The sequence below is a fragment of the Nostoc sp. genome (genome assembly GCF_036917755.1).
Taxonomy (GTDB): Bacteria; Cyanobacteriota; Cyanobacteriia; order Cyanobacteriales; family Nostocaceae; genus Nostoc.
Map to the genome: position 1 here is coordinate 1 of NZ_JBALFC010000001.1, position 57,671 is coordinate 57,671.

Consider the following 57,671-nt stretch of genomic DNA (forward strand, 5'->3'; position numbering starts at 1 on the left):
GTACTGGCGCTACAGGCAGTGGAACTGGCTCAGGTACTGGCGCTACAGGCAGTGGAACTGGCTCAGGTACTGGCGCTACAGGCAGTGGAACTGGCTCAAGTACTGGCGCTACAGGCAGTGGAACTGGCTCAGGTACTGGCGCTACAGGCAGTGGAACTGGCTCAGGTACTGGCGCTACAGGCAGTGGAACTGGCTCAGGTACTGGCGCTACAGGCAGTGGAACTGGCTCAAGTACTGGCGCTACAGGCAGTGGAACTACAGGCACTGATTCCACAGGCAGTGGAACTACAGGTAGTGGAACTACAGGCACTGATTCCACAGGCAGTGGAACTACAGGTAGTGGAAGTACAGGCACTGATTCCACGGGCAGTGGAACTACAGGTAGTGGAATTACAGGCACTGATTCCACAGGTACTGGAACTACAGGTACTGATTCCACAGGCACTGGAACTACAGATACTAATAGAAATACAGGTATCACAACTTCCGAAAGAACTAGCGATCGCGGTTTCGATTGGGGTTGGCTAGGTTTGCTTGGTTTAGCTGGTTTAGCAGGTCTGCCTCGTAATCGCGAAAAAGTCCGGGCTTATAGCGATCCTGATGAAGTAACACGTTCTCCTCGCTCTAAATAATATTCACAACACTCTAGGAGGCGTACAGCCCTCGTTTGTGCCAACTTCAATTTCTACTAACAAAAAAGCTTTTGGGGTTGGCCTATATTTGGGTAGGCGATTGTAATGGAGTCCAAATCCTCTCTTCTTGCTACTTAGATTTTTTATGCTGTTCTCAATCAGTTATGTACTGAGGTTGTAGTTGCACTTCCTGTACCAAAACTATATGTAGTACGATAAATATTAGCAGGCTCTAAAGATACCTTTGCTATACTCGTATCCGAAGCAATGGCTGAGTATCACTCAGGAAAAACACAAGAGTTAGATATTATTAATTCATAATTAAAGATACTGTACAGCAATACACACGCTCATCAAAAATTTACAAAGAAGGGTGTAGGGTGTAGAAAAGAAAAAAGAAAAAACTTTAGTTCTGAGTCTTTGCTCAGTTTAAAAAAAAGAATTGTATCGAGACGCGTAGCGCTCTTCCACAAAGCGCGGAGGCGGAGTGTCTCCGCCTCCGCTCATTGTTTCAATCTCACGTTTTTAAACGTGGAGACCTGCAACCCTACCCCCTATACCCTACACCCTCTGAATTAAATGGAAATCAGGGAATAAAACCTGTAACAAACTATACTAAATTGTGGGTAAAAAAACGTTAACTTAATAAAACCGATAAATGTAATTCAGGCTACATAAAAATGCGCCTAGAGCAGTTGCAAGCCTTTCTAGCGATCGCCCAAACCGGCAGCTTTCAACAAGCAGCGCGAAAATGTGGTGTTACCCAATCAACAATTAGTCGCCAAATCCAGGCATTAGAAGCAGATTTGGGAGTAGAACTGTTTCACAGAACCAGTCATGCAAAATTGACACTCTTAGGTGAATGTTTACTACCCCGTGTCCGCAAAATTTGCCAAGAATGGCAGACAGCTACAGAAGAATTAGCTGATTTAATCGCCGGAAAGCAGCCAGAACTTTGCATTGCTGTGATTCACTCCCTCTGCGGATCTTATCTACCACCAGTCTTGCAAAAATTTTGTGATGATTATCCAGATGTACAATTGCGGGTGACTTCATTGGGAAGCGATCGCGCCCTGAAAGTCCTCAAAGATGGATTGGTGGATTTAGCAATTGTGATGAATAATCGCTTTTTAACCACTGGTAGAGAAATGGTGGTAGAAGTACTTTATGATGAACCTATAGAAGTTCTAACCGCAGCCAATCATCCATTAGCCCAATATGAATGCGTTCCTTGGTCGGAGCTAATTCGTTATCCTCAAGTGGTTTTTAAAGATGGTTATGGGATGCAGCGCTTAATACAAGATAGATTTGAGCGACTAGAAGCTAAACTCCAAGCGGCTTTAGAGGTAAACACCCTAGATGCCTTCCGGGGGGTTGTGCGTCAAGGACAACTAATAGCTTTGCTACCTCAATCAGCATTAATGGAAGCACGTCTTGACCCTACTCTGGTGATTCGCTCCTTAGCCAGCAATAGTACTAGTGGTTTAGCAGATGGTTCTAGTTTGACTCGTCGGGTAGTAATGGTAACAACTCAAGACCGTCTGCAAATTCCCCCCATCAAGCACTTTTGGCAACTCGTGCGCGAAAATATCCCATTACAAATTGATCAGCAGCGATCGGCTTCTTAAGCCTCAATCCCAACTCTTGGAGACGCTACGCGAACGGGGAATTCAAAATTTAAAATTCTTGCATTCAAATCCCCATAAATAAATTTATTTGCTCTGAAAACTTGGACTTAGAGTGCTTTGTGCAAACGCTAGCGGCCCAATTGTTTCTATGTTGTCCATAAATCAATTTAGTTGCTCTGTATCCTTTCCTCCTTCGGTCATTAGTTATTAGTCATTGGTCATTAGTCATTTTTAGAAAGGACAATGGACAAATAACAAAGGACAAAGGACAAATGAGCAATGTATTTCGGGAATTCCTGCAAAAAGTAGGTAGCGGAAACCATACAGCCGAGAATTTAACTCGCGCCCAAGCAGCCACCGCTACTAAAATGATGCTGCTGGGTGAAGCTACACCAGCCCAAATCGGAGCGTTTTTGATTGCTCATCGAATCAAGCGTCCTACGGGGGAAGAGTTAGCGGGAATGTTGGATGCTTATCAGGAACTAGGGCCAAAACTGCAACCAATCGGCTCTGGGCGACCAGCGATCACTCTTGGCATCCCCTATGATGGTAGAACACGCACAGCACCAATCAGTCCCGTCACAGCTTTACTACTCGCCGCAGTTGGACAACCAATGTTGATGCACGGTGGCGATCGCCTACCAACTAAGTATGGCTTACCCCTAATAGATATTTGGCAGGGTTTAGGAGTCGATTGGACTAGGCTACCACTACCAAAAACCCAGCAAGTATTTGAGCAAACGGGAATCGGCTTTATTTATCTTCCTCAGCATTTTCCCTTAACTAACAGTATTTGGGAGTACCGCGACCAACTCGGCAAACGTCCGCCCTTGGCGACAATGGAGCTAATTTGGTGTCCTTATGCTGGAGATGCTCACGTCATTGCTGGGTTTGTTCATCCGCCGACAGAAGGGATGTTTCACATAGCTCTGGGGCTGCGGGGAGTAACAAAATTTACATTAGTCAAAGGATTGGAAGGTAGTTGCGACTTACCGCGCGATCGCACTGCGATCATCAGCTTATCTTCATCCGTAGCATCCCAAGAGGTAGAACGATTACACCTCGTACCGCGTGATTACGGCTTTACTACCAAGAACGTACCCCTTGGAACAACTGAAGAACTGCTGGCGGATATTCAAGATGTTTTAGCAGGTAAACCAGGTGAACTCATGCAAACAGCCTTGTGGAATGGCGGATTTTACTTATGGCGGAGTGGTATTTGTCCAGATATGTCAGAGGGTTTAGCGAAAGCAGAAGAATTATTAACCAATGGTGTGGTAGCAGCTAAACTGCAAGAACTCAGCCAGTCAGTAAATTCACAGTCAACATAATTCGTAATTAATTACGAATTACGAATTACGAATTACGAATTATTTACTCAGCGACTGCTCCAAGATAGATTTTTCTTGCAACCAGTCCTTACCAACTTGGATACTGATATCCGAGCCAAGGTTGCCAGTACTTTCCACACGCACTTCTCCAAATCCCAAAGTGTTACGAACTGATTCGGCAGTCTCATTATCTCCTTGTTGGGCGACAATGTGAGTTACCTCTAAAGGTTCACCCCATGCTTTGGCCAGATAGATGTTGCGATATCCAGATTTTTCTAAGGCTCTAATTAATGGTTGCAGGTTAGAGTGATCGCCACCTGTACTATCTTGAATTGCTACACGTAAAGAGCGGGGGTCAGCCGTAGTCGCCAGCTGTTCCTGTTCTGATTCCAAACCAAAGTGTTGAGCCATTAGTTTCGCAATACCCTTTTTGTTGGGCAACCAATAGCTAGCATCAAACTCGCTTTTCTCGCTAAAGCGACCTGGCAGCATTAACATTTGCATATTAGAGCGATTTGTCCGCACCCCAAAACCCATTAGCGCCACTAACTCCTCAACCGTCAAATTGGTATCGATGTGGTCTTTCACTACATCCAGAACTTTAGGTAATTGAGCAACAGTAGCTGGGTTCAGTGTTTGATCCATCAAAGCACGCATAACCATTTGTTGGCGCTGAATCCGACCAATATCACCGAGTTCGTCATGGCGAAAACGCAGCAATTGCAGTGTCTGATCGCCGTTGAGATGCTGCTTACCCGCCTTCAAATTGATGTACAAATGCTGAGAATCATCTTGGTACTTCATATTTTTGGGGACGTAGACTGTCACGCCACCCAAAACATCGATCAGCTTGGCAACTCCCAGAACATTAATTCGGACATAGCGATCAATTCCCGCCCCACCCAAAAGATTACTGACGGTTTTGGCAGTCAAAGCTGGCCCACCGTCAACATTGGCAGCATTAATTTTTTTTACCCCATACCCCTCTATTTCTGTGCGGGTATCTCTGGGAATGGAGAGCATAATTATTTTTTTCGTCTCTGGATCAAATTTGAGCAAGAGCATCACATCGGAAAGACCATCAAAGGAGTTTATCTCGGGCTGGTATCTGAGGTTTTTGGTTTCTGGGGGAGGGTTTTGGATATCCGGGGGAAGTACGCTCATTCCCAAAACCAACAGATTCACCGGGCGAGTTAATTCGGAAAATCGCAGCACACCTCCAGAAATGCGATCGCCATCAAAGACTGCCTCATCCTTTGGACTTAGCTGGGCTTGTTGCAAAGGCGTACTGGTCAAAGACACCGCCAAAAGCGCCCCTGCTGTTGCTGACACCATTGCAATACCACTCATACCTACCCAAAACCACAGCCAACGTCCTGATTTCGAGTTCTGGGAAATTTTGTTATTGGACTTTGAGGCTTTTCCCGACTGGTTTTCTGCCGCCGAACTTCTTTGAATGGTCACAGACTTCCTCACACTTACTGACTAATCAAATCCGGTAAATTTGCAGACTAAAAACATCCTGGCAAATCAACCTATAATAGCTAACTCTTAATTATTAGTGCTAACTTTTTTATAGTGTTAACCACAACACTTATAGCAGCATTTATCTTTATTTTGGGGCAATCTGGAGATGTTTTACTGAAGTATGGCAATAATAAACTGGATTTGACTAGATATTATAGATAAATCAACCGCATTTTTGAGGAAATAAGTAAAAATACTGGCAAATTATCACCCGCAAAAATTAAGATAAATACTTGCCCAGCACTCGTTCTGCTAAAGTACTAAACCCTGGTAAACGCCCAGATTTGCCCTGCATCAGTCGCAAAATCAACCAGACACTCACTAAAAAGTAACCTGATGTGAGAAAGCTATTGAGGATAAATAGACGTAGTGTCAAAAAATCTGAAGTTGCTGCTCCACTAGCTAATAATAGATATCCCAACAGCCAAATAAGCGCCAAAGTGATAGACAGACGACTAATAGCAAGTTGTTCCCGACTACCCTGGCCCCGATAGAGAGTCCACAAGGACGGAAAAAAGCCGATGATCGGAATCAAATATAAAAGCAACTGTGTTTTGGGGATTGGGGATTGGGCATTGGGCATTGGGCATTGGGCATTATTATTCTCCCCCTGCTCCCCTGCACAAGCGCTCCTCTGCTCCCGACTCCCCACTCCCGACTCCCCATTCTCTTTCGATTTAAAATTCTCCATTAGGGTTAGTCTAACTCCTAAACTAGAAGGATGAATCAGATTCATATAGTTAGAGATAATAAGCTGTAAAGAAAGATTTAATTTAGTTCTATCCCGCAATCAGCTCAAAATGCAGACACGCAAGCTACTCGACTGGTGGCAAACATTCACACCAATAGCGCGAATCGGGGCGATCGCGCTATTCGCTCCGCTACTAGTTCTCAATGGTTGGGCACTTTCGGTATTTTTTGATTATTTCCATTCTCTCATAGTGATTTTAGTCGCAGCCTCAGTGCTAGCATTTCTGCTCAACTACCCCGTGAGCTGGATGGAGCATCATGGTGCTAGGCGAGAGCAAGTTGCTATCCTAGTATTTCTCTTGGCTTTATCGATTTTATTGGCGTTGGGTGTTACACTTTTTCCCCTAGCCCTTACCCAAGCTCAACAACTGGTGGCTCGTTTGCCAGAGTTGATCGACTCTGGACGTGCTCAGTTAATGATATTGAACGAAAAAGCTGAGACTTTTAGCTTACCAATTAACCTTGATGCTCTGGTAGTGCAAATCAACGATCGCGTCAAAGGACAATTGCAAGCGATCGCTGGACAAGTTTTAAATCTGGCTGTGATCACAGTCACTAGTTTGCTAGATATTCTCTTGACGATAGTTTTGACTTTCTATCTTTTACAGCATGGAGGTGAACTCTGGCAAAGTTTAGTGGAATGGCTACCTGCTAAATTTCGAGATCCTTTCTCCAAAACAGTCCGCCTCAGCTTCCAAAATTTCTTCATCACCCAACTGATTTTATCTACCTGTATGGCTTCAGCCCTCATTCCTACCTTTTTGTGGCTGAAAGTACCATTTGGGTTGCTATTCGGTCTAACTATTGGTCTGATGGCTCTCGTCCCCTTTGGCGGTTCTGTGGGCATCGCCCTGACTACAATATTGGTGGCTTTGCAAGATTTCTCAATGGGTGTGAGAGTGTTGATAGCAGCAGTAATTGTCCAGCAAATTCTCGAAAACTTAATTGCCCCCCGAATTTTAGGCAGCTTTACTGGTTTAAATCCAGTTTGGATTTTAATTTCGGTGTTGACAGGGGCAAGAATTGGCGGACTGTTGGGTGTAATTGTGGCAGTACCCACAGCTGTTGTGATTAAGACTGCTTTAAGCGCCCTGCGTCCTGGTAGCCAGACAAACGACAGCATCACTGGGGAGATAACTGCACCGGTTGCAGCAAATGAATCCCCAAAAACTGACGCTAAAAACACATTGAGTATTTCTGAAGCGACATTACCCTAGTGGTCTGTCAAATTCATTTTGACGGTTAGAGAGACGCGATAAATCGCCGTCTCTACAGAAAATTTATTCGTCAATTAGTTCTTGACAGACTACTAGAATTAAATTCAAAATGAAGAAATTTGTCATTTTTTACAAACTAGTCGGTAAGCGTAAAGCTCAGTCACAAAGCGTGCTGAAATATAAGCGACTCGTGCGGTAATAAAGGCATTGAATCTTTCCCAACCGTTAGTTTTTTTTACGCCAACTATGCTAGTATAAGATAGGAGGTAAGAAAGATGCTTGTTTTTGAGTTTAAAGCTTATGGGAAATCAGCCCAGTTAACAGCAATAGATGAGGCAATTCGGACTGCAAAGTTCATTCGTAATAGCTGTATTCGGCTATGGATGGACGTTAAAGGTACAGGTAAGAACGACTTGCAGAAATATTGTGCTGTACTGGCAGCTAATTTTCCCTTCGCTAACGAACTCAACTCAATGGCTCGACAAGCTTCTGCTGAACGAGCATGGTCTTCTATCTCTCGATTTTACGAGAACTGTAAAAAGGGTATTTCTGGTAAGAAAGGATATCCTCAATTCCAGAAAGATTGCCGCTCTGTTGAGTACAAAACATCGGGATGGAAGCTTGCAGATAATCGTAAATCTATAAACTTCAGTGATAAAAACGGGATTGGACGGTTAAAACTCAAAGGTACTCGTGACCTGGGCTTCTACCAAATCAACCAAATTAAACGGGTAAGATTAGTAAAACGAGCTTCGGGCGTGTACGTTCAATTTTGCATTGATGTAGACCGTTCCGAAGACATAGAGCCAACTGGTAATACAATCGGATTAGATGTTGGGCTGAAGGAATACTACACCGATTCTGATGGTGTTGTGGTCGAGAATCCTAAGTTTCTTCGCAAGGGTGAAAAGCTTCTCAAGCATTCCCAACGTCGTGTTTCCAGAAGGGTAAAAGGTTCAAAAAATAGAGGCAAGGCTAAGACTTTTTTAGGAAAATGCCACCTCAAAATAAGTAGGCAACGTAAAGACCATGCAATAAAACTTGCACGGTGCGTAGTTCAGTCTAACGACTTGATAGCCTACGAAGATTTGAGGATTAAGAACATGGTGAAAAATCATTGTTTAGCTAAGTCAATAAACGACGCATCTTGGTATCAGTTCCGTGTTTGGGTTGAGTACTTTGGAAAAGTATTTAAACGAGTCACGATTGCAGTAAATCCGCAATATACGAGTCAAGAATGCTCTAGCTGTGGTGAAATTGTCAAGAAGACTCTATCTACTAGGACACACGTATGTTTATGTGGATGTGTGATGGATAGAGACGAAAACGCGGCTAGAAACATCCTTAGTCGAGGATTGGGTACGGTAGGGCATACCGGAACCTTTGCGCTAGACGCAAGCAACGCTTTAGGAGATGCGACCACTGCTCATGTTGGAGAAATCCTGTCTGAGTAAGTCATGTCTTTGATTAAAGAATCTCAGTGGCTTCAGCCCTGAGAGTGTCAATGCGGATCAATGATGGAACCCATAAACAAAACGCTTCCCGTCTGATTATCCCTAATGGCACAGAAGAAGGGACGGTCAACAATCATTTTGAATGGTGGCTCTATAGGAAAAGCTACTGATGTCACTGTTACTCCCACTGAAGTAACCGCAGCTGCTTCCGTGCCTTCTTCGTTCACTTCCACAAAAGTTTTATGCTTAACTTCGCTGATGAAAAGATTTTTACCGATGCCGGAAAAATTGGCTTTGCTGCTGAAAGCCTCTGCCATGCCTAAAGTTTTTAAGGCATCATTGAGTTTAATATCATACTCTGTTTGAAAGCGGGGTAAGCGAATAAACCCTTCTCGTTTGCTGAACTGAGTCATCCAATTTTCCCAGTTTTCAACATTCAAGTTTTGATAGAAGGCTTTGAGGTTAGAGTTCTGTTTAGGCAGGAATATATAAAAACTGAATTTCCCATCTTTACCATAAGGTAAACTAACTGCCTGAAATTGTTTGCTTTCATAGTATCTATAGTTACCGTCCTGTGACATCATCGGGTGTTGTTTTTGCTTACCAGATGTGATGTAAAAGGGGTATTGAGCGGTTTGACTTTTGTCAAATTTTTGAGTCCATTTTCCTTTAAAATATATGGCATTAATCAGAAATAACACATCGTTGGGTTGGATATTTTCAACTATCTTAGTGATTTTGCCGTTAGTATTTTCTTTGACCCAGTTATTGATAATATTAGGTGCGGCGGCATCTTGAAAGTTTAAATTGCTAACCTTGGCTTTATAGAAATACTGTACTCTCTGGAGGAAGTCTGGCGCAATGCTAACATTTTGATTTGCCCAAAGTGAGTTAGCAATATTCAGTTGCACTTTTGCATCAGGATTGTCTACAAGCTGCTTTAATGCCGCCGCGTAAGAAGAGTTGATTTCTGGTAGATTTATTCCCTGTAATTCCAGGGTTTTTGCGATCGCTACTTGAGTTGTGCCGCTAGCGCCGTTGTAGGTCATAGCCAGAGCGATCGCCACACTCGAAGGTGAGATAAAAACATTCTTCCCACCCTGAGCATTTTTCAGAACTTCTGAAAACAGTTTGAAGCCAAACTTATTGCTAGACTCAACGATTTTTACATCAGTCTTGAGTGTTTTTTTTTGCAATGGAGTTTCTGGCTTGGGTAAACTCGATTGGGCAAGGGCGCTTTTATTACTATCGACTTGAGAATACCCTAATACACTGAATAAAACAACACTTGCAGCTGCCAGAGCATAACGTCTGCCCAGACTAACACCATAGCGTCTCTGCATGAAATTTTCTCTCACACTACTATATTTCTGCGGATTCATTATACCACCTCACTTGTCAAAGATTCCCGATCTGTGATCATGGTTGACGCAGATACTGTGTCAATGATTAACTATTGCATTTGCTCCAATAGAAAAATAGGACTGTTACAGTTTCGGTAACAGCAAGTTAGTAGTTCAGAGAAATTAAACACAACTTGTGAGAGTTGCTAATTCGTAATTGAGGCGGCTACGCAGACGAGTTATGAAAATTTTGATTTCTAGGAGTTTTCCTAATAAACGTATTTTGACACTCCCCAGCCTGAAGGCATGGGGATTCTTGGTTCACTGATACACCTTTAAACTGCCTATCCTTTCGGCATTACTTAAACCAAAAACCCGTTCAATTGAACCAAGTTTCGAGCCTAATTTAGACAACCCCAGAGGGCTTATCTCCCCAAGCTATAGAGGATTTCTCCCCTTGTTTCCGTGTGCCCCACGGTACGCTTAATTAACAAGTTTTTGACTTTTCTGGTATGGGTGCGGGTTGGCTACCCTAGCTATGTTTATCGTGGTTTTCGCCGCCCACTAACCATTATTTCCTAGCGAGTCGTTTTGGGGTTGGTTATCCATTTGTGCTAGCGGTTATTCTACCTGTGATATTGTTTTATTATACCAATCACCGGAAACTTTCAAAACAAATTTAGAGAATTAAAGCCGTCCTTCTAGGACGGGGCTTTTACCCAAATTTTCGGTAAGCTACGCGATCGCACAATAACCACTTCTGTTGTATTTTTATAGATATAGCGGTTGTAAACAAACAAAGTCCAACTCCGCGATCGCAGCATATCAAAGCCGCTATGCACACATTTGACAAGAGAACTCCATCATTGGGCTACATCTTGGCACTGGACTTAGGTACCACAGGCAACCGCGCCTTTGTGTTTAACGCAGACGGTAAGATTGTTGGGCAAGCATACAAAGAACTAACTCAGCATTATCCTCAGCCCGGATGGTTAGAACATGACCCTGAACAAATCTGGCAAGATACCTGTTGGGTGATGCAAACCGCAATTGGGAATGCCCAGATTCCGCCATCAGCGATCGCCGCCTTGGGACTAACTGTGCAGCGTGAAACCTGTTTGATTTGGGACAAAACTACTGGTAAACCACTCCATAGAGCGATCGTCTGGCAAGATCGCCGCACTGCTCCCCTTTGCCATCAGCTACAACAGCAAGGCTACGCTCAAGATATCTACGATCGCACTGGCTTAATTATAGATGCCTACTTTTCTGCTACCAAGCTCAGATGGCTATTAGACAATTTTACTGATATTGATCTGAACAATGTCTTGGCAGGAACCATTGATACCTGGGTGCTGTGGAACCTCACGGGTAGAAAAGTCCATGCTACCGACCACAGCAACGCCAGCCGGACAATGTTGATGAATCTCAACACCTGTGAGTGGGATGAGATTTTATTGGATCTGTTTCAAATTCCGGCTCATATTTTGCCCCAGATTCAGCCTAGTTTAGGAGTATTTGGAGTTACTGATGCTACTTTGTTGGGTGCTGAAATTCCGATCGCTGCCATCTTGGGAGATCAGCAAGCAGCTCTATTTGGTCATGGCTGCGATCGCCCCGGTTTGATCAAATGTACTTACGGTACTGGTAGCTTTTTGGTAGCTCACACAGGTAATCAAATTGTGCGATCGCCGCATCAACTAATTTCGACAGTGGCATGGACTGAAGCGAATTCAAGGGGGACTTTAGATGTCGGCTATGCTCTTGAAGGCAGTATGTTTACTAGTGGTGCTTGTATCCAATGGTTACGCGATCGCCTGAAGTTGATTAAAACTGCTGCTGAAACTGAAGCGATGGCCAATCAGGTAAAAGATAATGGCGGAGTCTACTTTGTGCCTGCATTTAGTGGATTGGGTGCCCCCTACTGGGATATGAGCGCTAGGGGAGCCTTTTTCGGCATTACCGCCAGTGTACAACCAGAGCATCTAGTTCGCGCCGTGTTGGAAGCGATCGCTTATCAAGTTATGGAGGTGGTGCAAGCGATAAATGCATCTAACAGTACTCCAGTTGGGCGATTAACTGTAGATGGTGGCGCTTGCGAGAATAATTTCCTAATGCAGTTCCAGGCTGATGTGTTAGGTATTCCAGTTGAACGTCCAATAATGCGCGATACGACCGTTCAGGGTGCAGCATTTGCAGCAGGTTTAGCTGTAGGATTTTGGCAGAGCTATGAAGCACTGGTGCAGCAACGGCAAATTGAGCGTGTGTTTGAGCCGGAGAAGAATTTCCCATTGTTCAATTTTGCGACTTGGCAAAAGGCAGTGAAACGCACTCTCGCTTGGGAGGAGTAGCCCTTCACCAAAAACGAGTTGAAGCGAAAATTCTTAGCATGAAAGAGGCTGTACGGCTGTAGTGTAGGTACGTCACTAGATTATCCTCTTCCTCCTATCGAAACAATTCTGAGCTTTTTGGTATGGATGGTGAAAGCAGGCTAATTTGATTTAAAAATTGATCATTTAGAATAACTCCTACTTTTTCCACTTTCAAATAGTCAGTAAGCGTGACTATCTGAAAGTGGAAAAATCTACGTTCTACTATTTATTTTGTACGTAGGTAGTCTTTGAATTATGGTATAAATTTAAACACAGTTCCTTGTCCAGAAGCGCCACCAGTAGAGGCGGTACCGTAAAATGCACCATTAGCAAGTTGAATTAGCGTGGACTGCGGAGTTGCCCCATTCGTGCCATTAAAACTAAATAACAAAGTGATGGTTCCTCCAGTCAACCGATAGATGGCTCCTTTATTATTTGCACCACCTGTAGAAGTTGTACCATAGAAGTTACCATCACTTCCTTTTGTGAGTGCAGCTGTGGGGTTAGCTCCATTGGTGCCATTAAAACTGGCAACTAAAACCGGTGTACCACCACCGAGCGGAAGCTTGAATATAGCTCCTTTATTACTGGCTCCACCCAGAGAAGTCGTGCCATAGATAAATCCACCAGATTCAATTAATCCAGACTGGGGACTTTGCCCATTAGCTCCACTAAAGCTATATGAAGTTATCAGTCCTGCGGGAGTTAACTTGAATGCCACACCTTTATTACTTGCTCCACCGGCTGAGGTTGTGCCATAGTAGTTTCCGTTACTAGCTAATTGCAACCTTGCTAATGGAGTTGCTCCATTAGTACCGTTGAAGTTAACTACGATAGTCGGGACACCACCAGTTAGCGGAATCTTGAATATAGTTCCTTTACTGTTGACCCCACCGGCAGAAGTTATCCCCCATAAGCTGCCATCGCTACCTGAAATCAATCGACCTGCTGGTTTGGCTCCATTAGTGCCATTGAAATTCCAAAGATTTGTCAGGGTTGTAAAAGTTGTTTTTTGCAACTTAAACAACGTACCGGAGTTATTTGTACCACCTATAAAAGTTGCACCATATAGATTGCCATCACTTGCCTGGAATAATCTCGCAACTGGATTAGTTCCATTGGTTCCAGTGAAGTTAACTAGTGTGGTCAGAGTACTAAAAGTAGTACCACTTAATTTGAATGCTGTTCCTTTACTTTGCGAACCACCTGCGGAAGTAGTTCCATAAAGATTGCCATCGCTCCCTGGAAGCACGCCTGCACTTGGGGCTGCTCCATTAGTACCGTTGAAATTTACAACGGTCGTTAATGTTCCTGCAAAAGCTTGTTGCAAGGGCAATACTAATGGAGACGCTAACACAGCCAGGGAAGTTAAAATCAATACTCTATTCTTGTTTTGACGTTGTTTGCACAGATTCATCTTGTTCACTTAACTCCTACAAAAATTTGCTCCGGCACGAACCCGAAATAAATCGAAGAATCTACCCTTCTGGTGACAAAACGCACTCGCCTTCGGAAACTGCTCCGCAGAACATAGTTTCGCTTTGAGCCTAGTCGGTTAGTCGTTTTAATAAGGCTCTTCGATTTATTTTTATGAATCTCCCTGAGACTGGTATAGCGATTCTCATATGGATGCAATACGTTATGGGGCGCAAGACTTTGCACTCCTCAACATATATGTATTCCATACAATTGAAAACAGCTATAATAGCTTGACATAACGAATTTTGTAGTAGCTGCTTTTGTGATATCAGGTACTATAAATTCGTTATTTAAGCTAGTTTTTAGTGAGAACTCACCAGGAATTTTGGTATAGTCTTGGTCAGAAAGAATTCAGAAATCCTCTGGCTGCCTACACCGAAATGCCTGTATTCACACTTAGGTTAATTACTGAAAGTTAGATCATTTATGACCTCGGTAAATAGAATAACATACTCATTATTTTTTAGATGTCGTGAGCAACACAAAAAAAATTAATTAAACTTTTACATCTGCGATGGGAAGCCGATTTGATTTTTGAAAAAAACTCTTGTAGGGTGGGCATCTTGCCCGCCCTTAGCCAAAGGCGGGCAAGATGCCCACCCCACAATAAGTAGTTGAGTATTTTTTTTGTCAGTCCCTGATCAGAGATCAAGTAAGTATTAATCAGTCAAAATATCACTCACATATAAGAAACACATGACTACTAAACCGAAGATTTTCATTGATGGAGAATCAGGAACCACAGGCTTACAAATTTACTCACGCCTCAACCAACGCGATGACATCGAGTTAGTTAGCATTGATGCATCTAAACGTAAGGATGCAACTGAGCGAGCTAAACTAATCAATGCCGTCGATGTTGTCATTCTCTGCCTGCCTGATGACGCCGCCCGCGAAGCTGTTAGTTTAGTCAGTAGTAGTACGGTTAAGATCCTTGATGCTAGTAGTGCCCATCGCACATCTAAAGGCTGGGTATATGGCTTCCCTGAACTAAATCCAGGACAGCGAGAGAAAATCGCTAGCGCCCAGTTTGTCAGCAATCCAGGCTGTTATCCTACAGGATTTTTAGCTTGTATCCGTCCGTTGATTGCCAAGGGACTTCTGAAGAGTAACTTTCCCATCACTGTTAATGCAGTTTCAGGTTACTCTGGTGGCGGCAAGAATCTGATCAAACAGTATCATAGCTTCCATGAACAGCAAGCTGGGGGAGAGTCGCTCTACCCTTATGGCATCTATGGTTTACAGTTTGGGCATAAGCACGTTAAGGAAATGCATTACTTTTCGGGGTTAGCATCACCGCCTCTGTTCGTACCGGCAGTGGGAGATTTTGAGCAGGGGATGCTGGTGCAGGTGCCTTTGCCGCTAGGGGTTTTGGATAATCCTCCATCGGGTGAGATGATTTATCAAGCGATCGCTAACTACTACCAAACTGAAAAATTCGTCCAGGTTGCTCCATTCCAAGATTCTACTCTGCTGCGAGACGGAATATTTCTGGATGCGATTGCAATCAACGGCACGAATATTGTTCAGGTTTTTGTATTCGCCAATGACACCACCAAAGAAGTGTTGCTAGTTGCTCGTCTGGACAACTTGGGTAAGGGCGCATCGGGAGCCGCAATCCAAAACCTAAACATCATGCTGGGTTTTCCAGAAGAGTTGGGATTGTGTTGAAGAAGAATCCAGGAGTCAGAATTCAGGAGTCATACCATTTCACACAAACCCTGATACATATAGATTTCTCGTAGGGCCACCTTATGCCATTGGTGTCAACTTAAGCAAAAAGTCAGCATAAGATGTAATCTGAGAACATCGGAATTGATGTTCTTAGTGATACATCATGAGTAGAAAACGTCCAGCGCGAACAGGAAACCCAGATTTGCGGCAGCAAAAGCATGTACCAGCGCCGCCAATTGCGAAATAATATACTGATCAGAACTAATAATACCCCACAAGAATTGCAGTATTTCGTTGCTACTTTCTTTTTTGTTGCGATGTCTACGATGGTAACTGAGCCCTTCGACAAGCTCAGGGTAACACTTGCCGAAGTGCGGACTACGCCTACATTGATGTATGTTAAATTGTGAATCAGCATTCAACATTTATGGATGTAACCCGCCGATGAACGCCGATAGTAAACCAGATTATACAATTTTAGAACTTCAAGAACTTAATGTTAATTATGGCGGTATCCAAGCTCTGAAAAAGATTAATTTAATCATTCAAAAAGGCGAGGTAGTTACTCTAATTGGTGCTAATGGTGCTGGGAAAACTACTACACTCCGCGCCATATCTAAAATAGTTAATCCTAAAAGTGGCGTGATTATCTATAATGGACATCATATTACCCGCCGCCAACCTCACGAGGTTGTAAAACTTGGTATCGCCCATTGTCCTGAAGGACGCAGAGTATTAGCACGGCAAACAGTGTTTGATAACTTACTTTTGGGTGCTTATATTCGCTCCAATCAAGCCGAGGTAAAAGCAGATATTCAGCGCCAATTTGAGCTATTTCCCCGCTTGTCACAAAGACGCAATCAGCTAGCAGGAACCCTCAGTGGTGGAGAACAACAAATGTTAGCGATCGCTCGGGCTGTAATGAGTAAACCACAACTATTACTTTTAGATGAGCCTAGCTTAGGTTTAGCACCTGCGATCGTCCGGGAAATCTTCTCTATTATTGAAAATCTCCGTGCTACAGGCGTGACTATTCTGTTAGTTGAACAAAACGCTAATCTGGCGCTACAAATTGCCGATCGCGGTTATGTTTTAGAAGCTGGTTCTATAACTTTAACAGGTGCAGCATCAGAATTAATTAGTGATGAGCGAGTGAAAAAAGCTTATTTAGGGTAATGATTATCGTGGAGTAATAATCCAATAAATTTCTTATGAACTGGATCAGTATCGATGAAATAAAACGTGACTTTTTAGGCTACATTCAGCGTGTTGAAGCTGGGGAAACTCTTGTAATTATACGTGGTGGAAAGCCAGTTGCTGAAATTAAGCTGACCTTACTATCGTGACCATCGATGATGCAATTCGTGCTTACACAGTTAAAATTTTAAAGGATACATGATTTATTGTTGTATATGAAAACTTAGGAAGTCCAAGCAGATGGTAAAATTACCAACTAAACCCCTAACTTTAGAAGAGTTTTTGAAAATACCAGAAACAAAGCCTAGCTCAGAATACATCAACGGTCAAATTATTCAAAAACCAATGCCACAGGGAAAACATAGTATTCTTCAGGGTGAACTAGTCAGTAATATCAATTCTGTAGCGAAACCTCAAAGAATTGCCCTTGCATTTCCAGAGTTGCGCTGTACATTTGGCGGACGTTCAATTGTCCCTGATGTAGCTGTATTTGCTTGGGAACGAATTCCCTTAGATGAAGGTGGAGATGTGGCGAATGTTTTTCACACCTATCCAGACTGGACAATTGAGATTCTTTCGCCTGATCAAAGCCAGACTAAAGTAACCGGAAATATCTTACATTGTCTAAAACATGGTAGTCGTTTAGGTTGGTTAATTGATCCAGGCGATCGCTCTATTTTAGTTTATCCACCAAAGCAGCAACCAGAACTTTTACAAGAATCACAAGAAATATTTATTACCAGTTGCCGATTTAGTTAGCGGCTTTCAATTAACTGTAGGGCAACTATTTGGATGGTTGAAGTTGTAGAAACATAGAATAATGGGTTTTCAACTTAAAGATGTCATTCCTTGGGGACGTTCGATGGAAGAATACGTTAAGATGTTTGACTTAACTCCTGAAGAACTAAAGTTAACTATACTCGATTGCGCTGGTGGACCTGCTAGTTTCAATGCGGAAATGACTGCTCAAGGATACAAAATTGTTTCTTGCGATCCGATTTATCAATTCACAGCAGATGAAATTAGTAACCGCATTGAAGATATTTATCAAACAGTTATAGATGGTGTTAAAGCCAACCGAGAAGATTATGTTTGGCAGAATATCCAGTCGCCTGAACAGATGGGTCAAATTCGCATGGCGGCGATGCAAAAATTTGTGGCAGATTTACTTTTAGGAATTAATGAAAGGCGTTATATAACAGATAAATTACCTGTCTTGCCTTTTGAAACACATCAGTTTGATTTAGCTTTGTGTTCCCACTTATTATTTACTTATTCCGATCAGCTTTCAGAAGAATTTCATCTGGCATCAGTTTTGGAGATGTGCCGAGTTGCCAAAGAGGTACGCATTTTTCCACTCTTAAAAATATCCGGTGAAGCATCTCCTCACCTGAAGCCAGTTATCAGTGAACTACAACAACGCCATTATTCAGTGGAAATCAAGCAAGTGCCTTACGAATTTCAGAAAAATAGCAACCAAATCTTGCGTATCAATTCAATGTAAAATTTAAATTTTGTGTCTGCTAATACTTGGGAATTTCTGATTGAAGCTGATTTAGAGAATTTTGTCTGGCTCTAGGTTTACACCCATGAGCAACCCTGTAGCCCTACCTGATGTTGCATCCAAACCAGAACTATTATAACTAATTTATACTAATAAGTTTTCCAAATCAGTTATATTATTAAAAATTATTACGATTTTTGTCATAATAAATATATTAATATTTATAGCCCTCCTTGCAGATATCTATATTTGTTTAGCGGCGAATTCTATTCACCGGAATAATTAAACCCATGAGTCAAATAGTCTGGATAGCAAGACACGCTAACCGCATCGACTTCGTAAACCCTGATTGGTTTCTCACCGCCGAACGACGCTACGATCCATCCTTGTCTGACGATGGTATGGTGCAGGCACAACAGTTAGCTAAACGATTGAAAAGAGAAAATATTGGCCATATTTTTGCTTCTCCCTTCCTGCGAACCGTACAAACGGCAAACGCAGTTGCAGAAGTTCTGAATTTGCCGATCAAATTGGAAACAGGTTTGAGTGAATGGCTAAATCCAGCTTGGATGACAGAAGAACCCGAAAGACTCTCAACTCCAGCATTAGCGCAGCTATTCCCCAGAATTGATACCAGCTATACTTCGCGCATCGCCGCCAAATATCCTGAAACTCACGAAAAAGTGCGAGAACGTTCTGGGCAAACTGCTAGATGTTTAGCTACTGAGTTCTTGCCAGAGGATATCCTGCTAGTAGCACATGGCGCATCTGTGTTGGGGGCAGCAATGGGGCTAGTGGGGGAAATTGCCAAAACAGAAGTTAAAGCTTCTTTATGTTCCTTGGTAAAAGTGGTACGCCAAGACCCAAAATGGTTATTAGAACTAACGGGAGATACTTCCCATTTAACCCACATAGAAGAAGTTATTCGATTTGCTTAAACCTCTGATAGAGATTTGCGTTCATGGCTTCTGCTACGTTGGGTATATCCTACAAAAAAAGTAATTAATTCACGAATAAGTTCTATGACTTTTTTACTAGCAGGAGATATCGGCGGTACGAAAACTATTCTGCGATTGGTTGAAACATCAGACTCACCAAGTTTACATACTATTTATCAGGAAAGTTTCCACAGTGGCGATTTTCCCGATTTAGTACCAATTGTGCAGGAGTTTTTGGTTAATGCTAATGCACCAATACCACAAAAAGCTTGTTTTGCGATCGCAGGGCCTGTTGTCAAAAATACAGCCAAGCTGACCAATTTGGCTTGGTTCCTGGATACCGAACGTCTAGAACAAGAATTGGGTATTCCGCACGTTTCTTTGATTAACGACTTCGCCGCCGTTGGCTATGGCATTTTAGGTTTAGAAAAAGACGACTTGCTGACGTTGCAAGTTGGCAACTTTGCAGACGATGCCCCGATTGGAATTATTGGTGCTGGTACTGGCTTAGGGCAAGGATTTTTAATTAAACAGGGAAACTACTATCAAGTCTTTCCCTCAGAAGGTGGACACACTGATTTTGCTCCCCGGAACGAGTTAGAGTTTCAGTTATTGAAATACCTGCTGGATAAACATGATATCCAGCGCGTTTCTGTGGAACGCGTAGTTTCTGGAATGGGAATTGTGGCAATTTACCAATTTTTGCGCGATCGCAAATTTCCCACCGAATCCCCAGACATTGCCCAAATCGTCAGAACTTGGGAACAAGAAGCGGGACAGGAAGAGAAAAGTGTTGATCCCGGTGCTGTGATTGGTACAGCTGCACTACAAAAACGCGATCGCCTCTGTGAACAAACTTTGCAATTATTTATAGACGCTTACGGTGCAGAAGCCGGGAATCTTGCCCTGAAACTCCTACCTTACGGTGGCTTATACATCGCTGGTGGAATTGCGCCCAAAATCCTGCCGTTAATCCAAAACAGTGGTTTCTTATTAAATTTCACCCAAAAAGGTAGGATGCGCCCCCTGCTCGAAGATATTCCCGTGTATATTATCCTCAACTCGCAAGTGGGGCTAATTGGTGCTGCTTTATGTGCTGTTAGGTTATAACAGCTAGCATCATCAGTGAGATCAGCATCTCGAAAAGTCAAAAATATGACAGTTAAAAGTCTGTTGCCATTAATCGCCGCCACCTTTGTCTGTGGTGGATGTGTTCTGGTGGAAGCGCGTCAACCCAAACCTCCAAAGGCTGTTGTCAAACCAACCATTTCTCAACCCGTGCAGCCAAAATGGAAGTTATTCACCGCTCCAGATGGGCGCTTTACTATTTTGATGCCGGGAAGCCCCAACAGAAATACCCAATCCCAAAAAACTTACATGGGGGAAATTAACTTAAAAATATTTGTCGCTCAACCACCAAAACAGCAAGTAGCATATGTAGTTGCTTACAATGATTTTCCTTATAGTTACGGTCAAATGGCTGACCCCCAAGCTGTACTTAATAATGCCCGGGATATGGCTCTTAAGACTACGAAAAGTCATTTAATTAGTCAACGAAATATTCGTAGTTCCAATAATCATCCTGGCAAAGAAATTGAGTACATCAATTCTGGAGGGAAAATCACTAAAAGTAGAATGTATGTTGCTGAAGGAAGATTATATCAAGTAATGGCAATAACTACAAAAAAACAGCAGAAGACATTAGCTAAAACCATTACGGGGTATTTAAATTCCTTCCATGTAGTTTTGAAAAAGTGAATTGAAGAAGAATGCAGAATTCAGAATTAGGATTGCTATAGCAGTCCTAATTCATTTGTGAAAATTTCTGTTGATTCCTCTCTCTGCGCTCTCTGTCTTGAAAAGTTCAGATGCCTGCGGCGGGCTGCACCAACGTCCGAAGTTGCCACAACGCTCTTAACCCGCGCAAGGCACTTCTCTTCGGAAGCCGGCGCTCCGACTTTTCGCTGCGCCTGGAGCGGTTCGTTAAAACAGTAATTTTCACAACTCAGATAGGATTGCTATATACAGTAGAATTCAGAATTAAGGAGCGGAGCCGGAGACGCTCCGCCGAGGCGTCAGAATTCAGAAGTAAAACAGGCTTTATACCTGGGTTTGAGACGAATCGTTGTGTACTTCACTTTCCTTGAAATCTGCTGTATACAAGGGACTGACAAATAAAAAAACATCCCAAATTCTCTTGTGGGATGGGTGTCCTCACCCGTCCGATATTCAGTTGATTTTGGCAGCAGCCTCATACCAAATTGCTACCGGAGTGTGAGTGAAAGCTTCTACAACCATCAGCATTTTTCCTGCCAACACCGCACCTGTTTTTTCTTGCAGTTGTCGGAAGTGTTTTTTCATCGGTTCGAGTGTTGAGGCATCCCCAATCCAGATAGCGGTAAATCTTTGTGCTACTGATGACCAAGCTGTGGCTAATTCTCTTGCGCTCCTTTTCACTGCCAGACGCTCTATCACTTGCACGGAATTTCTTCGCAAATAGTGTAGCCGGCAAACTATTGAGTCTTTGTGACAGCCATCCATTTTTCTTAACTTGACACCAATGGCATCTTGCCCGCCCTAATGGGAGCAAGTTAAATGTAAAACAGCTTGCCAACGGTAAGGAACTCCCAAGAATCCATTAGTCTGCATCCTGCTTTGTAGCCTTAGCAGGATATAAAAAATAAAACTGTAACAAAAACTACAAAATACTTGTTTTATCTAAAAAAAAGGATAAGCTAAGTATAGACAATATCCGGTTCGTAAAGATACCGTGATTAGGAGAAAATTTTATGATTTCCAAATCCCTATTGGTGCGAGAACCTGCTTCTCCGGCACATATATGCCCATTTGACCAAGCGTGTAGCTACTTAGAAGCGGCAGCTAAAGAATTAAATTTAAATCAGGGTTTGCTGGAAATTCTCAGCCACCCGCGTAAAGTTGTCACGGTTTCCATTCCGGTGAAACTAGATGATGGGGAAATACAAGTTCTCGCTGGACATCGCGTGCAGCACTCCGATGTTTTAGGCCCCTATAAAGGTGGAATTCGTTACCATCCAGCTGTGACACTGCGGGAAGTATCCGCTTTAGCAATGCTGATGACCTGGAAATGTGCTTTGTTAGGAATTCCTTACGGTGGTGGTAAGGGCGGCATTGCTATAGACCCAAAACACTATAGTGTTGGTGAATTAGAGCGAATCAGCCGCCGTTATATCAGCGAGTTGATTAAAGATATTGGGCCTTCTGTAGATATTCCTGCACCGGATATGGGAACTTCTGCCCGTGAGATGGCTTGGATGATGGACACTTACTCTGTGAATGTCGGTCATGCTGTACCAGGAGTTGTAACTGGGAAGCCCCTTTCTATTGGTGGTTCTCTAGGACGAGAAATGGCAACTGGACGTGGTGTGATGATTATTGTGCGTGAGGCACTAGCAGAGCAAGGTAAATCCTTGGTAGGAATGCGAGTAGCGATTCAGGGTTTCGGTAACGTTGGCTGTGCCGCAGCAGAATTACTATATGAAGCAGGTGCGAAAATCATTGCTGTTTCAACTGGTGCTGGGGGAGTATTTTCCGACGTTGGTCTTGATATTCCCAAGTTGAAAGTCTACGCTGCTGAAAATCGCAAGAGTATTATGGGTTTCCCGGAATCTGTACCAATTAGTAATGCAGATTTATTAACTTTACCCTGCGATGTCTTAATACCAGCAGCTTTAGAAAACCAGATTACTAAAGAAAATGTGAATCAGGTGCAGGCGCAAATTGTCGCAGAAGCAGCTAACGGGCCGGTTACTCTTGATGCTAACTTGGCGTTAGAGGCGCGGGGTGTGATAGTGCTACCAGACATTTTGGCCAATGCTGGCGGTGTAGTGGTGAGTTATTTGGAGTGGGTGCAGGGTCTTTCTTACGTATTTTGGGATGAGGAGCGCGTTAACAGAGAAATGGAACATTTGATGGTACATGCCTACCATCGGGTGATTCACCAGTCGAAAGTACGACAAATTTCTTTAAGGTTAGCAGCTTACACACTGGGCGTAGGTAGGGTGGCTCAGGCACTGACTGACAGAGGTCTTTATCCTTAAGATTTAGGAATATGCAACGGTTTTTAATTAAATGAGCAGATGCGTAGGGGTGCAATATTATTATATTGTGCCCCTACAATAACTTAGCGATCGCTGCAATATCAAAACTCATACCATTTCCAAAAATATTTACAACACATGAATTTTATCCCACATTCCGCACTTCAGTTATTTTTAAACGAACCGCAAAGGACGCAAAGAGCGCGAAGGTAAGAAAAGAGAAGGTAAGAAAAGAGATATATTATATTATTTTTAGTTAATAGGTAAATCGCCCAGAAAGTAAAAGCGATCGCCTTTATCTTCTTGTAAAATAAAGTTAAGGCAGCATTAACAAATTGGCTTAATTAGTATGACTGAATCAACTGCAAAACAACCTGCACGTCGAGGCAGAATATTTCCAGAACGCACTTTACCACCAGAAGAACTTGCTAGACGCAAAGCTGAAGATGAGGCATTTTATCAGCGCTGTCGGGCAATTTTTGAGCGTGTGCGTCCTAATTTTATTCAGGAACACTATGGCTGGTATATTGCTGTGGAGCCAAATAGTGGTGATTATTTGATTGATGTGGATAAAATGCAAGCTCATAAAAAAGCCCTTGAAAAATACCCAAATACTGACCACTGTGTTTTTTGTCTGAATGAAACGGGAACCACTGGCACAATATGATTCAGGGTAAATTTGGGGAAAAGGGGCAACTATTTTTTGAAATTGAGTTAATAACTTATAATGGATTAAATTTGCCTGTGGATACAATGTTAGATACTGGTTTCACAGGCTTTCTGGCTATTAATAAACAAGATTTAGAGAGTTTGGACTGGGCTTATATTGGTAAGGAAACTTTGCGAACTGCACAGGGTGAAACCTTGTTTAAAATATATTCAGGCAAGTTGATATTAAACGAACAAGAGTATGAAATCGCTGTTTATGCAGGCGATGAAATTACAGAAGTTTTGTTAGGTTCAGAATGGCTAAAAATTCTGCCATTGGTGGCAAATTATCACGCTGGTATATTAACTTTGGGATAACTGCGATGCCTACGGCTGGCTACGCGTTCGCATTTCAGTTAATAGGTAAATCGCCCAGAAAGCAAAAGCGATCGCCTTTATATTCCTGTAAAATAAAGTTAAGGCAGCATTAACAAATTGGGTTAATTAGTATGAGTGAATCAACTGCAAAACAACCTGCACGTCGAGGCAGAATCTTTCCAGAACACACTTTACCACCAGAAGAACTTGCTAGACGCAAAGCTGAACGGGAAGTATTTCATCAGCGTTGTCGGGCAATATTCGAGCGTGTGCATCCAGAATATATCGAAAAAAACTATGGCTGGTATATTGCAGTGGAGCCAGATAGTGGAGATTATTTCATTGATGAAGATATAGAAGTAGCTAGTCAGAAAGCACGCGAGAAACACCCAAATGCTGTACACTGCATGTTTTGCCTAAATGAGACTGGAGCCACTGGCACAATATGATTCAGGGCACCTTTGGTAGCAATGGGCAGCTATTTTTTGAAATTGATTTGATTACATCTGATGGATTGAACCTGCTTGTGGATGCCATGTTAGATACTGGTTTCACAGGTTTTTTGGCTATTAATAAACAAGACTTAGATGCTCTAGATTGGCAATTTATTCGTGAGCAAGAACTACGAACAGCACAGGGGGAAAAAATTTTCGATTTGTATTTGGGTAAGGTGCAATTAAATGGACAGGAGTATGAAATTCCAGTTTTTGCAGGGGATGAAATTATAGAAGTATTGCTAGGTTCAGAGTGGCTAAAAATTCTGCCCTTGGTAGTTAATTATCAGGCTGGTATATTAACTTTGGGATAAGTGCGATGTCTACGGTGCTAACAGAGCAGTTCGGCAGAGCTACCTGTGCCACTTGCCGAAGTGCTGGCGTAGGTGCAGCACTTCAGTTATTTTTAAACGAACCGCCAAGACGCAGAGAACACAGAGGGAAGAAAATAAACATATTTTGCTATCTTTGGTTAATGGGTAAATCGCGGAGAAAGTAAAAGCGATCGCTATTCAAATTACTGCCTTTTATTCGTCCTAAATAGCCTGTTAAAGGTGAAGAAAGTTCAATTAGAATTTCGTGCATTTCTACTGTTTTTATTGGCTGCGGCGGATGTGAGCCGAAATAAGCTCCATGTAGAGCATCAACACCAGCAGATTCTGCGCCTGAGTTTTGTAGATAATTTTTGACAAGCTGGATAATGTGCGATCGCAACTTTATAGATTGTTCAACTTTCTCGATATAAATATTAACTTTATCTTCAGCTAAACCAAAAGGAGCTTGTTGCAAATACTCTTTTAGTTCTAACAAATTGATAGAATTTTTGTAGTGTGCTTGCAGTTCAACTAATTTTTGCAGTGTTTCAGGGCTAATAACATTCATTTGATTTTCGGTTGCTGTTCTTAAGGCGTAAAAATTTAGTTCTCCAGCCGCTACAATTAATTTAATTGAATTTTCATACTGAACTTTACCAAGATGGTTCATACCTATTTTTAGTAACTGTGCAGGTGTACCATCAGTAACTTTCTCAGTTTTAGTTGCTTTGCACTCTCCTACTATTGGATAAGGTTGTTCAGCGTAAAAATCCATGCCTCCTGCGCCACCAGTTGCGTCTGGATTTAAACCTGAACCTGTAAAGCCTAATTTTAGTAATCCTCTACGAACTAATTTTTCAAATGTATGTCCGTCGCTAGAGTTCCCAACTTCAGCAATTTTCTGAATCCAAAGTAAGTCTAAATCTAATGGATTTGTTGCTTGATTGCTACTCCAACCCAAAAATACTTTGATATCGTCGTCTAATTGTTTCGCTGCTGGTTGGCTAATGGTTAGGGATGCGATCGCACTCTGCAATTCTTCCAATTCAGGATGCAGCGCGGGTTCTAGCTTTTCTAATTGGCGTTTGCGTTGGGCGAAGGTGCGATCGTTTATTACGGGTTTAGCTTCAGAAACATTGAGAGACTGTGGTAATGAAATAAACAGACTATTCGATTTGATCGCAACTTCAATTGATTTAGGCAACTGATATACTCGCAGATATGCCAAAAAAATATTATGCCTTTGCGTTAGTATTTCCTGTAAACCTTTTTTTGTCCAAATAGTTAGGTGTGATAAAGCAACCAAAGATTCAGCATCGTTTATAATTTGGCACAGTTCGCAGTTAGCCCAGGCTTTAACTAAGACTGTTTCATAAGCTAAAAGGGGTAGTTTTAACTGTTCCTCATCTGAAAGCAAGCTCATTTGCTGAGGCTGTATTAAAACACCCTGACTATTTAGTTGTGCGAATGTACTTTGGGCAATAGGTAAGAAATTTGAGCGATAGTACTGTTCAACTGGTAATAAATTAATTGACGCATCTGCTGGAAAAAGGGCAAATTCTCGCCCCGGAGTAATAAATTTATTAGGCATTACTGCAATTATTATCCCTTGCAACAACGCCTCAATTTCTGGTGCTGGTAAACGTAAAGCTGTATTAATCATTATTCCTGGAATAAATCATCTGAACCAACATTTACTACATCTGGAACCTCTGTTAAGGTGATATTACCACTTTCATTTTCTTCATCAATTGCATCTTCAGGAACTTGTCCTGATGGATCGCTGAGAATTTCACGGATAAGATAATTATCAATTGCTATCCGCTTTTTGCGAATAAAATCAATAATTTGGTCTTCGCTTAACTCATCATTCTCACGACCTTTCATGACAAAATGTAATGCTAAAAGTGGTTTGATATCTTCAGGTTTTAATAATACCCATTCACCACCTAATTCAGTTGATAAAAGCTCACTTAAATACTTTTGTGCTTTAGCGGCTCCTTTATTAATTTGCTTAGAGCGAATTAAGCACCCACGGGTTAAATCGAATTTTTTGTAATCGATTAACCGTCTCAATGTAGCTTGGACGAATAATCCCCCAGACTCTTGCAGAACAGCTACGACAATTTTGACATCCTTACTGTTTTCCTTGCCAACAATTTTAAAATCTAGATAGCCTCTATCAACAGCTTTTACTTGAACATCGACAACTTTTTCAATTTGTACATTCTCTATAGTTTCACCAATGACTACACTAAATCCTAATCGGAGTGCTTGAGCTAGAGTTGCTTTATCCTCCATGTAATCTTGTATGGTAGTTTCTAAAGCCGATATTTGTTGATTATAAACAAGTTCTACAGGGTTTATCTCTATTCCTCCACCACCAGGAACTTTAAAATTGTCAGCACACCATTTCAAAACTTTTCTAACTATTGGTCTTTCTTTACCTAATGCTCTTAGCTTTTGTTCATCAAATGGGTAAAGTGCATGAGGAGGTGTTAAACCATTTTCTTCATAAAACTCTTCAAGCCATCGAGAAACTAAATTAATAACATCATCAGAATTGAGATACTTTAGCTCAATAACTTGCTCTCCAATCCTATCTACAACGGAATCAGCATTTCCTAATCTTTTGACTTCATTAATCCACTGATCAGGAAAGATAGAAGTTAGTAAAACGCCACGCTTAATTTTGTCGCATAAGTCTTTAGCAAAAATGGCAGTTACTTGTCGTCCAGTATATCCCATTTCATTACAGTGGTCAGTTTCCATTTCATCAAAACAAACTACTATTGGTTTGTAATCACCAATTAAGTTGATAATTTGCCGTGCTGTAGTGAAAGATTCAGCCTCTTTATCATCTGCACTCACATTAGCTAAACCCATTGCATCCGCTTTGGACTGTGGTAGGCTTTTACCAGCAAGCCAGCTAATTGCAAAGAGTTCATAAGCTGGATCAGGAGATAGTGTCCATAAAATTGCTGTGATAATATCAGGATTTTCTAGATCACGCTTGATACCAAGTACCTTATCTCGTAAAACTTCAACCACCTTTGGATTTTTGACTAATGCCCCAGGAAATTGATTTATTAGCTGTTGAGGTGTATAGTTTTTGTTGAAAGCTTCATTAATTAAAGCTGTTGCTAAGTACTGCCATTGACTAACATCTTGACTACCTATTTGTTTAAGACTATTGGCTAGAGTAGTTAAGAATTCTGCTTTGATCCGGTTTAGGTTATTGCACTGACTCATGTAAACAAATAAAGCGCTGCCATCAACTTGTAACTGATGGCGAATTCGTCCGATAACATGGCTTTTTCCTAAACCTCTTTCTGCTGTAATTGTAATACCAACTACTTTCCTTTGTCCGCTACGAACTTTTTCAACCGCGTCATAAATAGCATCAGAAGCATGAGAATTTAAAGATGGTACATCAGGAAAACCTTGTCCCCAAACATTCTGATCTCTAACTACTAAGCGTCCCTGAAATGGGTTGTTTTTGCTGATAACATTAATTAAATCGTTAGACATAGATTTGAACTAGTTGTGTATGAGGGCTAGGAGAGAATTATCAAAAATTACAAAAATTGGTGGATTAGTTTAAAAGTTTGGCATAGCAACGCAGTCCACTGACTTCAGTAGTTACCGAATCTTCTAGTTTGCCTGGGTCGTTGTCTGGTAAACTTCCACCTTGAAGTTGTAAAATATCTTTCTCCTGCATTTCCAGCAACCACTCACTGAACTCTGTACGACTAACCCGATCGCCTATTTCTCTCCTAATCCGATAAATAGGTACCAGATCATCTAGGTTGTAGTTCTGGTTCAACTTGTCGTAAACTTCCAACGCCACTGACTTAAACTCGTCGTAAGAAGCGATTCCTTCTCTTGGAGACGCTACGCGATCGGAAAGCTTCGCGATCGCACTTTTCCCATTAACTAGTACATCTGCACCATTTACCGCCACATCAATCTGACTAATCCACCTCACCAACGCATTCGCCGCCCAAGTTCCGACAATCGTCCCTTCAAACTTAAAATCGCCACTTCTCAAACCCTCACCCAATACCTCTAAACCCTTGTCAGATGTCAGAGAATATCCCTTTTTGGAGATTGCGATCGCACCCTGGCTCTGTAATTCCTCGAATATGCCCTGATAATCTGCTACCTTTTGGCTTTTGGATACAATTCGCTTAGTGAATTGACCCTTCTTAACTTCCTGCTGCGTTCCTCCCAAATCCCACAAAGCCAAAAGGAGACGAGTTCTAGTTTGGGCTGTATTTTGTGATGTCATATTGAGTGTATTTTCTGACAAAAATTATTGTAGCGACTGTATCTTTTTAATTTATTTATCCCGAAAAAATAACCGAGAAATTGCTGAATATTTCGACGTTTCAGCGAAATTGATTCATCAAAAATTCACAAAATATTTCCTGCGGATGAATACAGTTCTCTCAAAGGCGGGATGGAATACTTGCGAAAATCGATCATGATGATAGTCAAACGCTGTAGCTGTGCAGTTATAAATTGAGTTGGTATATGTTTTTTCAATTCCAGGTGAAAAAACAGGAATTCCAACTTTGTTTTTGCAACAGCAAGGCTTTTAGCAAATACAGGTGATGAAGAAATCCCATGAACACAACAATATATAAAGAACGTAAAATAGTTTCGCGTCTATTTGCAGTGCTGCTTTCAGCCTTGCTAATGGTACCCTTGCTAAGTAGCTGCGGAGGCGGTGCCCGAAACGCTTCAACACCACCACCTGTTGATGATAGTGTTGGTAGAACAGTGAGCGATCGCAACGCGACAAACCAACCCGAAGCGAAGAAGGGATTGGGTACGGGGCAAAAAGTGGCACTTTTGGCGGGAGCTGCGGCACTTTATTACGTCTACAACCAGCATAAGAATGCTTCAAAAGAAGGAGCAGAAGGCAAGTACTATCTTTCCAAGAACGGGCGTGTATACTACCGTGATGCTGAAAAACGCGCTCACTGGGTAACACCACCATCACAAGGAATTCGAGTACCGGAATCTGAAGCACGGCAATATAGTCAGTTCCAAGGCTATAACGGGAGTACTACAGGTCGCGATCTCACTGGCATAACTTCATCCGCAGCTCCAGCACTGTAGATTCAGTGAAGCGTGTGTAAATCTAAAGCGGGTTTCCTGGAGGATAACGCCGATCGCGCACGTCGGAAACACGAACTTAAATCAGGAGACAGATTATGGTAGATGCATTTTTCCGAAAGGCGAAAGATTTGCTTTTGGGGTCGAACAGCGATCAAGCTGAAGAAGATGCCAAATTGCGCGATCGTAACGTTCGCCCAGCCAGCGAAGACCCCTACGGTGATCCCGCAGACCCGGCATCTTATGGCAACGTCACCCCAGCCAGTCAAGACCCCTACGGCGACCCCGCAGATGTCGCCTCTTACGGCAACGTTCGCCCAGCTAGCGAAGACCCTTACGGCGACCCCGCAGACCAAGGCGAGTTTGGCAACGTCCGCCCAGCCAGCGAAGACCCCTATGGCGACCCCGCAGATCAGGATTCCCGCCGCTAACGCCAAACCAATAAACTAGTATTGTGATGTTGGTTTTCATCGGGCGATGTGTGGATTAGCAATAAAGGCAGTAGAATTTTAAACTACTGCCTTTTGTTTTTGTTACTAATTTTGGTTTTAAACCCACGGAGGTGGGTAAAGTCTCGTGTAGCCAAGCCAGTGCGTTGGGCGGGCAATGCCCGACTTAAAGCACCTGGCGCGCGACTTCTAGTCGCCAGGGCTATTTAAGTCCTAATATGGTTTTGCACATCTTCCATACAGAATTGGTATGGGCAAAGATTTCAGTCCACTTTAAGTGGACTTGAGCTATTAGCCCCGTACTTTAGTACAGGGCGGGATGTGGATAAGTCCAAAGACTTCATTTTGACGACGTTTTCTTATTTAAATTCTTCGAGTTGATCCACACGTAACCAAATATTAGGTGTTGGCACTTTCCCAAACTTAATCAGCGCGTAATCACCTTTGACATCGACAATTTCGCCCTTAGTTTCAAACAAATAAGAAGGAAAGCGAGTATCACTGGCTTTTGCCTCCAGACTGTTTTCTAGTTTCTCGCGGACAGCGCGAACCATATCTCCTTTTTTGACTGCCATCAGTTCCTCTCTCAAATTTGTAACTTCTTTTATCTGCATTTTAAGAGAGTTCCGACTTAGAAGTAAAAACTCCCAACTTTTGTACAGACGCAATTAATCGCGTCTCTCCCCACTCCCCACTCCCCCTAGCTTTTGACACTGGGGGCAAAAGTGACTAGATCGCCCAGCTAACCTAATCCGTTGAATTTCTGTACCACAAACTCGACAAGGTTCTCCAGCGCGGTTATAAACCCAGGCAACACCACCATAATTGCCGTTAGTACCTTGAACATTCAGGAAATTACTAAAAGTCGTACCACCAGCCTCAATGCTGGTTTCTAACACTTGAATGATGGCTGTTCGTAAACGCTCAATTTGCTTTAGCTGCAAATCTATACACAAGGTTTCAGGTAAAATTCCACTCTTAAACAACGCTTCATCAGCATAAATGTTACCTAATCCTGCAACCACAGATTGATCTAGTAGCGCAGTTTTAATCGGACGGCGACGGTTTTGGAGTTTGAGAGCTAGATATTCGACAGTAAATTCTGGTGAAAATGGGTCTGCTGCCAGTTTTGCCAAACCAGTCATAATACTTTCTACAGCAACACCAGGCGGAACCCACCATATTTTACCAAAGGTACGCTGATCAACAAAGCGTAATTCCTGCTGATCCCCAAAAAATAATCTGACCCGCGTGTGCTTATGTAATGGTTCATCTCGATGCAGCCATAGTAGTTGACCAGTCATTCGCAAATGAACCCCTAGCCAACCAGTTGATGAGGGGGAAAGTTCGGCGAGGAGATATTTACCGCGACGATGCCAAGTAGCGATGGCTGCGCCAACCCCTCCGGGGTATGCATTCTTTTTAATTCCATCAACAAATTCAGCGACAGAAAACGGGTAGGCGATGGTGCGATCGAGCAACACATCTCCACCCGTAATTTCTTGGTTGAGGGTCAATTGATTTAGACCCCTTCGGACTGTTTCAACTTCAGGCAGTTCAGGCATTCAAACAGATTAAGCAAGCAATTTTGATGTACTTAGGGGGTTAAGAAAGAAGAGATAAGGTAGTATGTTAGACACACGTAAGTGGGTTGCCGTACTACCAAAAAGAAACCGTAAATACCTGGAGGACGGCTTCTCTTAGATTAGGGTAGGCTAGGGCGAAGAATGAATCAACTGAAATTTTCAGACTTCAGACTTCAGACTTCAGGTTTCCCTTCATCATCGCATCAAACAACCCCCTTGTAGCTTTGCTGCTATTTTTTAGCTGGTTTAGCCTTTGGTGCTTCAACCTCTACTAATTCATCCTGGGCAAAGTTGTTGGTATTGATACCAGAGTAATTTACCTTTTCAAAGCGGACAATTACTGGGTATTTGATGCCGCTTTGGTCAATGGAAGCCACAGTTCCTAGATCCTGAAACCAGTAGGATTCAGGGCGGAGAATACGTACTTTAGAACCACGTTGAACCATGATTATTTTCCCTTTATAGTTATCAATCGCCAATCTAGAGGGCTAATTGATTTCACTCTACAACCTGAAGGTCGCACCAAGAGTCTTTGTTAAGTTATTTGTCTGAATTTGAGGAGTGGGGAGTAGGGAGTGGGGAGTAGGGAGTAGGGAGTAGGGACTAGGGGCTGGGGGCTGGGGACTGGGGACTGGGTATTGAATTTTAGTTATTCTTTCTCCCTCATCTCCCTCATCTCCCCCATCTCCCTCATCTCCCCCATCTCCCCACTCCCCACTCCCCACTCCCCACTCCCAAATTTAAATATTACACCTACTTGACAAGGCACGCGTTATAGCGTACCTTCGTTCGCAAACGGTCATTTTGTACAAGCTTATGTTTTAGTTAACACAAACACACTTCCCTCGTTACCTCTGCCGATCCGCAGATCGTTATCTATATAAGTGATATCTAACCAGCCTTGCTGTTTATCACTGTTTATGGCAACATCAATTGCCGGAAATTTTCTACCAGCTTCAATTTGTTGGATAAAAGTTACCGGAGAATTGTATTCTATTAAACGTTGTAAGCCGATAATAGAACGCTGAAATTTAACTTGGACACGCCGACCTGAAACTGGCTCAAATTTAGCAGCAATGCTGAATAATCCTTCCAGATAAGGTAAGCCATAAATCTCAGCTATGTTGTAAACACTGGTAGTTTCTACCCGGATACACTGGTAGATTTGACCCAGTTTGCACAAAGGTAGACGATCTAAGTTTAAAAGAGCCTTGCTGGTGGTGTATAGTAATCGCCAATTGCCATCTAGCAAATTACTAGCTTCCACCGGACGGGGTGTAGGATTAAAGTCTTCTAAACTGGCGATCGCTGCTAAGATAGCCTGTTTCTGTACTTGGGTCGCCAATAGACCGCGATTTGTATCAGCGATCGCATCTATAAGAGCCGCTTTTCCCATCATCGCCTGTCACCTCAAAAATCACTCACTTTCCATCAGCATAAACAAGATATTCATCGCCTATGTGTAGAGCCATAAAAATTACTAATAATCGGTTGACATCAGCCATACGTCTATTAAATAAAAAAATTTCTATCTGAATGCGGATTTATCAACTAAAGGGTTGAAAAGATAACTAAATAAATCCATGTCAAGTGATAGACTCTAAATGTCAACTTACGTAAACCTTTTCTTGTCCTCACTCGATATGTTGAACTCTCCATTACGTGAAGAACCCCGTAACCAACGAGCCCATGTCATCCCCCTAAAGCCAGAGTCCTCTTTGTTGGACTGGTTGCAAACCAACGGTCGGATCATCGCGCGTAACATTCACGAACCGGATTTTCAAAATGACGCAGAAGGAATAGACTCCTTAATGGGTGTAGAAGATGGAATTGGCTACGACCTTGATGATGATGATGATGACGATATAGGAATCGCTGAGGATTAGCCTTTTCAGGTTAGGGACTTGGTTGTATCCCTAGTTCCTGGTATTCAGTTTTATTAAGTGTGGAGTGAAGGGAAACTTCTGTGGACGCTAAATTATCTCCTGAGCAAGGATTAAATATTTCTGGAATCGCTCTAGCCTCTTTATTAGCCGTAGGGCTAGGTACAACAGCATTTTATTTGGATTCGATCGCCAATCGGCTACCCTGGCAAAGTATGTCCTTAACCCTGCCACTATTATTGTGTGCTATGGGTTCAGGTGTCGTGGGCTATTGGGTAATACCCCTACTTCAAGCACTCAAGACTGGACAAATAATTCGTGAAGATGGACCCCAAGCCCATTTGAAAAAAGCCGGCACCCCAACAATGGGAGGTATATTTTTTGTACCTGTAGGTGTGATAATTGCCTGCATATTGTCTAACTTTGCTACAGATGTGCTTGCAGTTTCGGCATTGACAATCAGCTACGGATTGATTGGCTGGCTCGACGATTGGCAAATTCTGCGCCGGAAATCAAATAAAGGTATATCTCCTCAAACAAAACTGGCTTTGCAGGTGGGTTTTGCGGCTGTGTTTTGTCTATGGCTGATGTTTAATCAACCTTCTAATATTACAAATATTGCTTTGCCTTGGGTGAGCTTCACACTACCATTAGGATTCCTATTTTGGCCTTTAGCAGGTTTTGTGCTAGTTGCAGAAAGTAATGCGACTAATTTAACAGATGGTATTGATGGCTTGGCAGCAGGAACAGTGGCGATCGCACTTTTGGCATTAGGCGCTTTAGTCGCACCTACTGCACCTGGGTTGATGGTTTTCTGTGCTGCTTTAAGTGGTGGGTGCTTAGGTTTCTTAGCCCATAACCGTAACCCAGCCCGCGTTTTCATGGGAGATACCGGTTCTTTAGCACTGGGAGGAGCTTTAGCTGCTGTAGCGCTTTTGACAAACACCTTAGTAGCTCTGTTCATTCTCAGTGGTATCTTCTTCGTAGAAACCCTTTCGGTGATGGCACAGGTAAGTTATTACAAAGCCACGAAAGGCCCTGATGGCAAAGGTAAACGTCTTTTCAAAATGGCACCCTTACACCATCATTTAGAACTAACTGGCTGGTCAGAATTACAGGTAGTTGGAGTATTTTATGTCATCGCTGCTATATTGGCTACTATCTGCTTGGCGTAGGCGCAGCCCGCCGCAGGCATCGCTCCATTCTGAATCGTTTGAAAAACTACTCGAATATAAAATGACAACTCCCACATCTTCAGGGAGTTGTTTTTTTATTAGGAATTATGAATTAAGGCTTTACCATTTCCAATACGCTTCGCTTTCAAGTTTATACAGGTGTTGAACCTCGTCAGGTGGCAATGCTACTGTTTCTAAATAGGTATTATTTATAACTAAATTCTACGGGAAAGCCTAATTAGCGTAGGCGTAGGCCGCCGCAGGCATCGCCCTTGGGAAAAACTTTGCGATTTACTGATGTTGTTACTATTGTCACTATTAGATATCTGATCATATGATATAAGTCAACACAAAAGTTACTGGGTATGTAGCAAGCACTTAAGTGTGGAATATAACACTATAAATGCCCCAAAGGCGATTCTACGATAACCCAATGAAGATGAAATTACAGATTTAGTATAAATTTCGATGAACCACAGAGTTATTTAGGTCTGAGGAGTATTAAGTGGATAAAAAACAAAAAAGACTCAACAGCAAGAAGATTTATCAACTGACTGTCATTAAGTATATTTGCTATATCTTAGGGGCAAGTCTGGTAACTTCCTTCACAGCATTAATGGCTATTTCAGTCAATCCCGCAGTTGCTGAAGATAATATTATTTTTGAAAAACAACAGATTGCATCTTTAACTGAATCAGCCAAGACTCAAACCCGGAAAGCGATTGTTTCTCCGAAAGTAAACTCTTCAAATCTCAGTCCTGCACAGATGCTGATGATATCACCAAACCAAGGTGATTCTCAAATTCTATTACAAGCTCAAACTCCCTCTGCTGACTCCCAGATTCAATTAAATGATCGTGAATTACGTCAAAGGCTAAAAATTAAGCCTTTGTTTGGAGGCATAGGTGGTAAACAAATCTATTATCCTAGCCTCAGCTTTGGAATTCCCAGTGCTTTCGGAGCTAACTGGGGAGACTTTTTCGTGGGAGCATCAGGAGGAACTCGCAGAGATCGCAATGGCAATGGTGGTTTGGATGGGAGTATAAGTGCGGGTTTTGGTTTGGGAGATAGCCAGAAGTCAATCGGTTTAGAAGTCGCCTTCAACGAAGGTAGTATCAAAAACTTTGGTGATAATGGAACCTTCGATCTTAAAGCTCACCGTGTTCTCTATGCTGGTAGTACCAATCAAATTGCGGCTGCTGTTGGCTGGAATACCTTTGCCCAGTATGGGAATGAAGGTGTGGCTGATTCTAGTGTCTATGGTGAAGTTACAAATGTCTCCTTGTTGCAACCTAACAATCCTGAGAATCAGATGCCATTGGCACTTAGCGTCGGAGTGGGAGGCGGCAACTTCCGTTCAGGAAATGACGACGTTGGGGTATTTGGAGGCGTGGGTTTGCAAGTTTATCCTCAAGTAGGCATCGGTGCATCTTGGAGTGGAGTAGCTTTAAACGCTGGCGTTTCTTTCGTTCCTGTCCAAACTATTCCTCTGACGATTGTGCTTGAAGGTTTAGACCTGACGGATCGGACTGATGGTGGTAGTGCCGTACTTTTGAGTGTCAGCTATGGTTTCAATTTCTTGCCCAAGTAAATCCCTTTATTTTGAGAGAATCACTATGATCAAAATCAAGTCTCTAATCCTTGCTCTGAGTCTGAGTCCTCTGCTTTTGAGTGCTTGGCAATTGCCAAACCAAGCCCAACTCAGCCCGACTAAGCCCAGTAAGGGACGTGCTGGTTCCGTAAGTGGTAATAATTCAGGTCCCTCAAGTGGTACCATTTTTTCAGTGCCTGTCACTCTTCAAAATGGTGGCACAACAAAATTTGGCAACATTACAGTTACTAATAGTGGTGGAACATTTAAAATTACTGTGCCGCCAAATATTCAAAATATTCTGAATACATCTGCACAAAGGGCTGTTGTCACTTTACAAACAGGCGGTTTGACACAACAACAAATTGCCGCTTTGGTTGGGGCAGTGAATCCTCTAATTGTGAATAGGATTGAAGCGCCAGTTCCTGGTCGGATTTTGGTAATTGTGAATATTATTCAACCGCTAGTTCCTGGTGGGGGATCGTTGTTAACAGGTAGTAGTAAAAGTGAAACTTTTATCACTCTAGCGGCTGCCATTCGATATGTAAGGACTGCAATTACTACACGACCTGCCAAAGGCTCTATTTCTGTTCAAGTTGGTGCTAACATAACAGTTATACCTCCTAGTCAAGCCCCAACCCTTAATAGTAGTTCACCAATAGAAACTGTACAAAAGGTTGTTACGTTCAAGAAACCTAATGGGGAAATACTTAATTTTGAAATAGTTGGTCCACGGGATAGGGTTAAGAATGCAAACATTGTTTTAGCATTTGTGTTGGCAGCCGGAGTTGATCCTAGTGCCGCGAATACTGCGATCAGGCTGGGGTTAACAGGGGCTGATCCTCTATTGACAACCGATTTAATCTTGAGCCTCAATGGTCTGGTAACAAACCAGAACGCTGTCGATCTGACTAAACTCAATCAGGCAATTAATGCCTACAATACCATTGTAGACAAAGCTGATAGCAATTCTTTAAAAGCTTTGAATAATAGTGCTGATTTTACCAATATTAGAGGATTATTGCAAAATATCAGAGTGCCTCTAAGTTAAAGGCTGCAAATCTTTTGGTGTACAAGCAATCCCTTAGCCAAAAAAGAATATGAAGAGATACGGCTGATGTAGTAGAGTTATTATCTTCCACTCCCTTTATGGAGTCTAATCACAAATCAAACGGTGTTTATAGGCTGTGTTCGTTATATAGATTTAGTTTTAAGCTTTTATAACTTCTCTATAAAACCCTGATTATAAGAGGAGAGGTAGAACCTGAATTAATTATAAGTATCTACATACTCTATAACCCGATTCTTCCCTGTTCGCTTTGCCTCAAGCATCGCTTGATCTGCCCGATTCAGAAAATCCTTAACTGTAATCCCTGGTTCTGATACAGCTATTCCAAAGGAAGCGGTGATGCTTTCAAGGATCTGATCACCCTCCTTCAATTGCATTTGTTCAACATCTACCCTTAGTTGTTCTACTCGCTTCCTAAGAGTTTCCAGCGTTATATTAGGCATCACAATTACAAATTCTTCACCACCCCATCTGCAAGCAATATCAAAGGAGCGAGTAGATTTTAACAGCAGTTTTGCTAATCCCTGAAGAACAATGTTGGCAGTCAAATGTCCATAGCGCGAGTTGTAAGATTTAAAGTTATCGATATCAAGGAAAATAACACTCAGAGGTTCTCCCGACCGTTCAGCTTCCGCTAGTCTCTGTTCCGTTATAGTTTGCAGATAGTTTTGATTGAATAGTTGGGTCATCCCATCCCGCAAGTTATCATAGGTTAGATGTTGTTTTATCGATATATTATTCAGTGCAAAAGCTAAGGTTCTAGCAATAATCTCAGTGATTTGTTGATCTTCTGGACTGATTTCTGCAAACGCATAGATGTGTAAAATTCCAACTACTTCGCCTTGTCCAAACAATGGAACACACAAATGTGCGCCGCTAACAGGCTGTATTAAGTGGCTGCACACCAGTCCTGAGTTACGAGGCGATAAAAGGTTGGTTTTCCCTCTCCGCAATGCCCAACACTCAGATTGTAAAAATATTTCTTTACTGCTTCTTTCACCTCCCCAAATACTATTCATCTGCACATAATTCTTGGAATTAGCAATTATATAGATAGAACCACTCATATTAGGAAACAGCTTGGAACAGGTTAAAGCGACCACTTGATACACCTCATCTTCAGACTCGCAGGAATAAAGCATATCTGCCATATCTGAGAGATATATAAGTTCCTGTTTTTTTGCCTCTAATTTCAGTGTTTTTTCTTCTAGCTGCCGATTTAGGTCAGCGAGCGATCGCTGTGTTTCTATGGATTCGGTAATATCGATACTAATCCCACCGATGCGGCGATCGCCCGTTGCATAATCGCTAAAGGGAAACTTAAACGATAGCCAGTAGCACGGCTGATCATTACCAGGTATCTTTACCTCTTCAATCAGCTTCAAGGGGCGTAGAGTCTTCAAAACGATTTGATCGTTTTCCATTACCCGCCGCGCCTCTTCTGGATCTGACAAGAATTCACTATCCATTTTCCCCAACCATTCTTGTGGATCTACCGAAAATATAGACTGTAGCTCCTGGTTGTAGTAGAGCATTCTAGATTTCTCATCTTTAATATAGGCCCCAAACGGGCCATGATCTAGGAATAGCTGTTGCATCTGCTGGCTGCGTTGAAGTTCGCGGTTATCTTCTTGATATCTGGCGATCGCCTCTACAATTTGATAAGCGGTTGGCATCAGGTAGAGTAAGGCAAACAAGGAAATCAAGGCCATTAAGTCGAGTACGCCTAAGTGGAACAGCGACACTGCCATCTGTGGCTCAAAAATCGCCAGAAAATGATGAAATCCGCAAAATAGTACGAATCCACCTGATAAGAAAAAGGCTGGCCAAAACTTAGAAGGGATAGTTGCCTTAGTTTTGGCAAAGAAAACCCCTATTACTGTAGGGATGCCAAAGTATGAAAATGCAGTGATGCCGTGAGCAATCATGCAATTCCACTGAATAAGCTCCATTGCTTACCTGATATGAATATTTCATCCGTTTCACTATAATTCTGGATCGGCTCAAGATGTAAGCATAGAAAGGATGAGTTCAGAGCGTGATCTGTTAGTTTTACAAAAGTTCTTATGGTAACTTTCTGAACAACTGCTCATTTCACCACCTGACAAACCTGACTTACCAAGTGAGTGAGTTCGGGCAAAATCAGTTTTTCCATCGCCAGTCGCACAGCATTACTGGAACCAGGAAGCGAGAAGATTAATTTATTTTGATAAACACCAGCAACGGCGCGAGAAGCGATCGCCCGCGAACCAATTTCTTGATAACTTAAAAAACGAAATAACTCACCAAATCCTGGTAAGGTTTTCTCCAGCAACTTCTCAATGGCATCGTAGGTGGTATCTCTTGGTGCAATACCTGTACCACCATTGAAAATTACAGCATCCAAATTTAAGCTTTTACCCAGATTTTCTATCTGCTCTTGAATTTGTGTTGGTTCATCTTTGATAATCGTATAAGCTCCTACAGCATGGTTAGCACCAAGCAGTAATTGCTGAATTAGCTGGCCACTTTTGTCTGTTTCAAAAGTGCGTGTATCGCTGACAGTAACCACAGCGCAAGTTACCGTAATTCTAGGCGAGTCTGGGTGAGGTTGTTGTGTCATCGATTAAGCTTTCAACTTTTGATAACGAGTAATTTGGCATGGGAATAGCACATTGGACATGAAAATAATTACTTATGCCCAATGCCCAATGCCCAATGCCCTATTTTTCAGCTTTGCTCAGTCCCAGATCGTTTTCTTCAGCATACCGCTCCATGAAGCGCATAAACCGATCCCATTCTTGAGCAGATTTCATCACGTAAAGTGCTTCTAATTCTTCCGGTTTCCCGTTGATAAATTTAGCCTTAACTTCACGGGTAATTATCTCCCCTTCTTCGTCAATCAAGTACATCCCAGTAATATCTTCGGTGCTGCCTTGATCTAAAATCTTTGGATTCGTAAAAATAAACGTCGCTGTACCACTGTCGCCAGTGCGTGATCGCGTCAAGCGCACATCTGGAATTACTTCTTCGTCAAGACCTTTAGAAAACTGGATTTTCGCCATGATCAATGAATTTAAACTTTTGGGATGGTTAATTTAATATTCTCTCACCAATTAGAACACCACGGTCTAGAGGCTACTGTTATTGATCTCTTTAGTGTATATACTTAAACTGCTTCTTTTTTAAGTAACAAAGTTACGGGGCGATCGTTTTCAATTGTAACTTGGATCATTGCACCAAATTGACCTGTTTCCACCTGCAAACCGCTAGATATTAACTTGGTAACAAAACGATTATACAAATCTTCTGCTGATTGGGGAGCGGCTGAACGATCGCTACCACCTGATAAAATGTCTTAATGTTCGATAACGTTTGTAAGTTCCTTGCTGAAACTTTCTCCAGTGACTTTGCCACTTGGCTGCTAGGAGAATCTATCACCCTCACAGAATTAAGCCCTTCTGAGCTTTCTCTGGAACCAATCCGCGCCGATGCGCTAATATTGCTCCAATCCGATGAAGTTGTGCTGCATTTGGAATTCCAAACCCAACCCAAAGCTGATATTCCCTTTCGGATGATTGATTATCGGTTGCGAGGGTATCGCCGCTTCAAGAACAAGCGAATGCGTCAGGTAGTGATTTATCTACAACAGACAAATTCAGAACTTGTGCAGCAAACCACATTCACTTTGGAAGAAACCTCTCATCGGTTCGAGGTAATTCGTCTTTGGGAGCAACCAACAAGTGTATTTTTGGAGCATCCCGGATTATTACCATTTGCGGTGTTAAGTCAGACAAATGACCGCACTGCTACGTTACAACAAGTTGCTCAGGAAATTTCAGAAATTACTGATCAACGTATTCAGAACAATATTGCAGCCTCAGCGTTCATTCTGGCTGGGCTAGTATTAGAGAAGGAGATAATTCAACAATTGCTGCGGAGGGAACTTATGCAGGAGTCAGTAACTTATCAAGCTATCCTTGCTGAAGGTTTAGCCGAAGGTCGTGCCCAAGGTCTTGCTGAAGGTCTTGCTGAAGGTCTTGCTGAAGGTCTTGCTGAAGGTCGTGCCCAAGAAGTGCAGCGTGTAGCGATGAATTTGCTCCAAGAGGGAATTTCGGTGGCAATAGTGGCGAAAGTGACGGGGTTATCCGTGGAGCAGGTACAGCAATTAGTAAGTGAAGAAGCTGGTAATGCAGGGAAGTGAGGAAGCGATGTCTACGACGGGCTATTCAGCGTCGCTATTATCTCATTTTCATTGCTGAAAATCGATGGCGGAGCCATTGAGAATGCGTTCCCAGGTTCCAGCTGGGAACGAGCATTAAACGTACAGACGCGATTAATCGCGTCTGTTAACTTTTATTTCCCAAAGCCTTTACCGCGAGAGGTTGAAGGTAGACAAATGCACTTTTCGAGTTGAGCAATTAAAGCCTCACGATCCAAATTTTGACCAATCAGCACTAGTTGGTTTTTCAATTTACCTTGCCATTCATCATCATCCAAAGTGAAGCGTTTACCGCAAAGGTGGAAAATATGACGCTTCGGACTTTCATCAAACCACATAATCCCCTTCGCTCGGAAGATATTTGTGGGTAGCTGGTTATCTAAGAAATATTGAAACTTCTTAATAGAAAAAGGCTTGTCACTTTGGAAAGATATGGAAGTAAAACCATCATTTTCTAAATGGTCAGAATGATGGTGATCGTGATGGTCATGGTCATGATCGTGATGATCGTGACCGCATGTTGAGTGATCGTGGTCATCATGAGCGTGATGATCGTGTTCATCCACCACTGTGTCAAAATATTTATCAGACTCAAACAGACCAACACTGAGAATTAAAGGAAGTGGCACTTGCGATCGCGTAGCGCGAATAATTCTTGCTCCTTCCTTAACTTCGTTAATTTTTCTTTCTAACTCCTTCAAAGTCGGTTCATCAACTAAATCAGCCTTATTCAGCACAATTACATCACCATAGGCAATCTGACTGTATGCTGCCTCAGAGTTAAATAAATCTAGGCTGTAATTCGCCGCGTCTACCACGGTAATAATCGAATCCAGACGAGTTAAATCACGCAATTCTGTGCCCAGAAATGTTAAAGCTACTGGTAGCGGATCTGCCAATCCAGTTGTTTCCACTACTAGATAATCTAGATTTTCTTGGCGTTCTAAAACTTTGTAAACTGCATCTACCAAATCATTATTAATAGTGCAGCAGATACAACCATTATTTAGCTCCACCATGTTCTCACCAGTGGAAACAATTAGCTCGTTGTCGATGCCAATTTCGCCAAATTCATTCACGAGAACGGCGGTTTTCAAACCCTGTTGGTTGTTGAGGATATGATTAAGTAAAGTCGTCTTGCCACTACCGAGGAAACCCGTAATAATTGTTACTGGCATTCCTTGTTTGGGCGTATCCATTGCGGAAGATTCGGGTGTAACTGCTGATTGCATAGCGCTGTTATCAAATATCAAAAAATAGTAATGTAGCGCAGATAGTCCAGAAAAAACTAGCATAGGGATGCTGGACTGTCATCCCAGCTGCCTTACCCTATTATTACGTATCTCTCTATTTCAGCATTACTCTGTTATGACCCTAACACTTTACAACACGCTCACCCGTCGTCAAGAACCGTTTGAAACAGTCGAACCAGGCAAGGTTAAGATGTATTACTGCGGCGTGACGGTGTACGACTACTGCCATTTGGGTCATGCTAGAGCTTGCATCGTTTGGGACGTAGTGCGCCGATACCTCCAGTTTATCGGCTATGAAGTGCGATATATCCAAAATTTTACCGATATTGATGACAAGATTCTGAATCGAGCCTGTGTTGAACATTCATCAATGGAAGCTGTGGCCGATCGCTTCATCAAAGCATATTTTGAGGATATGGCGCGACTAGGGATCAAAGAAGCCGATGAGTATCCCCGCGCTACCCATACGATGAATGGCATTCAACGGTTAATTCATGAGTTGGAAAATAAGGGTTTTGCCTACCCTACTGACGGCGATGTGTATTATGCAGTCCGACAGTTTGCTGAGTATGGCAAGCTTTCGGGACGCAAGTTAGAAGATATGCAAGCGGGGAAAAGCGATCGCGTCAACGTGGAAGATCCAGAGTACCAGAAAAAGAAAGACCCCTTTGATTTTGCCTTATGGAAGGCAGCAAAACCGGGAGAACCTGCTTGGGAATCACCTTGGGGCGCAGGTCGTCCGGGGTGGCATATAGAATGCTCGGCAATGGTGCGCGATCGCTTGGGTGATACCATAGATATTCATGCTGGTGGTGCGGACTTAATTTTTCCCCACCATGAAAACGAAATTGCCCAATCTGAGGCCGTGACAGGAAAACCCCTAGCGCGTTACTGGTTACATAACGGCATGGTAAAGGTAGATGGTGAAAAAATGTCCAAATCTTTGGGCAACTTTACCACTATTCGGGACTTACTGGATCGAGGAGTTGACCCGATGGCAGTACGCTTGTTCGTGCTGACCGCTCAATATCGCACACCCATAGATTTTACCGATGAAGCGATCGCCGCAGCAACTAACGGTTGGCACACCATTAAAGAAGGGTTATTGTTTGGCTGCCAATACGGTCAGCAACTGGGATGGGGAGTAGGGAGTGGAGAATGGGGAGTGGGAACTGCCTCACTACTTCCTGAAACTGTTGAATATTTCCAAGAAACTGTGAATAATGACTTTAATTTTCCTGGTGGATTAACAGTGCTGTTTGAATTAGCCAAAGAACTGCGCCGTGAGGGAAATATTCTTGTACATGAAGGGAAAACCGAAACATCACCAGAGGAGTTACAGCGTCAATGGCAAACTCTCGTCACATTAGCTGGAGTTTTAGGTTTAGAAGCCGAGATAGAAGCCGAAATTCATACGAGTAGTGGTTTCAGCGATGCGGAAATTGAGGCGCGAATTCAGCAAAGGCAAGAAGCACGTATTGCGAAAAATTTTGCTGAAAGCGATCGCATTCGTGACGAACTCCAAGCAGAAGGTATTACGCTAATTGATAGCCGTGATGGCACACGTTGGCATCGGAATTAGAGGGGAGTGGGGAGTTAGGAGTTATAAGAATTCTTTCCCCAATGCCCAATGCCCAATGCCCAATTCCCAATTCCCAATTCCTTAAATTATGTGGTCTGAACTTAAAAAAGCGATCGCTAGTTTCGATATTCCTGCTGATTGGATTGGTATCAGAGCCGTAAAGGAGACTTCTGCTACTCGTTTAGTCCGTGACGCCTTACCCCAGTTAAATGGCAAATCCTTCACTGTAGGAGCTATGCTGGAGGTTTTGGTTAATGGCTGTCTGGGTTATGCAGCTACTAACTCTCTAGAATTACCGTCTCTACAAGCGGCTGCTCGAATAGCCTATAAACAGGCACTAGCAGCCAGTGAATGGTGGATACATCCCTTCCGTGAAAGTGAGCGCCCTAAAGTCGTTGGTGAATATAAATCTCCATTTCTTGAGCCATTAGATGCTCTGAGTCCGGGAGAAATCAACGATTTACTGATTCGTATTTGCCAAACGCTGAAAGTTGACGACAAGATTGTGCAAACCATAGCCAGTGCTAGCACAACCGAGAGAGAATCTTGGTTTGTCAGCAGCAACGGTTCAGAAGTCTATCAAAAAATTCTATCTATAGGCACTAATTACGGAGCCACTGCCCAAGATGGGGTGATTGTACAGCAGCGCAGCAACAACGGCTCACAAGCAAACTGTTACCAAGGCGGACTCGAACTATTAAAACAAGAAGATTTATGGCATCGGGTGCGGCAAATTGGCGAACAAGCTGTAGAACTTTTGACAGCAGAAGAATGCCCAACTACCCGCACCAACTTAGTTTTAGCCCCAGATCAAATGATGCTGCAAATCCATGAAAGTGTCGGGCATCCCCTCGAAATTGACCGAATTTTGGGAGATGAGCGTAACTATGCTGGGGGCAGCTTTGTTAATAAAAGTGATTTTGGCAACCTAGTATATGGTTCGCCACTGATGAATATCACCTTTGATCCGACCGTGCCTGGTGAATATGCCAGCTATGGCTTTGATGATACGGGTGCTGTCGCAACGCGGGAGTATTTAGTTAAAGAAGGAGTACTCCAACGGGGTTTAGGCAGTCTGGAGAGTCAAGCAAGAGCAGGTGTAGCAGGAGTTGCCTGTGCCCGTGCTTCCTCATGGAATCGACCAGCGATTGATCGCATGGCAAACTTGAATTTAGAACCTTTAAACGCTACCTTTGAAGACATTATTGCTGGGATAGAACACGGCGTTTACATGGAATCTAACCGATCTTGGTCAATTGACGATCGCCGCTACAAATTCCAATTTGGTTGTGAGTACGCTAAATTAATTGAAAACGGTAAATTTACTAAAACCCTCCGCAATCCCAACTATCGCGCCACAACACCAGAGTTTTGGCACAGCTTAACCCAAGTAGGAAATGCTGACAACTGGCAAATGTATGGTACTCCCTACTGTGGTAAAGGAGAACCAAATCAGGCTATTTGGGTAGGACATGGTTCACCTGTTTGTGTATTTGCTAATGTCGAAGTTTTTGGCGGAGGAACTTGAAAAGGACACGGGGACCCTGGGATATGGGGACGCGGTAGACATTTTCATTCTCCACGTCCCTGCGTCTTAACCTCACCGCATCTACCCCACTCCCCACTCCCTATTCCCCACTCCCTATTAATATTTAATATCCATGAAAATTGAGGAATTATCTGCGTTAGAAGTCAGCTTTAATCGACTGATTGAAACTCTACTTATCAAAAAAGCAGAAAATGAACACTTTACTGTAAGACTAAGCAGTGAAAGAAGTCAATTTACTCGTTTCAATCATGCGAAAGTACGACAAACTGGTTGTGTTGCTGATGGTTGGATTGAACTAACTTTGATGGCAGACCAACATAGCAGTGTTCGACAGTTTCCCTTTACTGGAAATTGGGACGTAGATTGGCAGTTAACATATGCTGCTTTGCAGGAACTACGTCAGGAACTTATTCTATTACCCATCGATCCATATCTAGTTTTGCCATCAGGAAATAATACCAGTCGAGAACTACATTCTGGGAATTTATTGGCGGCGGAAGCAGTAGTACCAACTGTGCTGGAGCTAGTTGCTGAATTAGATTTTACTGGCATATATGCAGGGGGAATAGTAATTAAAGCTTATGGTGATTCTAACGGACAGAAACACTGGTTTGCTACTGATTCTTTTACCTTAGATTATTCTCTATTCACCACCTCTGGACAAGCAGTTAAAGGCACATTTGCCGGGAGTGATTGGGATAAATCTGCTTATATAGCCAAAATCAGCGAAGCCAAAAAGCAACTAGAATTGCTTTCTCGCCCAGTTAAAGAATTGCCACGGGGACAATACAAAACTTATTTTGCACCTGCTGCTGTTGCAGATTTATTAATGATGCTTTCTTGGGGATCTGTGAGCGAAGCTGATATCCAACAAGGAAACAGCGCTTTAGCTGCTCTATGGCGTGAAGAAAAACAACTTTCGACCGCATTTAGTTTGAAAGAAAACTTTCAACGGGGATTAGTACCGCGATTTAATGAATTGGGAGAAATAGCAGCGCCGGAGATACCTATAATAGAAAAAGGAGATTTAGTAAACACTCTGGTGAATTCTCGAACTGCTAAGGAATATCAAAAAATTGCCAATGGTGCTAATGGTTCAGAGACTTTACGAGCGCCAGAAGTGAGTCCAGGAAATTTAGTATTTGAGCAGATTTTTCCGAGTTTAGATACAGGATTATATTTATCAAATTTGCATTACTTGAATTGGAGCGATCGCCAAACTGGTAGAATCACAGGCATGACCCGTTATGCTTGTTTTTGGGTAGAAAATGGAGAAATTATTGCCCCCATTGAAAACTTGCGTTTTGATGAAAGTCTCTATCGCTTCTGGGGAGAAAACTTAGTAGATTTGACCAATTTTCAAGAATTCATTCCCGAAGTAGGTACTTATGAAAGTCGTCAACTTGGAGGTAGTTTAGTTCCCGGTATGCTGGTAGAAGATTTTACTTACACCCTGTAATGATTTCATGCAAATATGTTTTGGAGATGCAAAATTTTGCATCTCTATTAGGAACACCAACCTTGTGTTTTTATAACTTGTTGAATTTCAGTTTCCAGTAATTGAAAAGCAGACAAAGCTCTAAGTGGTGAAAAGTCATCAATTAGTTCAGCTAATCGGTGTACACGTTCGTTAACCGAGAATTGCTTTAGCCGCCGACCTGTCAACCCACTAGCTTTGCACAGAAGTTCATAGAGAATATCTTTTGGATCAGGTAGTTGTTCAAGTCTACGGATATCTGGCAGTTGTAATGGCTGACACCCACGAGGATTACCTGCCGCTTTCCGTAGCGCTGCTTCGTCAAATATAGCAACGGACAGGTAGCTTAGGACAGCAATAAAATCACAAAGTACGCTGTTGAAGGCGCGTTTCCCGCCAACTGTCCTAACGGCTTTGGCGACTGCTATAACAGCCACGCCTCCTGCATACGTACCGGAATCACACAAACATGAGGTGGCACTACTACTGATTTTTTAACTGCTTTTAGCGCTTCTAAAATTTCCGTTATACGTTTTTCGCGTGGTTCTCTTTCTGCATCTCGGTGGATAAACAAGAGATTACAAGGATAGAGTTCTAAGCTGTTAATAATCCGTGGTAATAACTTTTTCGGTGGTTTGGGTAAACGTCGCAAATCCGCCCAATTAGACTGGATAGCACACTCAACCTGATTCGCCCGTAATAACCAGGTGAGGATAGGCATCAGTGCTTTATCTGAGCTGCCGTCTGACAGCAAAGTGTAGCAAAGTTCTTTCATGCCTATTCAGTAGGAAAACCGGGAATTAGTGGTTGAAGGTCAGTTCTATCCACAACTCGACGTTTTTTGGGTTGTATTGGTTTTGATTGCTGGAGATTTCCTACTTTTCCATTACTCTCAGGCTCTGATTCACCAAGTACTACCGGATTCAAGTAAGCAAGTAATTTGTTTTTGGGTACAACATTCATGCCTTCTGGGTCTTTCTGTCGCCAAGTGTCAGGTAGACAAGCAAACGATACTCGCTTAAATCGCTTCCCTGAATCTACTGTTTCCTTTAATTCAGCAACCAATAGGCTGTCGTCAGGTACTTGCATAACTACTGAAGGTGAGTGAGTGTTGATGATTACTTGACGAAGGGGGTTATCTATCCCAATAGGTTCATCAACATCAGTAGCAATGTCTTGAAGTAGTTTGAGTATTTTGAGAATACGCTCTGGATGAAGACCGTTTTCCGGCTCTTCTATACACAAAAGACCTTGTGCTTGAGGGTCTAATTCTAGAACTGCTAATGCCAAAAAGCGCAGGGTTCCACCTGATAGCGCCCTTGCTGGATGTGATGTACTGTCTTTGCCAGTAACTATTACCGTCAAAATTTCACGTCGTTCATCCCGGTCAATTCCTACTTCACCCACATCATCAATCAGTTCTGCCAGCCGATTGGCAACTTGGCTGTAAACCTGTGCTTCCGCCTGATCATCTGACAGTCCATTTATGGGATGATTTTTGTTGATCCGTGCCAAGTGATAGAGTGTTGCAGCTAAGTGAGAACCATCCATGTCTAATTTTGTGGGCGATGTAAATTCGTCTGGCTGCCGTAGTGCTGAAGGTTCTAACTGAAGTAGCCGCCAGGATTGCATTTCTCTTCGCGCCAGCAGCACCGTTGGACTTTCCGCCGCATTAGCCACAGATAGCACGGTTCGGGGAAGATTCATCGCTAACCGAGACAAGGGTTTTCCATTCCTCCCGTCTTGATGTAGCTTAATTACTGTCTTTCCTTTGTCGTCCTCGGTTGAAATAAATGGTGAAGTTCGTCGCCCCTTAACTGCTGATTTACGCCACTCAACAGTGTGAGGAAACAATAAGTTTTTCTTGGCATCACCAAGATTGATGTGAACTAACTCCTCTTTAATGATTTTCAGAGAACCTAAAGACCGCAAGCCATCATCTGGTCTGTAAGCGAGGATGATAGAGTAGCGAAGAAAAGTAATACTAGCTTCCGCCTTTTGCCCTAGATCGTCTACACCCTCTTCTGGTACAATCATCTCGGCATCAAAGGACATTTTATCTGCATACTCGTCACCAACGCGGTGAAACAGACTACGTACATCAGCTGTACGACCTCCTTCATCTCGCACAGATAAGGCAGCTTCAATTAGTTGAATATCCGCGATCGCACTTAAAAATTTAATCGCATCAAATAAGTTAGATTTACCAACCCCATTAGCCCCGGCTACACAGGTAAATGCCCCGAATTGGACATCAACATCGACGAGGTTCTTAAAACCAGAAACTTTCAACCTAGTTAGCATAATATTCCTCTGTTGGCAGAAAAAATTGCAAATGTGCCAAGCAGATGTGGCTCACAAACAGAATAGACCTCCTTCTTCTAGTTTGACTGTGCAACCTGAGAAATTTTGAGTCTCGTTAGATAAAACCTGGTTATATCCTGATACTCGCAACGCCGCTCAGTCAGCTGTCGCGCCTCTAGGAAAGCATCTTTTGTACAAATGGGATGTGTACATTGCATCTCTATGAGAAAAATGTATCAAACCATCTTTATACAATCCCGTCAGCCCAAACTGGTAAATGCTAGGACTACAGTTTATCTTTTTTTCCCAGGAGGTGAATTGCGCTGAGTGAGGTTATCAATTTGTAATTGTTGCCGTCCGTTGGTGATAATTCGCAACATATCTTTGAGATCCTGCTCGATATTTCCCAGGACGCCATCGGCATATTCATCAGCACCATCTTCAATTTCTTGAGCCTGTGCGATCGCAGTTTGTCGCATTTGCTCTAACTCTTGCTGACAAGCATATCGCTTGCGGTCAATCTCGGCGAGAGTTTCTTGCATTATCGCCTCACACTCTTGCTGCGCTTGTCGCCGCAGTTGTTCAGCTTCTTGTTCTGCCTGTTGAATAATATTGCTTTCAGCTAAAATTTGCGCTCTTTTTGCTTGCGCGGCCTCAACAACCTGCTGGCCATACTCTTCCGCTTCCAGCAGAATTTCATCCTTTTGTTCCAGAATCACTGCTGCTTCTTGAAAAAGTGATGGTAAAGCCAGCCGGATATAATCAAGCTGATCGAGTAACTTTTCTTCATCTATGAGTGTGCGTCCCGTCAGTGGAATCCTGAGACTAGAGAGAACCATTTCCTCTAGGCGGTTGAGTTCCTGCTGAATATCTATGCTTCCCTCTCCACCGAGATATTCTTGAGGGGGGGGATTGCTTCCGTTGAGATTGGGTTCAACATTGGAGAGTTGTGATTGTAGCATTGGTATATTTCTAGAGCAATGTGTGGGGGAACAAGATGATCGATAGAACCACCAAACCTTGCAATCTCTTTTACCACACTACTACTTAAAAAACTATACTCATTTGAGGTTGCGAGAAAAACTGTTTCTATTTCGGTAGAAAGAGTTTTATTAGTGTGAGCCATTTGCAGTTCCACTTCAAAATCTGACACAGCCCGTAAACCCCGTAGCAAAACTTGTGCTTTTCGCATTTGGGCATAGTTGACGGTAAGACCATCAAAGCTGTCTACATCTACATTCGGTAGATGTTGTGTAGAATGACGGATCTGATCTAGCCGTTGCTGCACACTAAAAAGTGGCATTTTGTTAGGGTTCCGCAGTACAGCGACAATCACCTGCTCAAACAGCCGACTAGCGCGCCCGATGAGGTCAAGATGTCCCAAGGTTATGGGGTCGAAGCTACCAGGATAAATAGCAATCACAATTTTAGATAGATCAAAGTTGTTTAGGTGATTATATCGAAACAGTTTTGTGTAACTTACTCAAATCTACCATCTTGCGCTCTGGGTAAAAATGTTAAAATCTCGTTTCCAGCCTCTGGCTGGAAATGCAGTTCCTGGTGGCTCTGCCACCAGTCTTGAGGCGGAGCCTCAATGAGGGGCATTCCCAGTCGGAGACTGGGAACGAGATAAACGAGATAATGAGATAATCTGCTAAAAGCTGGTTCTAGGCTGGCTTTCACCTTAAGTTGACACCAATGAACATTACTGTGCCATTAGAACAGATGTGGTTCAAATAAATGAAAACTGCTGTAAACTCAATTGTTCTAGACTCCTAAATATGGATGCTGGATTTTTACCTGCGTCTTCACAATTCCATTGTGATAGATTCAAGCGTAACTCCCCAGTATTCGAGACACAAGAAAGTGCGTACTTAGCAAAGTGCGCGGGTAGTTAACGAACTTTTTTAGGTAATTTCTCATGGCACTGGATTTTTCCGCCTTGCCCTTGGCGTTTCAATTTACTTCTCCAGGACCGATTCTGGTGAAAATAGGGCCATTAACTATCCGTTGGTATGGCTTATTGATTGCCACAGCAGTATTAATTGGCGTCATCCTTTCCCAGCATTTGGCAAAACGCCGTAATGTCAATCCTGAGTTGCTAGGCGATTTGTTTTTTTGGTTGTTGATTGGGGCAATTCCTGGCGCACGGCTATATTACGTTTTCTTTGAGTGGTCAAAATATGCCCAAACTCCAGGAAAAATCTTTGCTATCTGGGAAGGAGGTATTGCGATTCACGGAGCAATTCTTGGTGGCGTTTTGGCTGCGTTAATCTTTGCCAAAATCAAGCAGGTTTCTTTCTGGCAACTAGCAGATTTAGTAGCACCTTCGCTGATTTTAGGGCAGGCGATCGGACGTTGGGGCAATTTCTTTAATTCTGAGGCTTTTGGCAATCCTACTAATTTACCTTGGAAGCTGTATATTCCACCAGACCATCGTCCTCTAGAATATGCTAGTTTCGATTACTTTCATCCCACCTTCCTCTACGAATCTCTATGGGATTTAATGGTGTTTACGCTACTAATAACGTTGTTTTTCCGCTCTTTATCCGGTAAGCCACGTCTGAGGGTAGGCACGCTCTTTCTAGTTTACTGGCCAGCTTACAGCTTAGGACGCTTGTGGATTGAAGGCTTTCGCACTGATAGCTTGATGCTAGGGTTTTTACGGATGGCACAAGTAGTCAGTAGTCTAGGAATTTTATTGGGATTAGTTGGGTTGGCTTGGCTTTACTTACTTAAACGCCCTTTACCCGATGTAGTTCCTACTCCTAAGCTAAATGGGGAGAGTGGGAGATGAGGGGAGTGGGGAGATGAGGGGGATGAGGGAGATGAGGAGCATAACCAATGCCCAATGCCCAATGCCCAATGCCTAATGCCCAATGCCCAATGCCTAATGACTAAAAATAAAAAATGCCCCAGAATATTCTCTAGGGCTTAACCAGGGTGCATCTACCATTACTCTCTACTAGGAGAAGAGGGTGAATCCGGAAAGATACTGAGAAAATGCCCAAAAAATTTTTTGAGGGATTGCCGTGTGTGCTTTTAAGAGTGAATATACAGAAGACTTAAGCTATAAAAAAACATTATATGCTGTAGAACCATCTGTGTATATTGTGGGGGCAGGCCCTGGAGATCCTGATTTATTAACGGTGAAGGCGCAGAAACTACTGGCTGCTGCTGATGTAATTTTATTTGCTGATTCTTTAGTACCCGAACAGATTTTAGAACTTTGCCGAGAAGATGCGGAGATAATTAGAACTGCAAATCAGACTTTAGAAGAGATTTTACCGATTATGATCGATAGGGTGCGATCGCAGCACAAATCTCTAGTCCGTCTCCATTCTGGCGACCCCAGCCTCTACAGCGCCATCCACGAGCAAATGCACCTCCTCGCCGAGGCAAATATCCCTTTTGAAGTTATACCAGGCATCAGCGCCTTTCAAGCTGCTGCTGCTAAACTAAAAGTCGAACTGACTGTCCCTGGTTTAGTCCAAACCATCATTTTGACACGCATCAGTGGACGTACAGAAGTCCCTGCCACTGAAGAATTAGCCTCTCTTGCAGCGCATCAGGCTAGCCTCTGCCTATATCTCAGTGCGCGTCACGTCGAAAATGCCCAAGCTAAACTACTCGAACATTACCCAGCCGAAACTCCCATTGCAATTTGCTTTCGCATCGGCTGGCCTGATGAAAAAATCAGGGTTGTCCCCCTTAATCAAATGGCAGACTGCACTCATCAAGAAAACCTAATTCGCACTACACTTTATATAATCAGTCCAGCACTCTCGACAGCAAAAGGGCGATCGCGTTTATATCATCCCCAACATAGTCATTTATTTCGCTCATAAGACCTCACGGAATGCGGGAAACTCAGTCTCTGTGAGGGCTGAGAGGAAAGCGGCACGAGCGGTAATTAGCCGTCATCCTGAATGTAAAGGCTGTTCTTACCAACATCACGACATTTAGTCTTAACATCACGACATTTAGTCTTAACATCACGACATTTCGGTATAATCTATTCTTTAGTCCCCAGTCCTTACTTTTCTGGCGGACAAAGTTGCTGCACTCCTTGGGGAAGTTGCCGACACATCTGCTGGAATCCTTGAGGATTAATTTGCCACCAAGCAAATAATCCCAGACTTGTACCCCCCACAAGCAACGCCAACACTCCCCCCAACATTACCAAACGTTTATCCCGCTTAGGTTTTGTAATTAAAGTTGGTGGGATTACTGGGCTTATAAATGGTTCCTCTGAAAGATCCAAATCTAGATCCAAATCTAGATCCAAATTTAGATCCAAATTTAGATCCAAATCTAGATCCAAATCTAGATCCAAATCTGGCAAAGTTTGCGAACTTTCTGTAAAAGAAATTGGTTCCTCTAGTTCCTCTTGTATTTCTGTTTCTATAATCTCTTCAGGCAACGCCGGAGTCACAGGTACTAAGTATTCTGGAGAGACACGGTAATAAGTGAGAACAACCGACGTATTATCACGCCCATTTTTTTCGTTTGCCAAGTTAATCCAATTGCGGACAGCATCTTCAACTGTCAGTTCACCTGTGAACACGGGTATGGCATAATCCTGCCAAGATTGTTCTACCCAGTTATTATCACTTAAACCATCAGAACACAGTAGCAATATGCCATCTTCTTCCACAATCAATCGCTGAAGCTTAAGACGTAAAGATTCTGCATCTCTTGTCCCCAATGCTTGAGTTAAAGCACTAGCATCTGCTCTCAAGAGTGCCTTCCGATACAAACTTTTAGCAAAGCGTACTTCCCGCGTTGCCACATCATCATCTACTGTCAGTAGTTGACAATAATTACGAGTAATCCAATAGGCACGGCTATCGCCAACATTAGCCAAGTAAAGTTCATGAGTATTATTTGATTGCCAGTCAGTACTCGTCTCTACTTGTTGGGGAACTTGTACCGCCATTACAATAGTTGTAGCCATGCGTTCTTTGCCTTGGCGTTTTTGTTCGTTATTGCGGGCAGAAATCAGATTATTTACTACTCGTAAGCTTGCTTCTAATTGTTCCTGCAACAACTCTGGTGGTACAAGTACAGTTTGTTCTGTTACCTCCGTTAATAAAGCGCGAATTTGCAACTTTACAGACTGCACTGCCAACTTACTGGCAACCTCGCCGCCTTCATGTCCGCCAATGCCATCGCAAACAATCGACAAGTGAGACAATAAAGGTTCATCTAAGTTACTCAAAGCATTGGGGTAGCAAGCGTCTTCATTTTGTGCCATAACTAGACCAATATCTGTAGAGCCTGCCACCTTCAGAACTAATGGCAATTCTGCCGCAGATGCTAGTAGTAAATTATTAAGTTGAATATTAATAGCTTCTAACTCAACCTCAGTTTCACACATCTGCTGGACTATGTTCTCTAACCCTTTGACGACTGATGCCTTTGCAGACGCTACCCAAAACCGCCAACATTGCCCCAGATTTTGTAAACTTAGCTTCTCATCTGCTGGTGTTTGATAGAGTTCCAACAGTTGCACACACCAACCTTGGACTCTCAAGTTATCTACTACCAATAAACTGCGGCTAAGTCCCAATTCTGATAAAGGTATCCAAAGTTGGAGAATTTGCCACAGCCAATAAACTTGTCGTACCGCCGTTGCTTGCTCCCATGCCTCAACAATAGTTGGATAAATATTTCCTGTCTCATCTATTGGCACATTTTCCAATAAAAGGACATCAGTTGTATGTCTTTCAAAGTTAGAAGCAAACCCATAAGCCTGGGGCAAATGCAACCGCTCTTGATATAACAGTAGATAAGGAATTACTTCTTTTGGCAATTCTTCAGGTACATCTGGCGGCAGTCCCGGTTGAGTATCCAGCCAAATCTGGGGACTAATTACCTCATACCTGTCTGCAACCTTAGTACCTGGTGAGATTTGAGCAGACAATGAGCCAGTAGCCCAAAGATAGCGGTGAACTAAAGGAGTTTGACAACTGGCACAAACACTATCTTCCATAGGATTAATTGGGCTATTACAGCCTGGATTTATACAATAGATTATCAGTTGAGTAGAAATCATAAAGATATAAATTTAAGAAACCAATCAACTTATTGGCAATGACTTGAAGGCTAGAATAGACTGGATTGGTGTACCGCTAGCTACACCTTGTTACTGAAATTAATCAAAATTATTGGTAAAAAGACCAAGTTTTGATTTCTGTAAATAACTTACGTCTGGCTGTATCTAATTGTAGAAATAGATTTACGTCAATGTAGAGTTTAGGATGGCGTTATGCCAAGTTTTACCTTAATCTGGCTTCTGGCAGGAGCAATTCTATGTCTAACGGAATTGTTCTTACCATCGGCGTTTGTCGCCTTCATGATGGGAATTAGCGCTTTTGTGGTGGCGCTGCTGTCTGGAGTGGGTTTAGGAAGTGTATGGTTGCAAATTGGGGTTTGGCTGTTGGTTTCCACAGCACTAATCGTGCTTTCTCGTCGGTTTTTGCAACCGCGACAACGCAAATCTAAAATTCGGGATGCAGTCATAGCTGAAACCTTAACAGAAATTCTGCCTGGGAAAACAGGGCGGGTGCGGTATGAGGGAAATTCTTGGCAAGCAAGATGCGATGATGACAAATTTACCGTACCACCCCATCAAAGAGTTTATGTGGTTAGGAGAGAAGGTACTACTTTGATTGTGATACCAGAAAATTTGTTGAATTCTTAGTTATTGGGCATTGGGCATTGGGCATTGGGCATTGGGCATTAATTCTTCTCCCTCACTCCCTCATCCCCCTCATTCCCCTCATCCCCACTCCCTACTCCCCTTCCCTTTGACATTTAATACTTAAAAATCAGGAGATTCACAATGGAAAGCATCTTTTTGATTGTCTTTTTAGCCCTTGGTGGTTCTGCTCTAGCAGGATCTGTGAAAGTTGTCAATCAAGGCAATCAAGCTTTGGTGGAAAGATTGGGTAGTTATAACAAAAAACTGGAACCAGGACTAAACTTTGTCATTCCTTTCCTAGATAGAGTTGTCTACCGAGAAACTATCCGAGAAAAAGTCTTAAATATTCCTCCCCAACAGTGCATCACCCGTGACAACGTTGGCATTGAGGTAGATGCAGTGTTTTACTGGCGCATTGTGGATATGGAAAAAGCCTGGTACAAGGTAGAAAATCTGGAGTCGGCAATGGTAAACATGGTGCTAACTCAAATTCGCGCCGAAATGGGACAACTAGAGTTGGATCAAACTTTTACTGCTCGTTCCCACATCAGTGAACTTTTATTACAGGATTTGGACGTTGCTACTGATCCTTGGGGTGTGAAAGTGACACGGGTAGAACTGCGAGATATTATTCCATCTCAGGCGGTGCGAGAATCGATGGAATTGCAAATGTCGGCAGAACGACGCAAACGGGCAGCAATTTTAACTTCTGAGGGCGAACGCGAAGCTGCTGTCAATAGTGCTAGAGGTAAAGCTGAGGCGC

General features: G+C 42.7%; 57 protein-coding genes and 3 pseudogenes (1 of these 60 running past the window's edge). 34 read left to right on the top strand and 26 right to left on the bottom strand.

Annotated elements, in window-relative coordinates; all coding sequences use genetic code 11:
* The 4 genes and pseudogenes from V7L05_RS34565 to V7L05_RS00015 form a co-directional block, all read left to right on the top strand.
* Positions 1-632, top strand: a 632-nt coding sequence (locus V7L05_RS34565; protein WP_442937817.1) for a WGxxGxxG family protein, incomplete at its 5' end; no start/stop codon positions are given.
* A 50-nt stretch (positions 633-682) separates the two neighbouring features.
* Positions 683-830, top strand: a pseudogene (locus V7L05_RS34570) (IS4 family transposase); the annotation flags it as partial.
* 482 nt (positions 831-1,312) lie between these two features.
* Positions 1,313-2,260 carry a LysR family transcriptional regulator gene (locus V7L05_RS00010; protein ID WP_335160624.1) on the top strand — a complete coding sequence of 316 codons (948 nt, stop codon included), beginning with the start codon at positions 1,313-1,315 and terminating at the stop codon, positions 2,258-2,260.
* Between the two features lie 272 nt (positions 2,261-2,532).
* The gene (locus V7L05_RS00015; protein ID WP_335160626.1) at positions 2,533-3,591 is read left to right on the top strand and encodes an anthranilate phosphoribosyltransferase family protein; all 1,059 of its coding nucleotides are present in this window, start codon (positions 2,533-2,535) and stop codon (positions 3,589-3,591) included.
* Between the two features lie 39 nt (positions 3,592-3,630).
* Here the strand turns inward: V7L05_RS00015 and V7L05_RS00020 are convergent, their stop codons facing one another.
* Positions 3,631-5,055 carry an LCP family protein gene (locus V7L05_RS00020; RefSeq protein WP_335160628.1) on the bottom strand — a complete coding sequence of 475 codons (1,425 nt, stop codon included), beginning with the start codon at positions 5,053-5,055 and terminating at the stop codon, positions 3,631-3,633.
* Between the two features lie 283 nt (positions 5,056-5,338).
* Complete coding sequence (locus V7L05_RS00025) at positions 5,339-5,701, bottom strand: hypothetical protein (RefSeq protein ID WP_335160898.1); 363 nt, start codon at positions 5,699-5,701, stop codon at positions 5,339-5,341.
* Between the two features lie 217 nt (positions 5,702-5,918).
* Between V7L05_RS00025 and V7L05_RS00030 the strand changes: the two genes are divergently transcribed.
* On the top strand, positions 5,919-7,085 hold the full coding sequence (locus tag V7L05_RS00030) for an AI-2E family transporter (protein ID WP_335160630.1): 1,167 nt from the start codon (positions 5,919-5,921) through the stop codon (positions 7,083-7,085).
* A gap of 275 nt (positions 7,086-7,360) precedes the next feature.
* Positions 7,361-8,539 carry an RNA-guided endonuclease InsQ/TnpB family protein gene (locus tag V7L05_RS00035; protein WP_335160632.1) on the top strand — a complete coding sequence of 393 codons (1,179 nt, stop codon included), beginning with the start codon at positions 7,361-7,363 and terminating at the stop codon, positions 8,537-8,539.
* Positions 8,540-8,586: 47 nt separating this feature from the next.
* Here the strand turns inward: V7L05_RS00035 and V7L05_RS00040 are convergent, their stop codons facing one another.
* Both V7L05_RS00040 and V7L05_RS00045 read right to left on the bottom strand, forming a co-directional pair.
* Positions 8,587-9,921 (bottom strand): serpin family protein, encoded by a 1,335-nt coding sequence (locus V7L05_RS00040; protein WP_335160634.1) that lies wholly within the window; start codon positions 9,919-9,921, stop codon positions 8,587-8,589.
* Positions 9,922-10,583: 662 nt separating this feature from the next.
* The gene (locus V7L05_RS00045; protein WP_335160636.1) at positions 10,584-10,724 is read right to left on the bottom strand and encodes a hypothetical protein; all 141 of its coding nucleotides are present in this window, start codon (positions 10,722-10,724) and stop codon (positions 10,584-10,586) included.
* Here V7L05_RS00045 and glpK point away from each other — a divergent pair.
* The gene (gene glpK / locus V7L05_RS00050) at positions 10,719-12,233 is read left to right on the top strand and encodes a glycerol kinase GlpK (RefSeq protein ID WP_335160638.1); all 1,515 of its coding nucleotides are present in this window, start codon (positions 10,719-10,721) and stop codon (positions 12,231-12,233) included. The genes V7L05_RS00045 and glpK overlap by 6 nt on opposite strands.
* Before the next feature lie 274 nt (positions 12,234-12,507).
* Here glpK and V7L05_RS00055 read toward each other — a convergent pair whose 3' ends face one another.
* Positions 12,508-13,671 carry a choice-of-anchor tandem repeat GloVer-containing protein gene (locus tag V7L05_RS00055; protein ID WP_335160640.1) on the bottom strand — a complete coding sequence of 388 codons (1,164 nt, stop codon included), beginning with the start codon at positions 13,669-13,671 and terminating at the stop codon, positions 12,508-12,510.
* A gap of 758 nt (positions 13,672-14,429) precedes the next feature.
* Here V7L05_RS00055 and argC point away from each other — a divergent pair.
* The 8 genes and pseudogenes from argC to V7L05_RS00095 all read left to right on the top strand — a co-directional run bounded on the left by argC (position 14,430) and on the right by V7L05_RS00095 (position 20,804).
* On the top strand, positions 14,430-15,404 hold the full coding sequence (gene argC, locus V7L05_RS00060; protein ID WP_335160642.1) for an N-acetyl-gamma-glutamyl-phosphate reductase: 975 nt from the start codon (positions 14,430-14,432) through the stop codon (positions 15,402-15,404).
* A gap of 447 nt (positions 15,405-15,851) precedes the next feature.
* Positions 15,852-16,583, top strand: coding sequence for an ABC transporter ATP-binding protein (locus tag V7L05_RS00065; protein ID WP_335160900.1), 732 nt, complete (start codon positions 15,852-15,854; stop codon positions 16,581-16,583).
* 35 nt (positions 16,584-16,618) lie between these two features.
* Positions 16,619-16,753, top strand: coding sequence for a type II toxin-antitoxin system Phd/YefM family antitoxin (locus V7L05_RS00070; protein WP_335160644.1), 135 nt, complete (start codon positions 16,619-16,621; stop codon positions 16,751-16,753).
* Positions 16,754-16,844: 91 nt separating this feature from the next.
* A pseudogene (locus V7L05_RS00075) lies at positions 16,845-17,412 on the top strand (Uma2 family endonuclease).
* Positions 17,413-17,424: 12 nt separating this feature from the next.
* On the top strand, positions 17,425-18,108 hold the full coding sequence (locus tag V7L05_RS00080; RefSeq protein ID WP_335160646.1) for an SAM-dependent methyltransferase: 684 nt from the start codon (positions 17,425-17,427) through the stop codon (positions 18,106-18,108).
* Between the two features lie 290 nt (positions 18,109-18,398).
* Positions 18,399-19,046, top strand: a complete 648-nt coding sequence (locus V7L05_RS00085; protein WP_335160648.1) for a histidine phosphatase family protein — start codon at positions 18,399-18,401, stop codon at positions 19,044-19,046.
* 84 nt (positions 19,047-19,130) lie between these two features.
* Positions 19,131-20,156 carry a glucokinase gene (locus V7L05_RS00090; protein ID WP_335160650.1) on the top strand — a complete coding sequence of 342 codons (1,026 nt, stop codon included), beginning with the start codon at positions 19,131-19,133 and terminating at the stop codon, positions 20,154-20,156.
* A 45-nt stretch (positions 20,157-20,201) separates the two neighbouring features.
* Positions 20,202-20,804 carry a hypothetical protein gene (locus V7L05_RS00095; RefSeq protein ID WP_335160652.1) on the top strand — a complete coding sequence of 201 codons (603 nt, stop codon included), beginning with the start codon at positions 20,202-20,204 and terminating at the stop codon, positions 20,802-20,804.
* A 471-nt stretch (positions 20,805-21,275) separates the two neighbouring features.
* Here V7L05_RS00095 and V7L05_RS00100 read toward each other — a convergent pair whose 3' ends face one another.
* A complete protein-coding gene (locus tag V7L05_RS00100) occupies positions 21,276-21,527 on the bottom strand; it encodes a hypothetical protein (RefSeq protein WP_335160654.1) in 252 nt (83 codons plus the stop codon).
* Between the two features lie 308 nt (positions 21,528-21,835).
* Here V7L05_RS00100 and V7L05_RS00105 point away from each other — a divergent pair, with 308 nt between their 5' ends.
* The 5 genes from V7L05_RS00105 to V7L05_RS00125 all read left to right on the top strand — a co-directional run bounded on the left by V7L05_RS00105 (position 21,836) and on the right by V7L05_RS00125 (position 24,959).
* The gene (locus tag V7L05_RS00105; RefSeq protein ID WP_335160656.1) at positions 21,836-23,125 is read left to right on the top strand and encodes a Glu/Leu/Phe/Val family dehydrogenase; all 1,290 of its coding nucleotides are present in this window, start codon (positions 21,836-21,838) and stop codon (positions 23,123-23,125) included.
* 349 nt (positions 23,126-23,474) lie between these two features.
* The gene (locus tag V7L05_RS00110; protein ID WP_335160658.1) at positions 23,475-23,792 is read left to right on the top strand and encodes a hypothetical protein; all 318 of its coding nucleotides are present in this window, start codon (positions 23,475-23,477) and stop codon (positions 23,790-23,792) included.
* On the top strand, positions 23,789-24,151 hold the full coding sequence (locus V7L05_RS00115) for an aspartyl protease (protein WP_335160660.1): 363 nt from the start codon (positions 23,789-23,791) through the stop codon (positions 24,149-24,151). Before V7L05_RS00110 ends, V7L05_RS00115 begins: the two co-directional genes overlap by 4 nt.
* Positions 24,152-24,282: 131 nt before the next feature.
* A complete protein-coding gene (locus V7L05_RS00120) occupies positions 24,283-24,600 on the top strand; it encodes a hypothetical protein (protein WP_335160662.1) in 318 nt (105 codons plus the stop codon).
* A complete protein-coding gene (locus V7L05_RS00125; RefSeq protein ID WP_335160664.1) occupies positions 24,597-24,959 on the top strand; it encodes an aspartyl protease in 363 nt (120 codons plus the stop codon). Before V7L05_RS00120 ends, V7L05_RS00125 begins: the two co-directional genes overlap by 4 nt.
* Before the next feature lie 148 nt (positions 24,960-25,107).
* On the opposite strand, the gene V7L05_RS00130 is transcribed toward V7L05_RS00125, so the two are convergent.
* From V7L05_RS00130 to V7L05_RS00140, 3 genes are all read right to left on the bottom strand, one after another.
* Positions 25,108-26,622, bottom strand: coding sequence for a DUF1802 family protein (locus V7L05_RS00130; protein ID WP_335160666.1), 1,515 nt, complete (start codon positions 26,620-26,622; stop codon positions 25,108-25,110).
* Positions 26,622-28,490 carry a hypothetical protein gene (locus V7L05_RS00135; protein WP_335160668.1) on the bottom strand — a complete coding sequence of 623 codons (1,869 nt, stop codon included), beginning with the start codon at positions 28,488-28,490 and terminating at the stop codon, positions 26,622-26,624. The genes V7L05_RS00130 and V7L05_RS00135 overlap by 1 nt, the downstream gene beginning before the upstream one ends.
* Before the next feature lie 64 nt (positions 28,491-28,554).
* Complete coding sequence (locus V7L05_RS00140) at positions 28,555-29,250, bottom strand: hypothetical protein (protein ID WP_335160670.1); 696 nt, start codon at positions 29,248-29,250, stop codon at positions 28,555-28,557.
* Positions 29,251-29,588: 338 nt separating this feature from the next.
* On the opposite strand from V7L05_RS00140, the gene V7L05_RS00145 reads away from it, so the two are divergent.
* Together V7L05_RS00145 and V7L05_RS00150 are read left to right on the top strand one after the other, a co-directional pair.
* Positions 29,589-30,086, top strand: coding sequence for a hypothetical protein (locus V7L05_RS00145; protein WP_334950357.1), 498 nt, complete (start codon positions 29,589-29,591; stop codon positions 30,084-30,086).
* A 95-nt stretch (positions 30,087-30,181) separates the two neighbouring features.
* Positions 30,182-30,514, top strand: a complete 333-nt coding sequence (locus V7L05_RS00150; RefSeq protein ID WP_335160672.1) for a translation initiation factor — start codon at positions 30,182-30,184, stop codon at positions 30,512-30,514.
* Between the two features lie 377 nt (positions 30,515-30,891).
* Here the strand turns inward: V7L05_RS00150 and V7L05_RS00155 are convergent, their stop codons facing one another.
* From V7L05_RS00155 to V7L05_RS00175, 5 genes are all read right to left on the bottom strand, one after another.
* Entirely contained in the window at positions 30,892-31,107 is a 216-nt protein-coding gene (locus V7L05_RS00155; protein WP_229550829.1) for an NAD(P)H-quinone oxidoreductase subunit O, read from the bottom strand.
* Positions 31,108-31,200: 93 nt separating this feature from the next.
* A complete protein-coding gene (locus tag V7L05_RS00160; protein ID WP_335160674.1) occupies positions 31,201-32,097 on the bottom strand; it encodes a DNA-formamidopyrimidine glycosylase in 897 nt (298 codons plus the stop codon).
* Between the two features lie 251 nt (positions 32,098-32,348).
* A complete protein-coding gene (locus tag V7L05_RS00165) occupies positions 32,349-32,564 on the bottom strand; it encodes a photosystem I reaction center subunit IV (protein ID WP_012410286.1) in 216 nt (71 codons plus the stop codon).
* A 57-nt stretch (positions 32,565-32,621) separates the two neighbouring features.
* Positions 32,622-32,843 carry a hypothetical protein gene (locus V7L05_RS00170; RefSeq protein ID WP_335160676.1) on the bottom strand — a complete coding sequence of 74 codons (222 nt, stop codon included), beginning with the start codon at positions 32,841-32,843 and terminating at the stop codon, positions 32,622-32,624.
* Positions 32,844-32,932: 89 nt separating this feature from the next.
* A complete protein-coding gene (locus V7L05_RS00175) occupies positions 32,933-33,517 on the bottom strand; it encodes a PAP/fibrillin family protein (protein WP_335160678.1) in 585 nt (194 codons plus the stop codon).
* 244 nt (positions 33,518-33,761) lie between these two features.
* Between V7L05_RS00175 and V7L05_RS00180 the strand changes: the two genes are divergently transcribed.
* The 4 genes from V7L05_RS00180 to V7L05_RS00195 all read left to right on the top strand — a co-directional run bounded on the left by V7L05_RS00180 (position 33,762) and on the right by V7L05_RS00195 (position 37,818).
* On the top strand, positions 33,762-34,004 hold the full coding sequence (locus V7L05_RS00180; RefSeq protein ID WP_335160902.1) for a DUF3134 domain-containing protein: 243 nt from the start codon (positions 33,762-33,764) through the stop codon (positions 34,002-34,004).
* Positions 34,005-34,084: 80 nt separating this feature from the next.
* Positions 34,085-35,176, top strand: a complete 1,092-nt coding sequence (gene mraY / locus V7L05_RS00185; protein WP_335160680.1) for a phospho-N-acetylmuramoyl-pentapeptide-transferase — start codon at positions 34,085-34,087, stop codon at positions 35,174-35,176.
* A 505-nt stretch (positions 35,177-35,681) separates the two neighbouring features.
* Positions 35,682-36,767, top strand: coding sequence for a hypothetical protein (locus V7L05_RS00190; RefSeq protein WP_335160682.1), 1,086 nt, complete (start codon positions 35,682-35,684; stop codon positions 36,765-36,767).
* Positions 36,768-36,792: 25 nt separating this feature from the next.
* Entirely contained in the window at positions 36,793-37,818 is a 1,026-nt protein-coding gene (locus V7L05_RS00195) for a hypothetical protein (protein ID WP_335160684.1), read from the top strand.
* Positions 37,819-38,036: 218 nt separating this feature from the next.
* Here the strand turns inward: V7L05_RS00195 and V7L05_RS00200 are convergent, their stop codons facing one another.
* The 4 genes and pseudogenes from V7L05_RS00200 to V7L05_RS00215 form a co-directional block, all read right to left on the bottom strand.
* The gene (locus V7L05_RS00200; RefSeq protein ID WP_335160686.1) at positions 38,037-39,788 is read right to left on the bottom strand and encodes a diguanylate cyclase domain-containing protein; all 1,752 of its coding nucleotides are present in this window, start codon (positions 39,786-39,788) and stop codon (positions 38,037-38,039) included.
* 137 nt (positions 39,789-39,925) lie between these two features.
* Complete coding sequence (locus V7L05_RS00205) at positions 39,926-40,438, bottom strand: MogA/MoaB family molybdenum cofactor biosynthesis protein (RefSeq protein ID WP_335160688.1); 513 nt, start codon at positions 40,436-40,438, stop codon at positions 39,926-39,928.
* A 100-nt stretch (positions 40,439-40,538) separates the two neighbouring features.
* On the bottom strand, positions 40,539-40,880 hold the full coding sequence (gene psb28 / locus V7L05_RS00210) for a photosystem II reaction center protein Psb28 (RefSeq protein WP_334950345.1): 342 nt from the start codon (positions 40,878-40,880) through the stop codon (positions 40,539-40,541).
* A 104-nt stretch (positions 40,881-40,984) separates the two neighbouring features.
* Positions 40,985-41,152: pseudogene (locus V7L05_RS00215) on the bottom strand (D-aminoacyl-tRNA deacylase); the annotation flags it as partial.
* Between the two features lie 24 nt (positions 41,153-41,176).
* Here V7L05_RS00215 and V7L05_RS00220 point away from each other — a divergent pair.
* Complete coding sequence (locus tag V7L05_RS00220) at positions 41,177-42,019, top strand: Rpn family recombination-promoting nuclease/putative transposase (RefSeq protein ID WP_335160691.1); 843 nt, start codon at positions 41,177-41,179, stop codon at positions 42,017-42,019.
* 152 nt (positions 42,020-42,171) lie between these two features.
* Here V7L05_RS00220 and V7L05_RS00225 read toward each other — a convergent pair whose 3' ends face one another.
* Positions 42,172-43,269, bottom strand: coding sequence for a CobW family GTP-binding protein (locus V7L05_RS00225; RefSeq protein ID WP_335160693.1), 1,098 nt, complete (start codon positions 43,267-43,269; stop codon positions 42,172-42,174).
* 136 nt (positions 43,270-43,405) lie between these two features.
* Between V7L05_RS00225 and cysS the strand changes: the two genes are divergently transcribed.
* The 3 genes from cysS (at position 43,406) to V7L05_RS00240 (ending at position 47,880) form a co-directional block, all read left to right on the top strand.
* Positions 43,406-44,872 (top strand): cysteine--tRNA ligase, encoded by a 1,467-nt coding sequence (cysS, locus tag V7L05_RS00230; protein WP_335160695.1) that lies wholly within the window; start codon positions 43,406-43,408, stop codon positions 44,870-44,872.
* A gap of 88 nt (positions 44,873-44,960) precedes the next feature.
* Positions 44,961-46,400, top strand: a complete 1,440-nt coding sequence (locus tag V7L05_RS00235; RefSeq protein WP_335160697.1) for a TldD/PmbA family protein — start codon at positions 44,961-44,963, stop codon at positions 46,398-46,400.
* Positions 46,401-46,533: 133 nt separating this feature from the next.
* Positions 46,534-47,880 (top strand): TldD/PmbA family protein, encoded by a 1,347-nt coding sequence (locus tag V7L05_RS00240; RefSeq protein ID WP_335160699.1) that lies wholly within the window; start codon positions 46,534-46,536, stop codon positions 47,878-47,880.
* A 47-nt stretch (positions 47,881-47,927) separates the two neighbouring features.
* On the opposite strand, the gene V7L05_RS00245 is transcribed toward V7L05_RS00240, so the two are convergent.
* From V7L05_RS00245 to V7L05_RS00270, 6 genes are all read right to left on the bottom strand, one after another.
* Positions 47,928-48,335 (bottom strand): hypothetical protein, encoded by a 408-nt coding sequence (locus tag V7L05_RS00245; RefSeq protein WP_335160701.1) that lies wholly within the window; start codon positions 48,333-48,335, stop codon positions 47,928-47,930.
* Positions 48,323-48,673: a hypothetical protein gene (locus V7L05_RS00250; protein ID WP_335160703.1), complete on the bottom strand. Its 351-nt coding sequence runs from the start codon at positions 48,671-48,673 to the stop codon at positions 48,323-48,325. Before V7L05_RS00250 ends, V7L05_RS00245 begins: the two co-directional genes overlap by 13 nt.
* A gap of 2 nt (positions 48,674-48,675) precedes the next feature.
* Entirely contained in the window at positions 48,676-50,202 is a 1,527-nt protein-coding gene (locus tag V7L05_RS00255; protein WP_335160705.1) for an AAA family ATPase, read from the bottom strand.
* 293 nt (positions 50,203-50,495) lie between these two features.
* A complete protein-coding gene (locus V7L05_RS00260; protein ID WP_335160707.1) occupies positions 50,496-51,164 on the bottom strand; it encodes a DivIVA domain-containing protein in 669 nt (222 codons plus the stop codon).
* Positions 51,074-51,625, bottom strand: a complete 552-nt coding sequence (coaD, locus tag V7L05_RS00265; RefSeq protein WP_335160709.1) for a pantetheine-phosphate adenylyltransferase — start codon at positions 51,623-51,625, stop codon at positions 51,074-51,076. The genes V7L05_RS00260 and coaD overlap by 91 nt, the downstream gene beginning before the upstream one ends.
* A 56-nt stretch (positions 51,626-51,681) precedes the next feature.
* Entirely contained in the window at positions 51,682-51,885 is a 204-nt protein-coding gene (locus tag V7L05_RS00270) for a hypothetical protein (RefSeq protein WP_335160711.1), read from the bottom strand.
* Positions 51,886-52,123: 238 nt separating this feature from the next.
* Between V7L05_RS00270 and lgt the strand changes: the two genes are divergently transcribed.
* Together lgt and cobM are read left to right on the top strand one after the other, a co-directional pair.
* On the top strand, positions 52,124-52,999 hold the full coding sequence (lgt, locus tag V7L05_RS00275) for a prolipoprotein diacylglyceryl transferase (protein WP_334946843.1): 876 nt from the start codon (positions 52,124-52,126) through the stop codon (positions 52,997-52,999).
* A gap of 235 nt (positions 53,000-53,234) precedes the next feature.
* Positions 53,235-54,050 carry a precorrin-4 C(11)-methyltransferase gene (cobM, locus tag V7L05_RS00280; protein ID WP_335160714.1) on the top strand — a complete coding sequence of 272 codons (816 nt, stop codon included), beginning with the start codon at positions 53,235-53,237 and terminating at the stop codon, positions 54,048-54,050.
* Between the two features lie 188 nt (positions 54,051-54,238).
* On the opposite strand, the gene V7L05_RS00285 is transcribed toward cobM, so the two are convergent.
* On the bottom strand, positions 54,239-56,260 hold the full coding sequence (locus tag V7L05_RS00285) for a PP2C family protein-serine/threonine phosphatase (protein WP_335160716.1): 2,022 nt from the start codon (positions 56,258-56,260) through the stop codon (positions 54,239-54,241).
* Between the two features lie 213 nt (positions 56,261-56,473).
* Between V7L05_RS00285 and V7L05_RS00290 the strand changes: the two genes are divergently transcribed.
* Positions 56,474-56,908: an NfeD family protein gene (locus V7L05_RS00290; protein ID WP_335160718.1), complete on the top strand. Its 435-nt coding sequence runs from the start codon at positions 56,474-56,476 to the stop codon at positions 56,906-56,908.
* Positions 56,909-57,049: 141 nt separating this feature from the next.
* A protein-coding gene (locus V7L05_RS00295; RefSeq protein WP_335160720.1) for an SPFH domain-containing protein crosses the window boundary here: on the top strand, positions 57,050-57,671 show its 5' portion. Its footprint extends 386 nt past the window's final position; 622 of the gene's 1,008 nt are visible here — the first part of the coding sequence; the start codon lies at positions 57,050-57,052; the stop codon falls past the right edge of the window.

Bases quoted from the DNA above. Each gene is read 5' to 3' on its own strand.
- V7L05_RS00010 (WP_335160624.1), top strand. From the start codon at position 1,313: ATGCGCCTAGAGCAGTTGCAAGCCTTTCTAGCGATCGCCCAAACCGGC.
- V7L05_RS00015 (WP_335160626.1), top strand. From the start codon at position 2,533: ATGAGCAATGTATTTCGGGAATTCCTGCAAAAAGTAGGTAGCGGAAAC.
- V7L05_RS00025 (WP_335160898.1), bottom strand. From the start codon at position 5,701: ATGCCCAATGCCCAATCCCCAATCCCCAAAACACAGTTGCTTTTATAT.
- V7L05_RS00030 (WP_335160630.1), top strand. From the start codon at position 5,919: ATGCAGACACGCAAGCTACTCGACTGGTGGCAAACATTCACACCAATA.
- V7L05_RS00035 (WP_335160632.1), top strand. From the start codon at position 7,361: ATGCTTGTTTTTGAGTTTAAAGCTTATGGGAAATCAGCCCAGTTAACA.
- V7L05_RS00040 (WP_335160634.1), bottom strand. From the start codon at position 9,921: ATGAATCCGCAGAAATATAGTAGTGTGAGAGAAAATTTCATGCAGAGA.
- glpK (WP_335160638.1), top strand. From the start codon at position 10,719: ATGCACACATTTGACAAGAGAACTCCATCATTGGGCTACATCTTGGCA.
- V7L05_RS00055 (WP_335160640.1), bottom strand. From the start codon at position 13,671: ATGAATCTGTGCAAACAACGTCAAAACAAGAATAGAGTATTGATTTTA.
- argC (WP_335160642.1), top strand. From the start codon at position 14,430: ATGACTACTAAACCGAAGATTTTCATTGATGGAGAATCAGGAACCACA.
- V7L05_RS00065 (WP_335160900.1), top strand. From the start codon at position 15,852: ATGAACGCCGATAGTAAACCAGATTATACAATTTTAGAACTTCAAGAA.
- V7L05_RS00070 (WP_335160644.1), top strand. From the start codon at position 16,619: ATGAACTGGATCAGTATCGATGAAATAAAACGTGACTTTTTAGGCTAC.
- V7L05_RS00080 (WP_335160646.1), top strand. From the start codon at position 17,425: ATGGGTTTTCAACTTAAAGATGTCATTCCTTGGGGACGTTCGATGGAA.
- V7L05_RS00085 (WP_335160648.1), top strand. From the start codon at position 18,399: ATGAGTCAAATAGTCTGGATAGCAAGACACGCTAACCGCATCGACTTC.
- V7L05_RS00090 (WP_335160650.1), top strand. From the start codon at position 19,131: ATGACTTTTTTACTAGCAGGAGATATCGGCGGTACGAAAACTATTCTG.
- V7L05_RS00095 (WP_335160652.1), top strand. From the start codon at position 20,202: ATGACAGTTAAAAGTCTGTTGCCATTAATCGCCGCCACCTTTGTCTGT.
- V7L05_RS00105 (WP_335160656.1), top strand. From the start codon at position 21,836: ATGATTTCCAAATCCCTATTGGTGCGAGAACCTGCTTCTCCGGCACAT.
- V7L05_RS00110 (WP_335160658.1), top strand. From the start codon at position 23,475: ATGACTGAATCAACTGCAAAACAACCTGCACGTCGAGGCAGAATATTT.
- V7L05_RS00115 (WP_335160660.1), top strand. From the start codon at position 23,789: ATGATTCAGGGTAAATTTGGGGAAAAGGGGCAACTATTTTTTGAAATT.
- V7L05_RS00120 (WP_335160662.1), top strand. From the start codon at position 24,283: ATGAGTGAATCAACTGCAAAACAACCTGCACGTCGAGGCAGAATCTTT.
- V7L05_RS00125 (WP_335160664.1), top strand. From the start codon at position 24,597: ATGATTCAGGGCACCTTTGGTAGCAATGGGCAGCTATTTTTTGAAATT.
- V7L05_RS00130 (WP_335160666.1), bottom strand. From the start codon at position 26,622: ATGATTAATACAGCTTTACGTTTACCAGCACCAGAAATTGAGGCGTTG.
- V7L05_RS00135 (WP_335160668.1), bottom strand. From the start codon at position 28,490: ATGTCTAACGATTTAATTAATGTTATCAGCAAAAACAACCCATTTCAG.
- V7L05_RS00140 (WP_335160670.1), bottom strand. From the start codon at position 29,250: ATGACATCACAAAATACAGCCCAAACTAGAACTCGTCTCCTTTTGGCT.
- V7L05_RS00145 (WP_334950357.1), top strand. From the start codon at position 29,589: ATGAACACAACAATATATAAAGAACGTAAAATAGTTTCGCGTCTATTT.
- V7L05_RS00150 (WP_335160672.1), top strand. From the start codon at position 30,182: ATGGTAGATGCATTTTTCCGAAAGGCGAAAGATTTGCTTTTGGGGTCG.
- V7L05_RS00155 (WP_229550829.1), bottom strand. From the start codon at position 31,107: ATGGCAGTCAAAAAAGGAGATATGGTTCGCGCTGTCCGCGAGAAACTA.
- V7L05_RS00160 (WP_335160674.1), bottom strand. From the start codon at position 32,097: ATGCCTGAACTGCCTGAAGTTGAAACAGTCCGAAGGGGTCTAAATCAA.
- V7L05_RS00165 (WP_012410286.1), bottom strand. From the start codon at position 32,564: ATGGTTCAACGTGGTTCTAAAGTACGTATTCTCCGCCCTGAATCCTAC.
- V7L05_RS00175 (WP_335160678.1), bottom strand. From the start codon at position 33,517: ATGATGGGAAAAGCGGCTCTTATAGATGCGATCGCTGATACAAATCGC.
- V7L05_RS00180 (WP_335160902.1), top strand. From the start codon at position 33,762: ATGTTGAACTCTCCATTACGTGAAGAACCCCGTAACCAACGAGCCCAT.
- V7L05_RS00195 (WP_335160684.1), top strand. From the start codon at position 36,793: ATGATCAAAATCAAGTCTCTAATCCTTGCTCTGAGTCTGAGTCCTCTG.
- V7L05_RS00200 (WP_335160686.1), bottom strand. From the start codon at position 39,788: ATGGAGCTTATTCAGTGGAATTGCATGATTGCTCACGGCATCACTGCA.
- V7L05_RS00205 (WP_335160688.1), bottom strand. From the start codon at position 40,438: ATGACACAACAACCTCACCCAGACTCGCCTAGAATTACGGTAACTTGC.
- psb28 (WP_334950345.1), bottom strand. From the start codon at position 40,880: ATGGCGAAAATCCAGTTTTCTAAAGGTCTTGACGAAGAAGTAATTCCA.
- V7L05_RS00220 (WP_335160691.1), top strand. From the start codon at position 41,177: ATGTTCGATAACGTTTGTAAGTTCCTTGCTGAAACTTTCTCCAGTGAC.
- V7L05_RS00225 (WP_335160693.1), bottom strand. From the start codon at position 43,269: ATGCAATCAGCAGTTACACCCGAATCTTCCGCAATGGATACGCCCAAA.
- cysS (WP_335160695.1), top strand. From the start codon at position 43,406: ATGACCCTAACACTTTACAACACGCTCACCCGTCGTCAAGAACCGTTT.
- V7L05_RS00235 (WP_335160697.1), top strand. From the start codon at position 44,961: ATGTGGTCTGAACTTAAAAAAGCGATCGCTAGTTTCGATATTCCTGCT.
- V7L05_RS00240 (WP_335160699.1), top strand. From the start codon at position 46,534: ATGAAAATTGAGGAATTATCTGCGTTAGAAGTCAGCTTTAATCGACTG.
- V7L05_RS00250 (WP_335160703.1), bottom strand. From the start codon at position 48,673: ATGAAAGAACTTTGCTACACTTTGCTGTCAGACGGCAGCTCAGATAAA.
- V7L05_RS00255 (WP_335160705.1), bottom strand. From the start codon at position 50,202: ATGCTAACTAGGTTGAAAGTTTCTGGTTTTAAGAACCTCGTCGATGTT.
- V7L05_RS00260 (WP_335160707.1), bottom strand. From the start codon at position 51,164: ATGCTACAATCACAACTCTCCAATGTTGAACCCAATCTCAACGGAAGC.
- lgt (WP_334946843.1), top strand. From the start codon at position 52,124: ATGGCACTGGATTTTTCCGCCTTGCCCTTGGCGTTTCAATTTACTTCT.
- V7L05_RS00285 (WP_335160716.1), bottom strand. From the start codon at position 56,260: ATGATTTCTACTCAACTGATAATCTATTGTATAAATCCAGGCTGTAAT.
- V7L05_RS00290 (WP_335160718.1), top strand. From the start codon at position 56,474: ATGCCAAGTTTTACCTTAATCTGGCTTCTGGCAGGAGCAATTCTATGT.